Source organism: Cellvibrio sp. PSBB023 (assembly GCF_002007605.1).
In the GTDB taxonomy this organism is placed as follows: Bacteria; Pseudomonadota; Gammaproteobacteria; order Pseudomonadales; family Cellvibrionaceae; genus Cellvibrio.
In genome coordinates, this window is the sequence record NZ_CP019799.1 from 2,750,687 (window position 1) to 2,808,357 (window position 57,671).

Sequence of the window (57,671 nt, forward strand, 5' to 3'; positions counted from 1 at the left end):
TCGTTCAGAACCTGTTGGCGCACATCGACGTTTTCACGGCGGCAAGCAGCCAACAGCACTTCAACCTGGTCAGGATTGCGAGGAGAGATGCCCTGAACTTCAAAGTCGAGCATGACCTCTTCAAGAGGGAAGGGAATATATTGATCGGCCTCGGCCGCAATTTGGCTTTCCATCGCATCGTCATTCAAATCCATGGGCATATCAATCATTTTGGTGATGACTGCCGACCCGGCAACGGCAACGGCCGCGTGCTTGAGTTTGGTTTTGGACTGTTTGACCATTGAGCGAATGACCTCGGCCACAGCGGCCGGGTCTGCAATGTTTTTCTCCACCACTGCATTAGGGGGAAGCGCTTTTACGGTATAGGACTCTACGCGATAGCGGTCGCCTACGCGATTGAGTTCAAGCAATTTAACCGAGGTTGAGCTGATATCCAGACCAATCACCGGCTTTGCCTTCTTTTCTAGGAAACTTAAAATGCCCATTTTTCTATCTATATCCGTAACTTAGACGTTGTTTATGTTATAGCACTTTAACTTAAGCCTGCAACAAACCGATGAATATGTAAACAGGCAAAAAGCCCGTATAATGCCCGCCACCTACAGCGGCTTCGCTAACTCATTAATTCACATAGAAAAAATGTTCAGTAAAAAATCCTTCTTTGGCATTATTTTTTGGCTGTTACTGGCCGGTACTAGCGTTACTTTGGTGACACTTACCGGACTCTATCTCTATCTAAGCCCCAAGCTACCGCCGGTAGAGACGTTGCGCGAAATCAAATTACAGACGCCACTGCGTGTTTATTCAAGTGACGGCAAACTTATCGGTGAATTCGGAGAGCAGCGTCGCACTCCGCTGACCTACGATCAGATCCCTCCTCTCTATATAAAAGCTCTCCTCTCCGCAGAAGATGCAGAGTTCTTCGAGCATCATGGAGTTTCTCTAAAAGGCATGTTGCGCGCCGCTTCACAAATTCTGAAATCCGGCGCCATTCAATCGGGAGGAAGTACAATTACTCAACAGTTGGCGCGTGATTTCTTTCTCACTCGCAAACAAGTCTTCTCACGCAAGTTTAACGAAATCCTCTTATCCCTTGAAATTGAAAGGAAATTCACTAAAGAGGAAATCCTGGAACTGTTCAACAATAAGATGTTCTTCGGCAACCGCGCCTACGGCCTCCAATCGGCAGCGCAGATCTATTATGGCAAGGATGTGAAAGAGCTGAGCATCGCCCAATACGCCATGATTGTCGGTGTACTCAAGGCGCCTTCTGCTTATAACCCGCTGGCGAATTTGAAGCGCGCCATGATCCGCCGCGACTGGATTATCGGGCGCATGTACGAGCTGGGCCATATTGACCGCCAAACTTACGAGGCGGCGATTAACGAACCCAATACTGCCAGCTATCACGGCACCACACTGGATGTTCAAGCACCTTATATTTCCGAGATGGCGCGCCAGGAAGTGTTGGATCGTTTTGGCGACAAAGCCTACAGCGAAGGCTATAAGGTCTATACCAGCGTCGATAGCGCCATGCAGGCAACAGCCCAAGCCGCTGTACTCAAGGGTTTGCTGGGCTATGACCAGCGCCATGGCTATCGCGGCCCCGAGCGACGCCTGAAACCATCGGAAGAAGCCGACTTAACCGATTGGCTGGATGAATTGCAGACCATTTCCAGTCTTGGCGGACAAGAGCCTGCAGCCGTTGTAAAGGTGACCGAAAAAGCGGTCCGTGTATTGATGGGCAATGGTGAACTGATCGATCTGGATTGGGATCAGGGCTTATCCAATGTTCGTCCCTATATCACTGAGGACAGCCGCGGACCAGCCTACACCAAAGCCACAGATTTCCTTAAAACCGGCGATGTCATTCGCATCACAAAAGACGATGACGATCAATGGAACTTTAGTCAGGTTCCGGCGATTCAAGCGACGCTGGTATCACTTGATCCAATGGATGGCGCCATTCGCTCGCTGGTGGGCGGTTTTGATTTCAATCAGAGCCATTACAACCGCGCCACCCAAGGCATGCGCCAACCGGGCTCAAGCTTCAAGCCATTTCTTTATACCGCTGCACTGGAAAATGGCTTTACACCTGCGTCTATTATCAATGACGCTCCTATTGTTATTGAAAACACCAGCACTGGTGTGGCTTGGCGCCCGGAGAATGATGACGGCAAATTTGTTGGTCCAATGCGTCTGCGCCAAGCACTCTATCGCTCGCGCAACCTGGTATCCATTCGTTTACTGCGCAGCATTGGCATGCAAACCGCACTCGACAGTTTTGCTCGCTTTGGCTTCAACGCCAAAGAGTTCCCGCGCGACCTGACGTTGGCCCTGGGTACACCGGCCCTTACCCCGATGCAAATAGCAACCGCTTATGCCACCTTTGCCAACGGCGGGTTCAAAATTGATCCCTATCTGGTGACTCGCATAGAAGATGATAAAGGCCGGGTTGTGTATGAAGCCAAACCCAAACGTGTCTGCAAGGAATGCGATAGCAAACAAGTCAGCTATGCAGCCGATGGCTCCGAGCTGCCCGCCATGCCCAGCATGAACAGTAGTGAGCGCGCGCCGCGTATCGTGGATGCACGCATCGCCTATCTGATGGATTCCATGCTGCGCGATGTGGTTGATAAGGGCACCGCCAGACTGGCCAAACAATTGGGACGCAGGGATTTGGCAGGGAAAACCGGCACCACCAATGGGCCTCGGGATACCTGGTTCTCAGGCTACAATCCCAATATTGTTACTACCGTGTGGGTTGGGTTTGACCAAAATACCCTGCTGGGCAAACGCGAGTTCGGTAGCTCGGCAGCGCTGCCGATCTGGATTGATTTTATGCGCACAGCACTGGAAGGTGTACCCGATCACTTGCCTCGTCAACCAGAAGGCATAGTGACGGTGCGAATCAATCCAGACACCGGCAAACCCGCAATGCCAGGTGATCCTGATGCTATTTTTGAGGTATTCCTCGGCGAGGACACCGCCCGCACATCGGCGGCAGGCAATGAAAGCACTGAGCAGGTTACCCTGCCAGAAGAGTTGTTCTAAAACGACAGGCTCATCGCGATGCGCTCACCTGTAAAGCTGCAGGTGAGCGCAATTGCAACATCAGAGGCTTGAACTGTCGCCCTCCCGTCGCCGAGGCTTTGCGCGCAACAATCCAGCCGCGCACATCAATTTGCTGCCCTTTCAAGGCAAGCCAATCACGTTTGTTAAAACCGAATTGCGCCCAATCCCGCTGGGCGATACGCACCACCAAATTCCCCTCCAATTCCAGCCACGCCGATGAATTGACATCGACGCGACTCACCCGTCCGCGCAGCAACCGAAAGCCGGTATCGCGCACAGCAAGTGATTCGGCAGGATAGGCATTCCAATAGCGATTGCGCCAAACACCCACACCCCGCGCTTGTGCGCGCCGCTCAAATGCCAGCAAACAGGTTTCCTGCGCTACATTCGGCGGTACTGATATCTGCAACCCCATACCTTGCTGCAACAGTTCGGCGGCGAGACTGCGGCCACGCGAATCGTAGACATGAGCCAGCCAGCGTCCATAGCGATCTGTACGTTCACGCTCAAATCCGAGACGCACCTTGCCGCCTGCGCGCTGGATAAATGTCTGCGCCGCCGCTCTGGCCTCTCGCCCCAACGGCTGCGCAGGCGCCTGACCGCGAGCCAATTCCGGCGCATTGATTCCAAGCACCCTTACCGAGCGACCATCCTCCAGCTTGAGCGTATCGCCATCAGACACTCGCGCCACACTCAGCAAAGTTCCCGCAGGGTGACCACAATCAGCAACACACGATAAGGATAAAAACAGGCATAAAAAAACGCCGGGAATTTTCATCCCCGGCGTTTTTTTATGCGGCGCCACTAAGGCACGAAACAAGGTATTAACCTTCTTTCTTTGCACCCGCGATACGGCTGCCAAAACGCTTGGTGAAGCGATCGATACGGCCGCCGGTATCAACGATTTTTTGCTTACCGGTGTAGAAAGGGTGGCAAGAACCACATACGTCTACATGGAGCGCTTTACCCAAAGTAGAACGGGTAGAGAAGCTGTTGCCGCAGCTGCAAGTTACTGCAACTTCAACGTAATTTGGATGAATATCTGCTTTCATGATGAATGCCTTCTGTAAGCTGCGCCGCCACCCGATCTGCTTGCCGGGCACCGCACATTGGTTAAAAAAAACGGCTGTTTTCAAGGAGCGGCGATACTACCAGAAAACCGGTAGCACGCAACCGAAAACAACCGTTTCGCACAAAAAACACTCAGCAATGGCTAAACATCACCTTATTGCGGGCGAGGAGACCAAACTTTGCACCAGCCAGCCGCTTTCACTTCTTTGCCAGGGAAAATATTGCAACCAACCCATTCAGCGCTCAAATCGCCCTTGGCCTGGGCGCAATTGGCGCAATTGCTGCCTGCATTCGGGCTCTGCTCTACATAACCCAGTGCACTGGCTTGTGGATCAGCGGGGGTAACCTGTACCGGCGCTTGCGCAACGGCGATTTGGGTTACTGGAATCAGCGCCAAACCGGCGCCAATGCCGGATAATTTCATAAAGTCTCTGCGTTTCATATACTGCACCTCTTGGGTTTATTAATTAACTGACACGGTTGTTTGTTACTGGTTGTTATAGATGGTTATAACCATCTTTATGATTACGACTCTCTCACTCCCTGCGCGATAGTTAAGCCTTATCGTCGCAGGCTGACATTGATATGTATCTATAGCAGCTGTTTTAGCTCCCGGCTTTATATACGGCACCAAAAACAAATCAGCCCAGCAGCAAGGACTGATAAGACAGAAATCCAGCATCGATATAGGCTATTCTTGACGCCCGTTTGATTAACCCAGCCACTGCAATGACCGCCACTTCGCCCACAGCCTTGCTCGAAATTGCCCTGCCCGTCCCACTGCGACGCCATTTCGACTATTTACCACCTGTCGATATATCCCCTGAACAAATAACCAACCTGTTGCCGGGAGTGTTGATACGCGTGCCGTTTGGCAGGCAAGAGCTGGTGGGAGTCCTGCTGCGCGTTAAAACCGCCAGCGAACAACCCAGCCACAAGTTGCGCGCCGCGCTGGCCGTTATCGATACCGAACCCGCGCTAGATCAGGAGTTACTCGACCTGTGCCTGTGGGCTGCCGACTATTACCAATGTGCCGCCGGCGAAGCCTTGCAAACGGCCTTGCCTGTACTTTTGCGCCAGGGCGATCCGGCACAATTGCGCGGTGAAGCGGTATTCACCCTGACCACCGAAGGTAAAGGCCTGCCAGTGGGTGGCCTCAAGCGTGCGCCCAAACAAGCGGCGCTGTTGGCGGCACTGCAAACCCAACCCCATCTCACTCGCGCCCAGTTGGAACAGTTAGATATACCACGCACCATTGCGACAACCCTTATCGACAAAGGGCTGGTTCACATCATCACCCTTGCCCCCGATTACACGCCACCGACAGGCCCACTACTGGGCGAGCCTTCACTCACCCTGAGCGAGGAGCAGCAAGCCGCGTTTGATCAAATTGATTACAACCGCTTTAAAACCTATTTGCTCGATGGCGCCACCGGTAGCGGCAAGACGGAAATATACCTGCAAGCGATAGAAGAAACGCTCAAGAAAGGTAAACAAGCGTTAGTCTTGGTACCGGAAATTGGCCTGACGCCACAAACGCTGCAACGTTTTCAGCGCCGTTTTAACTTGCCGGTGGTGGCTTTGCATTCAGGTTTAAATGACCGCGAACGGCTGGATGCCTGGCTGCAAGCCCGCGCCGGTATTGCGCGAATCATCATTGGCACCCGCTCAGCACTGTTCACGCCGCTCAAGGCGCCGGGGATTATCATTATTGATGAAGAGCATGACGGCTCCTTCAAGCAGCAGGATGGTTTTCGCTACTCCGCACGGGATTTGGCCGCCATGCGCGCCCATCGCTTGAATATTCCGCTGATTCTTGGCTCGGCCACACCCTCACTGGAAACCCTGCACAACGCTCATCAAGGCCGCTACCAACATTTGCGCTTGCAGGCTCGGGCAGGCAAGGCCAAACCGCCAGAGATTCAACTGCTGGATATACGGGGTGAAATTCTGCACGAAGGTTTTTCCCAAGCCAGTATTGAGGCCATTGGGGATAACTTACGCAAGGGTAATCAGGCACTGGTTTTCCTCAATCGCCGCGGTTATGCGCCGGCACTGGAATGCCACGACTGCGGCTGGCTCGCCAACTGCAATCACTGCGATGCACGCATGACAGTGCATCAAACACCGCGCCATTTGCACTGCCATCACTGCGATCACCAGCGCGCCCTGCCCAAACGCTGCCCGAGCTGCAACAGCAGCAACATCCGCCCGCTGGGACAAGGCACCGAGCGTAGCGAACTGGTGCTGCAAGAGCTCTTCCCTGACTACAAGGTAATCCGCGTAGACCGCGACTCCACACGCAACAAAAACAGCATGCAAAAATTGCTGGCCGATGTGCACAGCGGCGAGCCTTGTATTTTGATCGGCACCCAAATGCTCGCCAAAGGCCATCATTTTGAAAATGTCACACTGGTAGTGATTATCGATGCCGATGCCGGTCTGTTCAGCACCGATTTCCGCGGCCCGGAGCGCATGGGGCAACTGCTGTTACAAGTCGCCGGACGCGCCGGACGTGCCGAAAAGCCGGGGCGCGTGCTGCTGCAGAGCAACCACACCGATCACCCGCTGGTGCAAACGCTGGTTTATCAGGGCTATCACGCGCTGGCAGAGCTGATTTTGCAGGAGCGCCATATCACCCAATTACCGCCTTTTCGCCACCTTGCGCTGTTGCGCGCCGAGAGCAAACACGCGCAAGTGGCAGTAGCCTTTTTGCAACAGGCACGCCAGTTGGCCGAGGCCATACAAGCACCGAGCCCGCTGCTCAGCTACCTTGGCCCTTTACCGGCTATGATGGAAAAGCGTGGCGACCGCTACCGCTACCAGTTGCAGATCAGCGCGGCACAGCGCAAATCGCTCCAGCTGTTATTAGGTCAACTCGCGCTGCAACTGGAGGCTCACCCACTGGCCAGCAAGGTGCGATGGTCGTTGGATGTCGACCCGCAGGAGATGGCATAACCCCAGGCGTAGTGACTGATCAGGGTAAGCCGTTTACAATCGCGCCCTCACCCTGCTATACCCTTGCCAACCTTGATACCCGAATTACATGAGTAGAGACTTCGCCAAAAAAAGCCGTGCGCCAGCGCGCCGCAGTTCATCCAGTAACCACAACAGCCCAACACCGGGCTGGCTATTTTTTGTTGCAGGTCTGGTATTGGGCGCATTTGCCGCCAGTTTCTACTTCATTAAAAACCCGACAACGGCACCCGCGCCCAAAGAGACGCCAAAACCCAAGGTAGAAGAGAACAAAACACCCAAGCCACGGTTTGACTTCTATAAATTGCTGCAAGAGAGCGAGACCATCGTTCCGGCCAGCGAAACCATCAACGACGACAAGCCCGCAACGGATCAAAACAAAACCGAATACATACTGCAGGTTGGCTCTTTCCCCAAGGCCGATGACGCTGACAAGCTGCGTGCCCAGTTAATTATGATTAACCTGGATGCGCGCATCGAAAAAGTGGAAATCCGCAAGGGCGAGGTATGGCACCGAGTGGTAGTCGGCCCCTTCAACACCCAGGCAGAGTTGACGACGGCGCGCAGTCAATTGGTGAATAATCAATACAACGCGCTGGTACTGAAGCGCGCCAAAACCAAATAACTCGGCAGGTTTCGCCGGTATCAACAATAGAGCGCCTTGAAAAAGGCGCTGCTGCCCCCACGTTTGTGACTTCTTCGTTGTAATTGTTAAAGGAAGTCCTGTGACTACAATTCTCTCTGTGCGCCGCGACGGGCAAGTGGTTATCGGTGGTGATGGCCAGGTTTCGCTGGGCAACACTGTTATGAAAGGCAATGCGCGCAAAGTGCGTCGCCTCTACAAAAACCAGGTATTGGCCGGATTCGCGGGCGGCACTGCAGATGCCTTCACCCTGTTCGAGCGCTTTGAGGCAAAACTGGAAGCACACAATGGCCAACTCACCCGCGCCGCCGTTGAACTCGCCAAAGACTGGCGAACGGATCGCAGCCTGCGACGACTCGAAGCATTGCTCGCCGTCGCCGATAAAGATGCCTCTCTGATCATCACTGGCAATGGCGATGTCATTCAGCCCGAAGACGATTTAATCGCTATTGGCTCCGGCGGTAATTACGCCCAGGCCGCCGCGCGTGCACTGCTCGATAACACCTCATTGGATGCCCGCAGTATTGTTGAAAAAGGGCTGAAAATTGCAGGGGATATCTGCGTATTTACCAATCAAACTCACACCATTGAAGTGTTGGATTATTAATTAAAACTACATCCGCAGTTCTGATGGCCTACCTCGCTCAGACCCGCCGTGAATACATCCTTGTAGGCTTGTCGTCGACATCCATGTCTCCGACAGTCTGCACGAGGTAGGCCACCAGAACCGCTACCATTGAATTAAGCAAACAAGAGCTTGTTATGTCCTCCATGACTCCGCGCGAAATCGTGCACGAATTAGATAAACACATTGTCGGCCAGGCCGACGCAAAACGCGCTGTGGCAATTGCACTGCGCAACCGCTGGCGCCGCATGCAAGTGCCCGCCGATATGCGCAATGAAATTACCCCAAAAAATATTTTGATGATCGGCCCAACCGGTGTGGGCAAAACAGAAATTGCACGCCGCTTGGCCAAGCTCGCCAACGCCCCCTTTATCAAAGTGGAAGCCACCAAATTTACCGAAGTGGGTTATGTGGGTCGCGATGTGGAATCCATTATTCGCGACCTAGTGGATGTCGCGATTAAAATGCGCCGCGAGCAGGCCATGAAATCCGTGCAGCATCGCGCAGCGGAAGCAGCGGAAGAGCGGATTCTCGATGTGCTTTTACCGCCCGCACGGGATCTCTCGCCAGAGGAAAGTAAACACGAGTCGGGCACGCGCCAGATTTTTCGCAAAAAACTGCGCGAAGGCGAACTGGACGATAAAGAAATTGAGATTGAAATTGCCGCAACCAGTGTTGGCGTAGAAATTATGGCGCCCCCCGGCATGGAAGATATGACCAGCCAATTGCAGAGCATGTTTTCATCTCTCGGGCGCGACAAAACCAAAAAAGCAAAACTCACCGTCAAAAAAGCCTTCAAACAATTGCAAGATGAAGAGGCGGCAAAACTGGTGAGCGATGAAGATATTAAAGCGCAAGCGATTGAAGCCGCCGAGCAAAACGGCATTGTGTTTATCGACGAAATCGACAAGGTTGCGCGCCGCGGCAATGTGAGCGGCGCGGATGTATCGCGCGAAGGTGTGCAGCGCGATTTATTGCCGTTGATTGAAGGTTGCACGGTAACCACTAAACACGGCGCCATCAAAACCGATCACATTTTATTCATCACCTCCGGTGCATTCCACCTGAGCAAGCCATCGGATTTGATCCCGGAACTACAAGGCCGCTTGCCAATCCGCGTGGAATTACAAGCACTCACACCCGATGATTTTGAGCGTATTCTGACCGAGCCCAAAGCATCGCTCACAGAGCAACAAGAAGCATTGCTCAAAACAGAAGGGGTGACTATCAACTTCACCAGCGACGGTATTCGTCGCATTGCAGAAACTGCTTTTGAAGTGAATGAACGCACAGAAAATATTGGGGCGCGCCGCTTGCACACCATTTTGGAACGCTTGCTGGAAGATGTCTCCTTCACGGCTGGCGATGGAAGCAATGCAGTGACGATTGACGCCGCATTTGTAGAAAGCCATTTGGGTGAATTGGCCAAAAACGAAGATCTCAGCCGCTTTATTCTCTAAGCATCAGCAGGCAACACCACAAAACAGAATTACCCCTCTGTTTTGTGGTGTGTATTTTTCACTTTATGACAAGTGTGAATTGCCTGACAAAATAGATGGCGTAGAATCTCATCACTCCCACGCATTTATGCGCAGGCTTTGTTACCCACACCGTGTATTGCACCTCATGACACCGACAAAAATTCGCTTTCACAAAGGCTCACAACAATTGGAGCTGCATTATGGTGCAGAGCAATGGTTATTGAGCGCGGAATTTTTACGCGTGCATTCGCCCAGTGCCGAAGTAAAAGGCCATGGACCAGGACAGGAGGTCTTGCAGTACGGCAAAAAAAACGTGGGTATTGTGGCGCTGGAACGCGCCGGTAACTACGCACTCAAATTGATCTTTGACGATGGTCATGCAACCGGTATTTATACCTGGGAATATTTACACCAGCTAGGCGCCAATCAAGCACAGCTTTGGGAGCGCTATTTACAACAATTGCATCAGGCAGGCAAAAGTCGTGATGCCGATACCAGTGTGGTGCGATTAATCGACCCGCAAAACCAGTAACCTGCTTTTACTTGCCGCCAATGTTTTAGCTGCAGGACATGTAAGAACTTTTTATGTATTGATTGCTATCGCTTGTTTGATAGCGCCTACCCCGGTTGAGCAGCAATCGCTGACAACAAATCACCACGAATAACAACAAAGACAAGTCGCCAACTTTCGCCAGCCATTGTGCTCTGGCGCGGGCATGCGTTTGTCTGCTTTTTGGTAACCACTGTTAGATCGAGAACTGATACACATGGAAAAAAGGCATTTCATTGCTCACGGTTATTTCACCCTCTGGGTATTACTCTTATCGTTGATTCCACTCGCCAGTTACTGGTGGGTAATGCCCACTCCCGATAGCCTGCACGGGCAACTGTACCTGATCTCCAGCCTGGGTTATTACGGGCTGCTGCTCACGATAACTGCACTTGTCTTTTCACCGCTGGCAAGCACCGCCTGGACTCGTCCGCTCTATGCACTCCTGTTGACACTGTGGTTGCTGTATCTGCTGATTGATGCGGCCACCTTCAACCTTTATCTATTCCATGTGGATTGGATAATGCTCGAAATGTTTGTGATGGATTTTGAAGGCCTGGGGCTGCCGAACGCCGTGATTTTTGCAGCAATTGCCGTGGCGATTATGGCTGGCGCTGGCTGCTGGTGGCTGAGCCGCAAGGCATATCACATCACAACACAACACGCCTTGCGCGCGCAGCCATTATTCTGGGTGGCGGGTGCGATGCTGATACTGTTTGCGGTCAATTCATCGCTTAACATCTGGGCCGACAAATACCATCGCCAGGAAGTGAGTTACATCGCCCCCTATTTGCCCGTATATCGCCCGGCCACCAGCAGTAAGCACGCGGCCACACTGGCACGCATGCTACCGAGCCTGCTGCCTGCCACCTACGGCACCATGGATCGCGCGGCAATTCAGGAAAAGAGCGTAGTCCGCTACCCCTTGGAGCCATTGCAATGTGAAGCGCCCAGCCAGCCCAACTCCATTATCCTGCTGGTAGTGGAGAGCTGGCAGGCGGCGGCGCTGAACCCGGAAGTCATGCCAAATGTTGCGCGCTTCAGTCAAAAGGCGACGCGTTTTGAGCAACATATTTCAGGCGGTTCGGCGACTATTCCCGGCCTGTTCAGCCTTTTCTATGGTTTGCACGCTAGCTATTACCCTGCCTTCAGAGCAACACCCGCGGCCAACCCCAGCGAATTTACCGAAACCCTGACCGATCAGGGGTTTGATGTGCGCGCATTTACCAATTCCAATCTGGATAGATTCTCCATGCGCCGCCTGATTTTCCCCCGCATGCCTAATTCGCATTTTTATCACGCCAAAACCGATGCGGCAGTGGTGAATCAATTTGTGCAGCAGCACCAGCAAACCACCACAAAGCCGCATTTTGATTTTGTGTTTTTAACCTCGTCGCACTCGCCCTACAAATACCCGAAGGATTTTGCGCGTTTTACGCCCTTGCCCAGTGTAAAAGGTGGCTATGCTTTTAATAAGCAGGCCGACAGCACGCCTTACAAAAATGACTACCACAACAGTTTGTTCTATGTGGATTATTTGCTCGGGAAAATTCTCGACCAACTTGAAAAAAATGGTGCGCTGGAGAATAGCTGGGTAATAGTAACGGGGGATCACGCGGAGGAGTTCAACGAAAATGACGCGGGCTTTTGGGGGCATGGCAGCAACTTTACCCGCTGGCAAACCCACACCCCATTGCTGGTACATGCGCCCGGCCAAAAAGTCGCACGGCATGAGCACAAAGCCTCCAGTCATCAGGACATAGTGCCAACACTGATGCAGGAAGCGCTGGGTTGTAAAACCGCGCGCGAGGCCTATAGCACCGGCGCCAATCTATTCGACTTGCCAAACAATCGCAGCCTGGTGATGTCATCCTACTACAACAATGCTTACTGGATTGAGGGAACAGTGTTGGATCGCAGCACCGGTAAACAATACGCGTGGGGTGATATCAAAAACACCCGCCCGGTGCTGGACAAAACCAAATTACATCAACTGCAGGATGAAGAGCGACGCTTTTTTAAAGATACGGAATCCCGTGCATTACTGTCGGGAAAACATTAGTTGGGCACAGATTAATGTGCCCAACTAATCACCCCCGTGTAGGCCGTTGCCAACACCACTACGCCAAACGCGATGCGGTACCAGGCAAAGGCGATGTAAGTGTGTTTGCTGATAAATTTTAACAGGGCGCGCATCACCACAAAGGTGGCAATAAACGCGGTGACAAAACCGACGGCCAGAACGCTCGCATCGGACCAGGCCAACTGGTCGCGCGCGCCCCACAAACTGTAGAGCGATGCCGCCGAGATCATCGGAATAGCAAGGAAGAAAGAAAACTCGGTAGAAGCCTTGCGCGATAAACCAAAATACATGCCGCCGATGATGGTTGCACCCGAGCGCGAGGTGCCGGGAATCAACGCCAGACATTGGCACAAGCCCACCTTCAAGGCATCGCTATAGCTCAAGTCATCCATTTCCTGAATGCGAGGGGCGTAAGCGTATTTTTCCACCCAAATAATGACAAACCCGCCCACAATAAAACCACCGGCAACGACATAAGGACTGAACAGATAAGCCATGATGAAATCGCTGAGCAAAAAACCAATCAGCGCCGCCGGAAAAAATGCCAGCGCCACATTGATAAACAAATTGCGCTCAACACCGGGGCGAACGGCACCACACAGGCTGCCAAAAATTTTGCGGCGATACTCCCACACAATCGCGAGCATAGCGCCCATTTGGATAAAAATTTCGAACAGGGTGCGCTTTTCATCTTCAAGGAAATTCATCAAATCCGCAGCGAGAATCAAGTGACCGGTACTGGAAATGGGCAGCAGCTCGGTAACGCCTTCCACTATTCCCATGACAACCGCTTTGATCAACAACATAAAATCCACAACGACACCTCAGCCCAAAAAATAGCCCCTCACTCAGGGGGCACCAGATTCACGCGCAAGTCTGCGGTAATCGGCTATTGTTTGCAAATTCAGCCCGTATTCAGCACCGCGGCAGCATATACTGTGTAATCTTATTGACTGCAATTTTCTCCCTCACGCATTCCAAGGAGTTAACCATGCGCCAACTCTTTTTTCGTTTGAGCACACTGCTATTCGGCATTGGTATGTTGGTGCTTTCCGGCTGTGCCAATGTGCATTACGCCAATGACTATAAATCGGGGACGGACTTTACCGGCCTGAAAACCTACAGCTGGCGCGCTGTCACTGTGGATATAGGCGGAACCGATCCCGCGCTGCTCGAGCGCCTCGCGGACAACCAACTAGCCGCGCAGGGTTTTGTTCGCACACAGGCTAATCCCGATATGCTGCTGGACATGCAAGTATTCGCACGCCAGAGCAAAGGCGGCAACAGTAGTATCGGCATTGGCATTGGCATGCCGGTGGGACGTCATGGCAGTGTTGGCCTGGGCACATCGCAGTTGCTGAACAAGGGTAAACAAGAAGGCGTGATGTTGATTGATGTCACCCGCGCCAGCGACAATACCCTGGTGTGGCGCGGCAGTGCCGAAGGCATTCCGTTGATTCAATTCTCGCTCAGCGCCGAACAAAAGCTGGGCGCCACACTGGCACAGTTACTGGGCAAATTTCCGCCATCCAGCGCGCCTTAACCCTCACACCGTTCCTAAAGACCGATAAGCGATACCATGCCCAACTCTCCGCGCCTTTCTGTTGAAGGCATTTTATTGTTAATCGGTCTGGCCATTGGCTGGGGCATTAACTGGCCCATCATGAAATTCATCATCAGCGAAATTCCACCGCTGACCTTTCGCGCCTTTTGTTTGTTTTTTGGTGGGCTGGGCATTCTTGCACTGGCGCGCGCCTCCGGCTTATCGCTTGCCATGCCGGTGGGCTATGTCAAAAAAATCCTCTGGGTGTGCCTGCTCAATATAGTGGCCTGGAATGTGATGGCTACCTATGGGCTAAGTCTGCTGCCCGCCGGTCGCTCAGCACTGCTGGGTTACACCATGCCGATCTGGACGGTGCTGTTATCGGTCTGGGTGTTGCACGACCGCTTTACCCTGCGCATTGGTATCGCGTTGTTGCTGGGTATTGGGGGAATTGCGGCACTGATGGGCGAATCATTGATCGCCTGGTTTAGCGGCCCCTTCAATCAGCAATTATTGGTAGGCGCACTACTGATGATCGCCGCCGCCTGGTTCTGGGGCGCTGGCACTGTGCTGATGAAACGCTGGCAGATTCCGCTGAACACTGTAGTCCTGACCGGTTGGTTGCTGCTGCTGGCTAGCCTGCCGATTATGATCGCCGCCGCTCTGGTCGATGGCGCCATGCAGCAAATGCCATCCACCCTCGCGCTCTGGGGCGTGGTGTACAACGTGTTTTTTGCCTTTATGTTTTGCTATTGGGCTTGGGTGCGGCTGGTTAGCCTGGTGCCGGTCAGCGTCTCGTCCCTGTCATCGCTCATAACACCACTGATTGGTGTTATCTCCAGTATCTACTTGCTGGGCGAGCAGCCGGGCTGGCCGGAGATCAGCGCAACCATCCTGATTTTGGGCGCCGTCGCGGTGGTCAATTTTGGGGGGACAAAAGCGAGCAAATCACCGGCAAAGGCCGATCCAACCCTATAAGGTGCTGCGCCGGTTTAATCTGCGCCGCATAGGCGATGACCTCTACCCCGGCAGCTATTGCGGCGCGTAAGGTCGCGCCGTAAGCCGGGTCGATATGATCGGCCGGGCTCACCTGCTGAATTCCCGTATGCTGCACACAGAACAACAGCACCGCCCTGTGCCCTTGTGCCACCATCAACATTAACTCACGCAAATGCTTGCTGCCGCGTTCACTCACTGCATCGGGGAAATAACCCTGCCCCTCCGCTTCCATCAGGGTGACGTTTTTCACTTCAAGATAACAGGCACGCACATCCTGCGGGTGGCCGGTCAATAGAAAGTCGATGCGTGATTTTTCCTCACCGTACACCACCTCGCGCTTGAGGATGGCGTAGCCCTGCAACTCGCCGATCACTCCTGCGCGCAACGCCGCCTCAACAAGTTCATTCGTGCGCGCCGTATTGATGCCGGCCAGATGGCCTCCGGGGGTGGACACTACTTCCAAGGTCTGCGGGTATTTGCGGGTTTTACTGTCAGACACCGAATACCAGCAGGGGCTATCGGGCAGCAGGCAATTTTTCATCGAACCGGTATTGGGGCAATGCAGGGTAATTTCACTGCCGTCAGGCAGGCCTACATCGGCAAGAAAACGTTTATAGCGTTTGCGCAACAGCGCGGGATATAAATGAAGCATGGCTAATCGCAGATCCGGTTAAATGATTGGCAGGTCTATGACAGAAAGATGTCAGATTGAACCACAAGTGCCCCACTTTGCGGCTATAGTTTTTGCTTGGGATGAAACCCGAGGCCGGATTCAGCCCCCGACAGGCGCAGGCACCAAAAGCTGCGAAAAAACGCTAGCACTCGCATTTGTTATCTGATAGCTTGCTCCCCCTTCTAATTCTGCCCACCCCTTGGTGCAGATGATTGATGATCCAGGATGTCTTACGAGGCGCTACATATGGCGAAAAAATCTCCCTCTACTGAAACCTTCGCGCTCCGCCCTTTTACTCCCTACGTGGAGAAGAAAGGCGAAGAGTATATGAACGACAACCAGAAGGCGCATTTCAGACAATTGCTGCTCAACTGGCGTTCAGAATTGATGGAAGAAGTAGATCGCACCGTTAGCCACATGAAAGACGAAGCGGCTAACTTCCCCGATCCCGCCGACCGCGCCAGCCAGGAAGAGGAATTCAGCCTCGAACTGCGCACCCGCGACCGCGAACGTAAACTGATCAAAAAAATCGATAGCACCTTGGAGCTGATCGAAAACAACGATTACGGCTATTGCGATGCCTGTGGTGTAGAGATTGGGATTCGCCGCCTTGAGGCGCGCCCAACCGCTACCCTGTGTGTGGATTGCAAAACCCTCGCCGAAATCAAAGAAAAACAAATCGGCGGCTAAGGCCGATTTGCCGGAGGCGGGGCCACCCGCCTCTTTTGTTATGTCCACCACCGCTTCTACCTCTGCCCCCAATCCTTCGCTCAGCAACACTGATACCCCAGGCTATCGCGGACGTTTTGCACCCTCGCCCAGCGGCCCCCTGCATTTCGGCTCACTGGTCAGCGCCCTCGCCAGCCACCTCGACGCCAAAGCCCATAAAGGCCAATGGTTGGTACGCATGGAAGACTTGGACCCTCCGCGCGAACAGCCCGGTGCCGCCAGTCTGATTTTGCAAACCCTGGAAGACCACGGCTTATACTGGGATGAACCCGTGCTTTACCAAAGCCAGCGACACCCGGCGTATCAAGCCGCCTTGGAATGGTTGATGGCGCAAGATCTGGCTTATCCTTGCTGCTGCTCACGTCAGGAACTCACCGCCATGGGCGGCATTTATGATGGCCGCTGTCGCCACCGGCAACTGGATCTGACCCAACCCCACGCCATTCGCCTCAAGCTTTATGATCTGCCCAACCGCTCGCCAAATGACTGGCTGAACTTTGACGATCTGATCCAGGGTCACCAAACCCAGAACCTGCGCACCCAGGCGGGCGATCAAATCCTGAAGCGGCGCGATGGTTTTTATGCCTATCAATTGGCCGTGGTAGTGGACGATATCCACCAAAACATCACCCATATCATTCGCGGCAGCGACCTGCTGGAGGTCACCGCGCGCCAACTCTTACTGTTTAGCCTGCTCGATGCACCGCAGCCTGCCTTTGGGCATGTGCCTCTGGCCATGCAGGCCAACGGCCAAAAGCTGAGCAAGCAAAATCAGGCCAAGGCGATAGACTCGGCCAAGGCAAGCAGGAATCTATGGCATGGTCTGGCCTTTTTAGGGCAGAATCCCCCTCTGGACTTGGCGCACGCTTCCACCGGTGAACTGCTCGATTGGGCAGTAGCCCATTGGCAGCGAAGCGCCGTTACCGGCCTCGGCCATCTATACCAAGAAGAATAACAATACCGATTAAATCGCGGCCAACCCTGGCGCCATACCGCACACCAGCGCTTACAGGAAATACACTCATGAACAATCAACGCCTGGTTATCTTGCTACTGCTGGTGGCTTATATCTTCTCGCCCAGCCTGTTCAACTGGATTCTCGACCCCCAAGGTGCCTGGTATCGCCCCTATATTGTGTGGGTTGGTGTGATTCTGGTCGCCTTTGTGATGCAGACACGCCGCAAGAGCTATCACGATTTTGACTAACGCCGGCCGTGCCGCCCGAATTGACAACTCACTCATAAGAACATCACACAATGACTTTTGATCTCAGCCAAGTTGCACTGATCGGCCTCAGTTACCTACTGCTGCTCTTTGGCATTGCCTATATCACCGAGCGCGGTTGGATTCCCGAGGCGGTCACCTCGCACCCAATCACCTATATTTTGTCGCTGGGTATTTTTGCCAGCGCCTGGGCGTTTTACGGGGTTATCGACCTTGCTTTTCAATATGGCTATGGCGCACTGGCTTATTACATAGGCACAGGGGCGCTGTTTTTGTTTGCCCCGGTCGCGCTGGCGCCACTGGCCGAATTGGCGCGGCGCCACCAGGTTCACTCCCTTGCCGACTTACTGGTGTTCCGCTACCACAGCCACAGCGTAGGCGCCCTGACGACACTCTGCATGCTGTGCGGGATTTTGCCGCTGATGGCTCTGCAGATTCAGGCGATTGCTGACACCATGCATATCCTCACCGTGAGCGGTAACCCCTCGCTGCCACTACAGGGAACAGGGCTGACCTTCAAGGATTTGATGGCCTTGTGCTATTGCGCCATCCTCGCCTTTTTTACCATCTCCTTCGGCGCCAACCGCGACCAGCATCGCGGCCTGATCACCGCCATGGCATTTGAATCCCTGCTCAAAGTCTGCGCTCTCTGCGCCATCGGTCTGGTGGCCGTATTTGGTGTCTTTGATGGACTGGAAGGGCTCGACCAATGGCTGCTCGACCACCCCGAAAACCTTGCGCTCCTGCACAGCCCGATTCACACCGACTCCGCCCATACGCTGCTGTTGGTGTTTGTCGCCACCGCCGTCACCATGCCGCACATTTTCCACCTGGGGCTCGCGGAAAACCCACTGATGCGCAACTCCCATACGGTTACCTGGGCCTTCCCACTGTTCCTGCTGCTGATGGCGCTACCGATATTCCCGATCCTCTGGGCAGGCACCGAGCTCTCGGTGCCACTACCGCCGCAGTATTACACCCTGGGGATTCCGATTTTATTTAACTCACCCGGCCTGACCCTGTTGGCTTTTATTGGCGGCCTGTCGGCGGCAACGGGCGCCATGGTGGTTATTTCACTGGCGCTCTCCACCATGGTGATGAACCACTGGCTGCTGCCCAGCCTGAAGCTGCGCACCCGTACCGACCTATACAGCCAGCTCATCTGGTTGCGCCGCATCCTGATCGCCACCATTTTCCTGGGGGCCTACCTACTCTACTGGATTCTCGATAACCGCTTCAGCTTGGCCCATTTGGCCATGACCGCCTTTATCGAAACCCTGCAATTCCTGCCCGCCACCTTCGCCATTGTGTTTTGGAGCAAAGGCAACCGACGCGGGGTTATCGCAGGCCTTGCCGTAGGTACCAGCGTGTGGGCTATAGGCCTGCTGCTCCCCATGCTTACCGGCCTTGAGTTTGTGCCCCTGCCTTTTAATAGCTGGGCGATTCCCGTGGGTATTGAGCACTGGAGCGAAGTCACACTCATCTCCATCAGCCTGAACACCCTGTGTTTTGTGCTGATTTCCATGATGACAACCCAAACCGAAGACGAAGAATACAGCGCTGATGTCTGCGCCGCCGACGAACTCAGCCACCCGGTGCGCCAAGCGCTGGATGTGCACTCCGCCGCCGAATTCAAACACCGTCTCGCCAAGCCGCTGGGCAAGGTCACCGCCAGCCGCGAGGTGGATATCGCCCTCAAAGAACTGAGCCTGGGGATTGATGAACGTCGCCCCTACGCCCTGCGCCGCCTGCGCGACCAGATCGAAGGCAATCTCTCCAGCCTGATGGGGATTCATGTCGCCAGTGAAATCATGGATAAATACATCCCCCATGTAGTCGCAGAAAGCCATAACACTGTCGACATCAACCTGATTGAAAGTCGCCTGTCCGAATACCGCGACCACCTCACGGGTATGGCCGCCGAGCTCAACACCCTGCGCCTCTATCACCGCAAAACACTGGAAGAACTGCCCATGGCCGTCTGTTCCCTGGGACGCGATATGGAAGTGCTCATGTGGAACCGCGCCATGGCGGAACTGACCGGCACCCCCACCGAGGATGTTACCGGCTCCCACCTGGAAGACATTCCCGAACCCTGGTGCAGCCTGCTGATCGACTTCAGCCAGAGTAATGAGCCCCATTTCTATCGCCGCGAAATAGAACTGGATGGCCGCCCACACTGGATCAGCCTGCACAAAGCCAATATTGAAGGCACCATTACCGCTGGGGTTTACGATCAGGTGATGCTGCTGGAAGACGTCACCGAAACCCAATTGCTGGAACAGGAACTGGTGCATTCAGAACGCCTCGCTTCTGTAGGGCGATTGGCAGCGGGAGTCGCCCATGAAATCGGCAACCCCATCACCGGCATCGCCTGCCTCGCACAAAACTTGAAATACGACTCCACAGATCCCGCCGAAGTGCTGGAAACCGCCGAACAGATCCTCAGCCAAACTGACCGTGTCGGCCGGATTGTGCAGTCGTTGGTGAGCTTCTCCCACGCCGGTCACGCCAGCAAAACCGAGTTTGAGGCCGTGTCCCTGCGCGATTGCGCCAATGAAGCGATTCATTTGCTGTCACTGCAAAAAGACAAGAACCAGGTGCTCTTCTGCAATGACATCCCCAAAACCGCCATCATCGCCGGTGATGCCCAACGGATGATTCAGGTTTTTATAAACCTTTTATCTAACGCACGGGATGCCAGCCCGGAGCAAGGGCGTGTTATGCTTGAAAGTAACGAAGATGAGGATTCGGTAACAGTTTCTGTTACCGACGAGGGTCATGGTATCCCTCCCGAACTGATCGAGCGCATTCTTGAACCCTTCTTCACCACCAAAGAACCCGGTGAAGGTACAGGTTTGGGATTGGCCATGGTCTACAGCATTGTTGAGGACCACAGCGGCCATATGGACATCATTAGTCCCGCCGATACCGTTCACAACCGCGGCGCCAGTTTTGTGATTACCCTGCCGCGCCATCTCGACTCTTTCATGGATGCCTGACCTGGAAAGTGAACAAAACCAGCGACTTGCAGATTTATCCTGCTAGTTATTGACCAGTAACACTTAACGCAAGACCCGGATAGCTATGAGTAAGATTCTGATTGTTGAAGACGAAACCATCATCCGTACCGCACTGCGCAAGCTGCTTGAGCGCAACCAGTACGAGGTCAGCGAAGCGCCATCCGTCAAAGAGGCCACGTCCAAATTTCAGTTAAAGGATTTCGATCTGATTGTCAGCGACCTGCGCCTGCCCGGCGCACCGGGCACCGACCTGATCAAACTGGCGGGTGATACCCCCGTACTCATCATGACCAGCTACGCCAGCTTGCGCTCAGCGGTAGACTCCATGCGCATGGGCGCGGTGGACTACATCGCCAAGCCCTTCGACCACGACGAGATGGTCAATGCCGTCAAGCGTGTCATTGGCAAAGCCAAAGCGGCCAACAAAGCCGCCAATAACACCCAAACGGCGAGCACGACCATTGCCGGTATGATCGGCTCCAGCGATGTCATGCAGGACCTGTACAACCGTATACACAAAGTCGCGCCCACCAATGCCACCGTACTGATTCATGGCGAGACTGGCACTGGCAAAGAGCTGGTTGCACGCGCGCTGCACGAAGAGAGCAACCGCAACAATCACCTGATGATTTCGGTCAACTGCGCCGCTATTCCCGACACCCTGATCGAATCCGAACTCTTCGGCTATGAAAAAGGTGCCTTTACCGGTGCCGCGACCAATCGCGAAGGCCTTGTCGCTGCCGCCGATGGTGGCACCCTGTTCCTTGACGAAATTGGCGAACTGCCACTGGAAGCCCAGGCGCGCCTGCTGCGTGTACTGCAAGAGGGCGAGGTGCGCCCGCTGGGCTCGGTAGAATCGCGCAAGGTGGATGTACGCCTGGTTGCCGCAACGCACCGCGACCTGCGTAAGCTGGCGCGCGAAGGCAAATTCCGTGAAGACCTGTATTTCCGCATCAACGTCATGCAATTGGAGCTACCGCCCCTGCGCGAGCGTGGCCGCGACATTATCAGCATCGCCGAATCACTGCTGCAGCGTTACTGCGCACAGTTCGGCAAACCGCAACTCAAGCTATCCTCCGCCGCGATGGATGCCATCATGAGCTACAACTGGCCGGGTAACGTGCGCGAGCTGGAAAACGCCATGCAGCGCGCCGTTATTCTCTGTGAAGACAGCACCGAAATTGGCGACCATCTGCTCTCCATTGATATGGATGCCCAGGACCTGAACGACAACACCGGCAGCTCCATTTTCGAACCACCACGCCTGGCCAGCCGCGGCGGTAGCACCAGTGCCACCGAAGACTTATCGCTGGAAGATTATTTCCAACGCTTCGTGCTGGAACACCAGGACACCATGAGCGAGACCGAACTGGCGCGCAAACTGGGTGTCAGCCGCAAATGCCTGTGGGAGCGGCGACAGCGCTTGGGCATCCCCAGAACCAAAGCCGGCGCCACAGCCGGTAAATAATCGCCCCAAAACCAAAAATCCCCGCCAGCTACCGCTCGCGGGGATTTTTCATTCTGGTGACACAGTTTTTTGCTTTTAGTGCCACAAAAGATGAATTAAATGCCAAGTTGTTACCCCCTGTCACGGAGGTGTTACCGCCAAAATACTGTTACCCCACCCATCTTCGGTAACAATCACCCACAAAATATGTAACCGTCCGAAATAACCAAAAGAAATATGGAGCAACCCAAAAAACATAAGACATTGTTTTAATTAGCAATTTCAATTCTGGCACAACAACTGCTTTTAGAGCGCCATAACAAAAACAAACAATAAGAATTAAATGTGAAAATCTAATAACAACAACAAATAATAAGAAGCTGAAAAAAACGAAAAATAAGAACAATAGATAATAAAAAACTGAACAATTTAAATAACAACAAGAAACAATAAAAAACGGAAAAGATAGAACATAACAACAACAAACAATAACAACAGAAATTATATAATAATAACGAAAACAATAACTTAGAGCAGATAGGCCACGCTAGAAAACAAGAGCAATAAGATACTAAAATAAAGCGGATACAGACCAGGCACAGGATGGGTAGCACGCGAGATTGGATATGGGCACGGAAGCACCCCATTGAATGCCATTTGCAGCACCTCGGTGCTCCCTCCAACGGGAAAGCGAAAGCTTTCCCGTTTTGCTTTATGGGAGACAACAGAATCGCCGTGGTGACACTTCGCCAAGGTCGTAAAAAACCTCACGCATCTGCTAAACTCGCGGCTCTTGTGCAACTGACTGCCTAATCCTCAGCGAGACACCATGCTCAAACGCTTGCTAAACCTTTTCACCTCCAGCACCAAGGATTCCGCCAAGGCATCCGTTTCGCGCAATAGCGATGGCGCTGCCATTATTCCTCGCGACCAACATACGATCTCGCGCAAGAACATTAGTTCTGCCGCCATCAAAATTATCAAGCAATTGGAAGATGCAGGATTTGCTGCCTATCTGGTTGGCGGCGGGGTACGCGACCTGTTGCTGGGCGGGCACCCCAAGGATTTTGACGTAGCCACCAATGCCACCCCGGAAGAAGTAAAACGCCTGTTCCGCAGCGCACGCATTGTGGGTCGTCGCTTCCAGATAGTGCATGTGCGTATGGGGCGCGAAGTCATTGAAGTCACCACCTTTCGCGGCCATCACGAAGACAGCTCACAGCATGCGGCGCGCAGCGAAGATGGTATGTTATTGCGCGACAATGTCTACGGCACGCTCGAAACCGATGCCATGCGCCGCGACTTTACCGTTAATGCGCTCTATTACACGCTGAAAGATTTTTCTGTTATCGACTACTGCGATGGCATGAGTGACTTAAAGACTCGCACCCTGCGCATGATTGGCGACCCGGCGACCCGTTATAAAGAGGACCCGGTACGTATGCTGCGCGCACTACGCTTTGCGGCGAAACTCGGTTTTAACCTGGAGCCGAACACAGCCAAACCTATCCGCGAACTGGGTGGCTTGCTGCTCAATGTATCGGATGCCCGCTTGTTCGAGGAAGTGCTCAAACTGTTCCTTAGCGGCTCGGCCACCGCCACCTTTGCTCTGATGCGCGACTACGATTTGCTGACCCATCTGTTCCCGGGCACTGCCAAAGCCCTCGCAGCTGGTGATGTGATAGATGCCAATTTAATTGAACAGTGCATGGTCAACACCGACAAGCGCATTCGCGGTGGCAAAACGGTCACCCCAGCGTTTATCTATGCCGCCCTGCTCTGGCCCGCACTGCAACAACAATTCAAGCTGCTCAGTAGCCAGATGCCGCCAACCCAGGCTTGGGCGCAAGCGGCGCAAAATACCGTTAACTTGCAATTAACACGCACGGCGGTGCCCAAGCGCTTCCTGATTCCGATGCGCGAAATTTGGGATTTGCAGCAGCGTCTGCCAAGCCGCTTGGGTATGCGCGCCCTGCGCACCCTGGATCACCCCCGCTTCCGCGCCGCCTATGACTTCCTGTTGATGCGCGAAGCCGCAGGAGAAGCGCTGGATGGCTTGGGCGTCTGGTGGACGAACTATCAAACCGCCAACGATGAAGAGCGCGAGGAGATGGTTAAAAACCTGGCGAAACAAAGCCCGAAAGGCGCCAGCAAACCGCGCCGCCGTCGCCCGCGCAAACCAACGGCCACTCCCGGCGGGAACGAATAACCTATGGCGCTGGCCTATATTGGTCTCGGCAGTAATCTGGACGATCCACTGGCGCAGGTCATGCGCGCCATTGATGAACTGTCGGCGCTACCGCAGACACAGTTGGTGCAATGCTCTGCGATCTACAGCAGTAAACCGGTCGGCCCCGAACAACCGGACTTTATTAATGCGGTTGCGCTGCTGGATACCCATCTGGCGCCACTGGCACTACTTGATGCACTACAAGCCATTGAGCAGGCTCACCAGCGGGTACGCATCCAACATTGGGGCCCGCGCACACTGGATTTGGACTTGTTGCTCTACGGCGACCAAGTCATCGCCACCGAGCGCTTGACGGTTCCCCACCCCTACCTAACCCAGCGCGGTTTTGTACTTTACCCACTGGCGGATATCACCCCGGATTTACACCTGCCCGATGGCAGCCGCTTGCCCGACTGGCTACACCAATGCCCGCCTGATGGGCTGGTTAAACTGCCATCCGCTTCTGAGTGTTGATTGTTGCAAGGAGTTATCGTGGACGCTGTATTTGAAGAACTCGGCTTGGATTTAACCCATACCCAATTGCCGCGCTATATCGCGGTGGAAGGCTGCATTGGTGTGGGCAAAACGACGCTCGCACGCAATATTGCGCAGTTGTTCAATTACGATGTGCTGTTGGAGCAACCAGAGGAAAATCCGTTTCTGGAGCGTTTTTATCGCGATCCCAAATCCACCGCCCTGCCCACACAATTATTCTTTTTATTCCAGCGCGCCAACCAACTGCAAGCCCTGCGTCAGGACGATATTTTTGAACCTGTGCGCGTAGCCGATTTCCTGATTGAAAAAGACCAGTTATTTGCACGCACCACCCTCGATGATGACGAACTGGCCATTTATCGTCAGGTTTACGATAAGCTCGTGATCAACGCGCCGCGTCCGGACTTGGTGATTTATTTGCAGGCGCCGCTCGATGTATTGCTGGAGCGCATCCGCCAGCGCGGCATTAGCGCGGAGCAATATATCAGCGCCGATTATTTAAAAGCACTCAACGATGCCTACACCGAATTCTTTCACTTTTACGACGGCGCGCCGCTGCTAATTGTGAATGCCAAGGACTTGAATCTGGCGCAAAATCGCGACCACTTCAAACAGTTGGTGCAGTACATCCTCACCATCAAAAGTGGCCGCCATTATTACAACCCAGTGCCGGTACTCTAGTTTCACCGCGCGCGCTTATATTGGGGAGCATAGCCATGCCCTACGGAAACATCAGTAACAGCACCTCAACCGCCAACACTGCCCTGGTAAAAAATATCACCACCACTGCCCTGCACAAGCTCAAAGCCAAGGGCGAAAAGTTTGTAGTGATCTCGCTCTATGATGCCCATATGGCGGCGATGGCGCAGCGCTGCGGCGTTGAAGTCGTGCTGGTAGGCGACTCACTGGGCATGACAGTGCTGGGCTACGACAGCACGATTCCCGTCACCATGGAGCAGATGATTTATCACGTGGAAGCCGTTGCGCGTGGTAACAAAAAATCGCTCATTATTGGCGACTTGCCATTCATGACCTACGCCACCCCGGACGATGCCATGCGCAACTGCATGCGCATCATGCAAGCCGGTGCACAGATGGTAAAACTGGAAGGCGGCGCCTGGCTGGCGGATACCGTACGCATGCTGTCTGAACGTGGAGTGCCAGTGTGCGCCCATTTGGGATTAACCCCCCAATCCGTCAATAAGCTCGGCGGCTTTCGTGTGCAGGGCCGCGATGAAGTGGGCGCCGAGGCGATTCTGGCCGATGCCAAATTACTCGCCGACGCCGGTGCGGATTTGCTGGTACTGGAGTGTGTACCGGCGGCGCTGGCGGCGCGTATCACTCGCGACATTGCCATTCCGGTTATCGGTATAGGCGCGGGGCGCGATACTGACGCCCAGGTTCTGGTGATCAACGATATCCTCGGCCTTACCGAGCAACCACCCAAATTCTCCAAAAATTTCCTGCTGGAAGCGAATGACATCCCCGGCGCCATGCAAAAGTATGTCGCGGATGTGAAATCCGGCCTGTTTCCAGGCGACGACAATATCTTTTTCTAAACGCTTTTTTAACAAAACAGACGCCAGAATAGCTGCTAACATTAGCCCACCATTCGGCATGGTTTCGGTCAATACCTTGGTAACTGCAACAACTACAACAACGCAGTTAACTAATCACCCACTCATCGCGCGATAGACGCATGGGGATTATCACCTAAGGTACTTATTATGCATTCATCCTTACGATTCGCCTTGGCGTTGGCTGCAGTTTGCCAACTGCCAATGGCACTTGCCGCTGCTCCCGCCAATACCCCTGCCCCCGCTACTGCCCAAGCTGCGCTGGAAGCAGAGTGGCAAACCTACATTACCCGCTCACAGGAACTGCGCAAGTTGGATCAACAGCAACTGCGCAAGGAAATGAAACGCCGTGGCCTGAAAGAGCCACTGCTGCCGGCCTATACCAAAGAGTTCGGGTTTGAGACAGAGCAGCCGCTGGAGTGGTTTACCTCCACCGAAGGCAAGGCAATCATGGAAGCCATTCTGTCGTTGCAAACGCCGACCGGCGGCTGGTCAAAGCGCACAGACATGACCAAAAAGCGCAAACCCGGTATGGCGTTTGGCAACGAAAAAAACTACATCCCCACCTTTGACAATGACGCGACCAGCAAGCAATTAACGCTGCTCGCCAAGGCCTATACTGCTACCGGCGACAAAACCTATCAGGAGGCCTTTGCGCGCGGCCTGACACTTATTTTCAATGCCCAGTACCCCAATGGTGGCTGGCCACAAAATTATCCGCTGGTCGGCGGCTATCACAACTACATCACCTACAACGATTCACTGATGGTCAACCTGATGTTTTTGTTGCGCGATGTGGCCAACGGCGAAGGCAATTATGCATTTGTGAGCAAAGAGCAGCGCGCGCTGGCGCAACGCAGTTTGGACAAGGCCATCCAATGTGCCCTGAACACACAAGTGTTAATCAACGGCCAACCCACCGTCTGGGGCGCACAACACGATCCTATTACCCTGATGCCTGCGAAGGCGCGCGCTTATGAAATGGCCTCGCTGACCAGCGCTGAAAGTGTGTGGATGGTGGAGTTCTTCATGGGACTGGAAAACCCCAGTGCGGACGTGATCAATGCCGTTCACGGCGCGGCGGCATGGTATGAGGCCACCAAAATCACAGGGAAAACCTGGGTTCGAGGTGAAGCCGAGTTGAAAGATGACGCCAATGCTCCCGCGCTGTGGTCGCGCTTTTATGAATTGGGCACCAACAAACCGATATTTGGGGACCGCGACGGCTCGGTTCACTACGAGATAGGCAAGGTATCCAAGGAGCGTCGCGAAGGTTACGCCTGGTACACCACATCGCCCGCCAAAGTATTAAAGCACTATGCCAAGTGGGCCAAGAAATACCCGCGTGCGTGAGTCGCATTACCACCACCAAAGGCGCCAACCGGCGCCTTTGGTTTTTTAAGGGGTGCTATTTAATCTCGCTCGACCAGACCTTCATGGTCTGCACCGCCAGCAATTTGCATTCACCTTGCACCGCAACATAAGTGCGCATGAATTGGTAGCGCGAGGTGCGATAGGTTTTTCCATCGCTATTCCATTTATCCACGCTGCTCAAGCCGTGTAGCACGACAGTATCTGCCAAGCGATGGGTAACAATATCGTGCGAGCGTCGCTGTTTGGATTGCTCGGCAGGTTGCTGGACCCGTGCGATTAACTCCGCTTTGTTTTCTTTCATGCTCGCGAGGTTGTGTACCCAATAAAACGTCGGTGCCAGGAGAGCTTGCAAAAACGCTGCATCACCCGTTTGCAATGCCGTCTCATAGCGCGCATCCAGAGCAATCAATGCCTCTGTCTGCAAGCAGTCCTGAGCCGCCAGTGGATTGGCCCAAGCACAGGCGCACAACAACAGTAGCAATCGTTTTTTCATAAGTATGTCCTGGCTAAAACCTAAAAATAACACATAAAAAAAAGCCGACACCACAGGATGCCGGCCAAGACCATACTAGATTACAAATAAAGGGATTCCAAACCGGGCTTCTAAAAACCCGCCCATAAGCTATTGATCTCTCCTACATCAATGAGGCAACCCAGCGGAACTCGTTGCACTCACAGGAAGTAACAGCTTCCGGTTAATTCAGTATTGTTCGTTTTTTGCTCATTGCCAGTTTTTGTCATACAAACGTTAAATTATTTTGCAATAACCAAAACTGACTCATGCGAAATGGCTATAAATATTCAAGCCAGTGTAATTGTCAGGGCGCGGTGCTGTTACGCCCCATCAATACCAGGGTTTGATTGATCAGGTTTTCCAACCGTGCCGCTGTGGTGGAGCGTAGGGCAAAATCATCCACCAACTTTCGCAGGCGACTGAGTTTTGGGCGCGCCGCGCGAAATTCTTCTGTGACTGATTCGTAGGCGAGATGATGATCCTGCACGCTCAATTTATTTAATTCTGATAACTCTGCATGCAGCGCACTGATTAAATCGTAGAAAAAATCCTTGCGATCTAAACTATTGGCTTCCCAATAGGCTTGATCCAAACCATTGAGTAAATCCTCCAATGTGCGGATTGCATTTGAAATACTGTGGACAGACATAAAACACCTTTGCACTCATCGATTGATCGCTTGAGTATAGAAGACTTTAGCGACGCTGCGCGCCCTCTGCTAGACTGCCGGGCTCGCTCAAGGATCTGCTATGTCGCTCGAACAACTCTGGTTATTCACCAGCATTACCCTGATTGTCTCCGCCAGCCCCGGCCCGGTCATGCTCGCCTGCATGATTGATGCAGGCCGCTATGGAATTGTTAAATCGTTTTACACCATGGCGGGTGCCAGTGCAGGCAATCTGGTATTGATGCTCTTGTCTGCACTGGGGCTTGGATTGTTGGTGGAACAAGCGGAGTGGATTTTTCACGCGATCAAATGGATTGGCGCGGCGTATTTGGTGTATTTGGGTGTGCAATTGTGGCGCACGCCACTGCAGGCGATGGAAGTGGCTGCACGGGATATTCGCAGCCAGCACTTATTTAGCAAAGCATTTCTGGTGGCAGTTACCAACCCCAAGGGGCTGGTGTATTTTGGCGCGCTCTTTCCGCAATTTATCGATATACAACAACCCATGCCGCCGCAGTTTGCGCTGCTCACGGTTATTTTTTTAGTGATTGATTTAATCTGGATGGCAATCTACGCCCTTGGCGGGCGCAGCATTATGCGCTGGTTGCGATCGCCGGAGCACCAACGGTGGTTCAATTGGATTTCCGGTAGCGTGCTTATCATCGCCGGTATTGCACTGGCGCTCAGCAAGTTGTAACTATTTTATCGTTACAACTTGCCAATCCTTTGCCCGCATCAGGGCTGCAAAAAGATTTTTGAGGCCGTGGGTTTGGCATAAAGTTCGGCGCCCACCGTTAAATTCAAACTGCGTTCCTGTGCACGCGGTAATTCCACATGCAACACATCGTTATTTAACTGATGCAACAACTCAATGCGCAATACCGAACCTGCCGTGCTGACATGGGCAACCCGCGCCGGAATTGCGCCTTCGCTATTGGTTGAACTCAATTCAATATCATGCGGGCGAACATAGGCCACGGCGGCCTGCCCTTTAACATTGTTGTGCTCAGGGGCGGGCAATTTGTATTCGCCAATATGCGCCCAACCATCGTCCACGCGGCTGTGAAATAAATTCACTTGCCCGATAAAATCGTACACAAATGGGCTGGCCGGATTGTTGTAAATATCATCGGGCGAACCAATTTGCTCGATATTGCCTTTGTTCAATACGACAATTTTGTCCGCCACTTCCATCGCCTCTTCCTGATCGTGGGTTACAAAAATGGAAGTGATGTGCAATTCATCATGCAGGCGACGCAACCAGCGACGTAAATCTTTGCGCACCTTTGCATCCAGGGCGCCAAAGGGTTCATCCAACAGCAACACTTTTGGTTCTACCGCCAGTGCACGCGCCAGCGCAATACGCTGACGCTGGCCACCAGACAATTGATGCGGATAGCGATCGGCCAACCAATCCAACTGCACCAATTCCAATAATTCATGCACGCGTTTTTTAATAAATTCATTGCTTGGACGTGTTTCTTTTGGTCTGACGGTCAGACCAAAGGCGACGTTATCAAACACCGTCATATGGCGAAACAAGGCGTAGTGTTGGAATACAAAACCGACATTGCGCTCGCGCACATGCACATTGGTTGCGTCCTCGCCGTGAAAGTGCACACTACCTGTATCGGGGTTTTCAAGCCCGGCGATAATGCGCAGCAATGTGGTTTTTCCGCAGCCGGAAGGGCCAAGTAATGCGACCAATTCACCGGAGGGAAAATCCAGCGATACATTATTCAAAGCAGTAAAGTTGCCAAAGGTTTTATGCAGGTTCTTAACTTCGATACTCATAACTTTTCTCAAAAAAATAGGTATTTTCGGAGTAATCGGGACTTCGATAATTCATGTCAGACACGCTGTGAATACGTCCTTGTACGCTCAGCGTCGGCATCCTGCCTCCGATGGTCTGCCATAAATTATCGAATTCCCTCCTGATCGTTGATCGCATTTACACCATAAAAATTACTGTGCATTTGCCGCGCGAACAGCCAGTTCATGTTCGCGCGCCGCTTTCCACTCTAATAAACTTTTTAATACCAATGTCACCAAGGCCAATAAAGCCAGCAGCGAGGCAACAGCAAAGGCGGCGGCAAATTGGTATTCGTTGTACAGGATTTCAATGTGCAACGGCAGGGTATTGGTTTTCTCACGGATTTTTCCCGAGACCACACTCACCGCACCAAACTCACCCATGGCGCGCGCATTACACAAGATCATGCCGTACAAGAGTGCCCACTTCACCGATGGCAAGGTCACTCGCCAAAACATTTTCCAGCCACTGGCACCAAGTGTAATGGCGGCTTCTTCTTGTTCCTTGCCCTGCTCTTGCATCAGCGGAATTAATTCGCGGGCAATAAACGGAAAGGTGACAAACATTGTGGCTAATACAATACCGGGAATGGCAAACATAATTTGTATATCGTGATCGCCCAGCCAATCGCCAAAGAACCCCTGACGACCAAAGAGCAACATATAAATCAAACCCGCAATCACTGGCGATACTGCAAAGGGTAAATCGATCATGGTGATGACAAATTGTTTACCGCGAAAATCAAATTTGGCAATTGCCCAAGCGGCAGCCAAACCAAAAACCAGGTTACAGGGTACGGCAATCACTGCCGCAATCAGCGTGAGTTTAATCGCATGGGCGGCGGCCGGTTCGGTAATGGATGCCCAGTACACGGCAGCGCCTTTGGCAAAGGCTTCACTGAAAACAATAATCAGTGGTAAGAATAAAAATAGCGCAAGAAACGTGAGCGCCACAGTAATTAATACAATCCGCACCCAGGGAGATTCGCTGGTCGCAGAGTGAGCGGCGCCGGTTTTGCGCGCGCCCAGGGATGAAATAGCACCGGCCATGATTAACCTCCTGTGCGCTTGTGGCTCCAATGCTGGAGCAGATTAATGAGCAGTAATAACACAAAGGAGAAAATCAACATCACGGTGCCCAGTGCGGCTGCACCGGCGTAATCAAATTCTTCCAGCTTGGTCATGATTAACAGTGGCGTAATTTCTGTTTTAAACGGCATGTTGCCACTGATAAAAACTACCGAGCCATATTCACCAATAGCGCGAGCAAAAGCCAAAGCAAATCCGGTCAGCAGCGAGGGAATTAATGCAGGCAACAAGACGCGAATAAAGGTTTGCAAGCGCGTTGCACCTAAACTGGCCGCGGCCTCTTCCACTTCCGATTCCAAATCCGCCAGCACCGGCTGTACCGTGCGCACTACAAACGGCAAACCAATAAAGGTCAGCGCGACTGTCACACCTAACCAGGTGTAGGCAATTTTAATATCCGCCAACCAAAACCACTGACCAACCCAACCTTTAGTGGTGTAAAGCGCGGTCAGCGCAATACCGGCGACGGCGGTGGGCAATGCAAAGGGTAAATCCACCAACGCATCCACGACGCGTTTGCCAAAAAAGTTGTAGCGCACCAATACCCACGCCACGATTAATCCAAAAAATAAATTTAAGCTAGCCGCCGTGAAGGCAGCGCCAAACGTGAGTTTATAACTGGCCAGTGCGCGCGCATTACTCACCACGCCCCAGAGCTCTGACCAACTGAGTTCCAGTGCCTTAATGACCAAACCGGCGAGCGGGATAAATACAATCAAGCTGGCATAGAGTGCAGCCAAGCCCAGAGATAAACCAAAACCGGGCAGTACGGATTTCTTTACCCAAGGATTCTTTGGCGGGACAACTGGCGCGCTGACGGCCAGTGCTGAAGCGGAAAGTTCACTCATCGATCAATCTCTTTTTGTACCTGTGGTCAGGAAACAGATTATTTAATCCCTCCCCAGCCCTCCCTTTTTCAGCGGGAGGGGGCCACTCCCCCTTCGTAAATAAATCAGGAGATTAACGTCACCCTGTTATAAATTACTTGAGAGCGTAGCGCCTCCCCTTTGAAAAAGAGGAGGCTGGGAGGGGATTGGTTTTATTGATAAATCTGATCAAAAATACCGCCATCACCGAAGTGGAAAGGCTGTGCTTTTGCCCAACCACCAAAGTCATCGATGGTAACCAAATCCAATTTCGGGAAAGTTTTGGCATAGGCTTCCGCTACTTGGGCATCGCGTGGGCGATAGTAGTGTTTAGCTGCTATGTTTTGACCTTCTTTGGTGTAAAGGTATTCCAGGTAAGCTTTAGCAACCTCGGCATTGCCTTTTGCTGCGGCATTTTTATCCACTACAGCAACAGAGGGTTCGGCCAAAATGGAAATACTGGGTACAACAATTTCTACTTCATCTTCACCCAATTCGTTGATGGCAAGGAAGGCTTCGTTTTCCCACGCCAGCAGTACATCGCCAATACCACGTTGCACAAATGTGGTGGTTGAGCCACGCGCACCGGTATCCAATACCGGAACGTTTTGGAACAGTTTACGCAAAAACTCTTTTGCACCTGCGTCATCCTGACCTTGTTTTTTCGCGTAGGCCCAGGCGGCCAAATAGTTCCAACGCGCACCACCAGAGGTTTTCGGGTTAGGCGTAATAACCTCTACACCTTTTTTCACCAGGTCATCCCAATCCTTAATATTTTTGGGGTTGCCTTTGCGCACCAGGAATACAATTGTGGAGGTGTAGGGCGCACTGTTGTTTGGCAGCTTGGTTACCCAATCGGCAGGCAATAGGCCACTGATTTTTGCGATAGGATCAATGTCACCGGCAAGTGCCAGTGTCACTACATCCGCACGCAAACCATCAATTACCGCACGCGATTGCGCACCGGAACCACCGTGTGACTGATCCACTTTTACATTGTCACCGGTCTTTTCTTTCCAGTATTTTGCGAAGGCCGCATTAAAGTCACGGTAGAGTTCACGGGTTGGATCGTAAGATACGTTCAACAGCGCCACGTCTTTGGCAAAGACGCTCACGCTGATCAAACTGGCCACCAATACAGCGGCCGTTTTTGTAAATAATTTCATGATAGAACCTCACTAAAAAATAATTCGATGTGCCCGTTCGCTATTGATTTAGAAACGGAAATCAAGACCCAGGGCAAAGGTGCTATCCGTTGCGGCTTTAGGGCTTATTAACTTATCGCCTTCAGTTTCAAGGCTGGCGTAATAGGCAAACAAACGAGTGCCTGCATTAAAGTTGTAATCCACACCCACCGCTAAGGCATCAGCATCTACATCGCTATAGGCTGCATTGGTGGGCGTGCTGGTTGAATGGCCGTACTGAATTTTGGCAGTCCATGGTCCCGCCACTTTCCACTGTGCATTGAGCACATAACCGTCTTGCTCTTTGAAGGCATTACCTGAGGCGCCATCCCATTCAGAGAGTGGGTTCAAACCATTTTGCGCGCCCAAACCTGTGCCATTAGTGCCCACAAATGTGGAGAAACCACCGAGTGAATCAAAATCTTCATGACGCTCTGCAGTTTGATAAATAGCACCGAGTTTTACCGGGCCGAGGGATACTTCACCCAACGCACGGAACACATCGCTGGTAGCCACATTGCGATCAAACGCGGCACCTACAAACCATTTGGATTTACCGTACACCACAGACACCGATTGACCTGATGCGAAACCATTATCGTCTTGCGGGTTGGTCGCACTGACTTCCACACCGGTTTCTTCTGCCTGAATAGCGGCGATATTCACTTCCAAACCGCCCAACAAAATAGGCGAGGTATATTGGATTACGTTATCCGGACGGTTTTCGCCAACCAGATAGGAGCCGATATCGGCCAAAGGCGCATCGTTAAAACGATCAATATCGCTGCGCAATACGGTGTTGGTCTGCAAGGTTTTTAACGGTGTATCGTTCTTACCGGCCAACAGCGAACCCCAGTCGCCGCGAATACCGGCAAAAATATTACGCTGGGTTAATTCGCGTCCGTTGCTGTTGGTGCCGTTGTCGACATCGATGCCGTATTCCACGCGGTAAAATATTTGTACGTTGGCGTTTGCATCAAAATCACCTTGCACACCTAAACGTGAGCCTGTACTTTCCAATGCAAAGGTATCCAACTCTGTTGTAATTCCGGTTCCACCAACATGACTATAAGTTGTTGCACCAGGAGCAGTCAGTGGGAAATCAATTTTTTCCAAATCATATTGGCTGGCAGTCAAATAAACCTTGCCATAAAGTGTTGGAAAGCCTGCAAATGCATTGGCAGATACCGCAACACCTAATGCAACCGTTAATGCATTACGTTGAAAAGACGGGGTTGCAACAAGTGATCGTACAACCGACCACGATTTTTGAAATGACATGCTAATCTCCTAAATTCACATATCACCTCCGGTGATCCGGTCAGTGTGTTTTTTGATTTTTTTTTAAAAACTCATTTAATAAAAACGCGCAGATTATTTAGTGTTGACACCTTTATCCAAACGTTTCTTTTCACGGCGTTCAAGCTGCACTACCTGGCCATTGTGAATTTGAATTTCCAATGAACCGAATTGAATTTGTGCCAGTTGATTTTTGATCTCTTCAAGCACGTCATCAGTAATAGTGGCAAGCCCGGCATTATGGTTTGCCATATCAAAACCTCATCTGTTAAGCCGGGCTCTGTAGCCTGTTGCCCAGCGACGAGGCCATAGTATTCAGGTGTTCTAAAAACTAAAAATACCGTTTTTTTATTAGCTTATAACTCTAAAAATAACCGACGATCTCGCAACAATGGAATAAGCAAAGAAATATCAGTTCTTTTTCAAATCCGTATAAAGCCTGTAATTTGCCCTCCATTGATCACGCCATAAGCAGAGGAGACCCTATCGTGGCCAGCCTGACGACACACCCCGCACACCTGAGCCAACACTCGCGCTTACCACACCAACTGGAAGCCTTCCCGGTACTGATTGTTCCCGGGCTGCGCAATAGCGATGAACACCACTGGCAGAGTTTGTGGCAAGCACAATTGCCCCACAGCAAGCGCATCGCACTGGATAACTGGGACACACCGGATCTGGATAAGTGGAAAGCAGGCATACGCGCCGAATTGGCCGCGCTCGATAAACCGGCGGTCATCATCGCCCACAGCTTCGGCACTCTGGCGAGTGCGAGCATTGCCGCGGAATTTCCACACAAGATTGCGGCGCTATTTTTAGTAGCACCCGCCGACCCGGATAAGTTTCAGATTTCCCATCGATTGCCCCAGGACCCACTCAAGGTGCCAACCAAAATCATTGCCAGCAGCAACGATCCCTGGCTGACAGAAACCAAAGCGGCCATTTGGGCGCTGCAATGGGGAGCGGACTTTTTACGCCTGCGCAATGTTGGCCACATCAATAGCGATTCAGGCTTGGGGCTGTGGCCGCAGGGGATAGAAGAGTTGCGCGGCCTGCTGCGCAAAACCCTGAGAACGCAGCACAAACCGCTGTTTGCAGACAAAAAAAATCGCGCGGCCTGATACAGCGCCGCGCGATTTTTCATTCACCCAAAACCGGATCTTGTAAAACCGGTATTAGCAAAATAAGACTCAATAAATAGAGCCTGGTAAAACAGCAGTTAGATAATACCGAAGGCTACCATCGCCTCCGCCACACGGCGGAAACCGGCGATATTGGCACCAACCACATAGTTGCCCGCATGCCCGTATTCTTTGGCTGTTTCATAGCAATCGCGATGGATATTGCACATGATTTTGTGTAACCGCTCTTCGGTGTATTCAAAAGACCATGCATCGCGGCTCGCGTTCTGTTGCATTTCCAGGGCCGAGGTAGCAACGCCGCCCGCATTGGCGGCCTTGCCTGGCGCATAGGAAACACCGGCGGTTTGCAGGACTTTAATACCGCCGGGCGTGACCGGCATATTGGCCCCTTCACTCAAGGCGATCAGGCCATTGGCCACCAGGGTTTTGGCCGAGGCTTCATCCAATTCATTTTGCGTGGCACAGGGGAAGGCGACCTGACAGGGCACATCCCAAATGTTGCCATTTTCGATGTATTGCGCATCCGGATGCTCGCTTACATAGTTGCTGACCCGCTGGCGCGTCACTTCTTTCAATTGTTTCAGCAGTGCCAGATCGATTCCCTTGCGATCAAAAATCACGCCGTTGGAATCAGAACAAGCCACCACCTTGGCGCCCAGTTGCTGCAATTTCTCAATCGCATAAATCGCCACATTGCCCGAACCGGAGACCACGCAGGTTTTGCCCTCAAGGGATTCACCACGGGTTTTCAGCATCTCTTCTGCAAAAAATACCGCGCCATAACCCGTGGCTTCACGGCGCACCAACGCGCCGCCCCAATGCGGGCTCTTGCCAGTCAGTACGCCGGATTCATAGCGATTGGTGATGCGTTTGTATTGGCCAAACAAATAGCCAATCTCGCGGCCACCAACGCCGATATCACCCGCAGGCACATCGGTAATTTCACCAATATGGCGATAGAGTTCCGTCATAAAACTTTGGCAAAAGCGCATCACTTCACCATCAGACTTACCCTTGGGGTCAAAGTCAGCGCCGCCTTTGGCGCCGCCAATCGGCATACCTGACAGCGCATTTTTAAACGTCTGCTCAAAGCCCAGGAACTTGATGGTGCCCAGGGAAACGGAGGGATGGAAACGCAATCCGCCTTTATAGGGCCCTAGCGCGCTGTTAAAGCCAACGCGGAAACCACGGTTGATTTGCACCTCACCTTTGTCGTCTTGCCAGGGCACACGGAAAATAATTTGACGCTCAGGCTCGCAGATGCGCTCGATAATTTTGTGGGAGGCGTATTCAGGGTGCTTTAACAGCACCGGGCCAAGGGTTTCTACAACCTCTTTTACCGCTTGGTGAAACTCAGCTTCGCCCTGATTACGGCGCACTACTTGATGGAATATTTGCTCCAGCCTTGCATTGACGTCACTCATTCAAATTGTCCTGACATATGGTGGTAAGTAAAAAATGCACTCAATTGATGCAAAATCGCCACCAATTTCTACGATGCGCGCCCAACAGTCAACCAAAAATGATTTATTTTGGTGCAAAAAATCATAAATCGGCAGGTGGGATATGCCCCTAACCCCGCGTAATTCCTGTCTATACTTGAACAATCGCCATTGCCCCGCAGCACTCATTGCACGAGTCACCCATGAAGCACCTTACCGTTTATCACCCGGAACGGCCTTCACTGGCCATAGGGATTCTCTGGCGCAGGCTGTCGCTGCTGTCGCGCTGTGCAGTTTTACTCTTGCTGGCGACACCGGCCCTTGCCGGGCAGCCCGTTATTTACTCCTGGGCCGAGTCACGCAGTGCCGATGAACGCGGCCACTACCCTGTCGCCCTGCTAAAACTCGCGCTGGCCAAGGCGGGAGGCACCTATGAGCCAAAAGCCTCACGCCACGATATGAGCCAATCGCGCACACTACGCCATGTTGAACTGGGGCGCGACCTGGATATTACCTGGACACTCACCACCCCCGAGCGCGAGCAGCGCTTATTGCCGGTTCGCATCCCGATTGATCGCGGCCTGTTGGGCTGGCGGTTGTTGCTGATTACTCCACAAGACAGCGACTTTTTTGCCACACTCACTGCCGGGCAACTGAAAAATTTGCGCAGCGGCCAGGAACAGGATTGGCCGGACTACCAGATACTGCGCCACAACGGTTTTAAAATCACCCCTGCCACCAATTACCAGGGGCTGTTTTATATGCTCAAACGCGGGCGCATCGCTTATTTCCCCCGCGCGCTCACCGAGGTATTACCGGAAATTCACGCCCAGAAAAATATCGACCTCGCCATAGCGCCGCGTTGGGTGCTCTACTACCCGGCACCGGTGTATTTTTTTGTGAACAAGCAGCGACCTGAATTGGCCGCCGCCATTGAGAAAGGTTTATTAATGGCAATCGACGATGGCAGTATGCACCAATTATTTATCACTCACTTTGGCGAGAGCATTAACCGTATGGAGCTGCATAAACGCGAGATTATCCGGCTGGAAAACCCGCTGCTCCCGGCAGAAACCCCACTTGATAATGCCGCGTTGTGGTACGACGCCACGCGAGGATTTTGAATGCCGTTAGATGCACAGCCGCCATTAACCACTAAAAAAGTTCCGCCTGAACTGCTTGTATCACCTCGCCGCCCACATCGTTTGGGTGTGCGTATTGTCGCCATGGTGCTAGGCAGCACACTGGTATTTGCGCTGCTGATTTCCGCCCTGCAAATTTATGGCGCCTACCAACATGCACTGCGCGATACCCGTCATCACCTGGTGGATATTGAACAAAACTATTTACCGCTGCTGGCAACCGCTATGTGGTCGGTGGATGAGCCGCGCATTGACGCACTGGTCACCAGCATTGCCAAGATGGCGGATGTGGGCCGGGTCCTACTGCAAGACGATGTAGGTCAACGCTGGGAGAAAACTCACCCCGAATTTCACACCACGCTTTTTAATATCGATTTGCCGGTTTATTACGAGGATAACGGCGAGCGTTTTTTGCTCGGGCAATTGGAGGTGGCGCTCACGGATAATCGCATCAGAGCCGAGCTAATAAAAACGGCGCAAAGCATTGCGATTACCACCCTTACCAGCCTGTTACTCAGCGCCATTTTTGTGTTGTTTATTATTCACTGGTGGATCAGCCGCCACCTGGAAAAAATGGCGCGCTACGCCCAAAGTCTGGATCTCACCACCCTGGAACAACCACTGGTGCTGGAACGCAGCAGCACTCACATGACCGACGAACTGGATTTGGTGGCAGAAGCCATTAACCAAATGCGCATCCGTATTCGCGACGATCTGGATAACCGCACCCGTTTAATGGACGAGTTGCGCCTGCACCGCGAAAAGCTGGAATTGCTGGTCGCCGAACGCACCCATGCCCTTGAAGAACAAACCCATGTGCTGGAAGAAAAAACCATCGCACTGGAACAACAGTCCGCCGCACTGCTTGAACAAAACTATGAGCTGGACGCCTACGCACACACAGTCGCCCACGATTTAAAACAGCCGCTGACCTCCATGGCCGCCAGCGCCTCTCTGCTCAGTGCGCTGGGGATTGGCATTAATTTATCGGAAATCAAAAAGCGGGAATTGTTATTGGGTTTGCAAAAATCTGCTCAAAAAATGCAAGCGATTATCGACTCGCTCCTGCTACTGGCCAGTTTGCGCAAAACCGAAACCATCCATTTGGTTCCACTCAATATCCGCCAGATTGCCGAGGAGGCCTGTAACCGACTGGAATCGCTGATCGAACAGAATCACGCACAGATTGAACTCACCGGCAATTGGCCCGCAGCCCTCGGCCAAGGCCAGTGGGTGGAAGAGGTCTGGGTCAATTATTTATCCAATGCGCTGAAATACGGCGGCCCGGAACCGCGCATCCAATTAGGCGCCACCGCACAGGACAACGGCATGGTCAAATGCTGGGTAAAAGATTTTGGCCCGGGGCTCAATGAACAAGAGCAACAGCAACTGTTTGATTTGTTCGTGCAATTTGAACAAAAATCCGCTGACAGCCACGGCTTGGGCTTATCTATCGTCAAACGTATTACCCGCGCACTCAATGGCAATGTTGGCTACGAAAAATCCGCCGATGGTGGCAGCGTATTTTGGTTTAGCTTGCCCGGTACAACATAAATCACACCTCTGCAATAAAAAAACGCGCGACCATTACTGATCGCGCGTTTTTTATTTCACGATTACATCACGCCGGAGCACTGGTGCGAATCAAGTGATCAAACGCGCCGAGCGATGCAGTTGCACCTGCACCCATCGCAATAATAATCTGCTTGTAGGGTACGTTGGTGCAATCGCCCGCCGCGAATACACCGGGCACAGACGTTTCACCGCGCGAATTGATTTCAATTTCACCGCGATTAGTCAGCTGCACCGTACCTTTTAAGAAATCGGTATTAGGTAACAAACCGATTTGCACAAAAATACCCTCCAACTCCACTGTCGCGATTTCATCGGTATTGCGGCTTTTATATTTAAGCCCGGTCACTTTTTCGCCGTTGCCGATCACTTCGGTAGTCATGGCTTCGGTAATGACGGTGACGTTGGGCAAGCTGAATAATTTACGTTGCAATACCGCGTCGGCGCGCAATTTTGAATCGAACTCAATCAGGGTGACATGAGCAACTATACCGGCCAGATCAATTGCCGCTTCCACACCGGAGTTGCCGCCACCGATTACCGCGACGCGTTTACCTTTAAATAAGGGGCCATCGCAATGTGGACAGTAGGCGACACCTTTACCGCGATATTCCTGCTCGCCCGATACATTCATTTCACGCCAGCGTGCGCCGGTGGCGAGAATAATACTTTTGCTTTTTAAACTCGCACCGCTGGCGAGCTTTACTTCAATCAAATCACCCTGATTAGCGCCAGGAATCACCTGCGCGGCTTTTTGCAGATTCATTACATCCACGTCGTATTCTTTAACGTGTTGTTCCAAGGCCATCGCCAATTTCGGTCCTTCGGTTTCTTTGACCGAAATAAAATTTTCTATGGATACCGTATCCAACACCTGACCACCAAAACGCTCGGCGACTACACCAGTGCGAATACCTTTGCGCGCGGAATAAATTGCTGCCGCTGCACCGGCTGGGCCGCCGCCGATGACCAATACATCATAAGGTGCGCGTTCGCTCAGCGCTTTTGCATCGCGCTCAGCCGCACCTGTATCGACTTTGGCGATAATTTCTTCCAGCGTCATACGGCCTTGGCCGAAATGTTCGCCGTTAACAAATACCGTGGGCACCGCCATGATTTTGCGTGCATCAACTTCTTGTTGAAACAATGCACCGTCGATCATGGTGGCAGAAATGTTGGGATTTAACGCGGCCATTAAATTCACGGCCTGCACTACATCCGGACAGTTGTGACAAGAGAGCGATACAAATACTTCAAAATGCAATGGAGTATCAATCGCCTTAATTTGCTCGATGGTTTTTGCATCCACTTTAGGAGGATGGCCGCCGCTGTGCAGCAATGCCAACACTAACGACGTAAATTCGTGGCCCATCGGAATGCCCGCAAATTGAATGCGCGCACTGGAACCCACAGCGCCAATATGAAACGACGGCGTTAATGTTGCGCTGCCATTTTGACGCAGGCTGACTTTATTGGAGAGCGTAGTAATCTCTTCCAACAGGCTTAACATTTCGGTGCTTTTGGCACTGGAGTCCAAGCTCGCTATCAGTTCGATAGGCGCTTGCAGTTTTTCAAGGTAGGCAGTGAGTTGGCCTTTGATCGCGGCGTCTAACATGGTCGTCTCCGTGGGATTTTTTAATCTCCCCCCGCCCCTCTTTGTTAAAGAGGGGCGTCAGCTCCTCCCTTGGTAAAGGGAGGTTGGGAGGGATTTGCGTGTGCAGGAATGAAAATTAAATTTTGCCAACCAAGTCGAGTGATGGTGCCAGAGTCGCTTCACCTTCTTTCCATTTCGCCGGGCACACTTCACCTGGATGCGCTGCAACGTATTGCGCGGCTTTTACTTTGCGCAGCAGTTCAGACGCATCGCGGCCAATACCACCGGCATTGATTTCAATAATCTGGATCTTGCCCTGCGGGTCGATCACAAAGGTTCCGCGATCAGCCAAACCAGCTTCTTCAATCATCACACCGAAATTGCGAGTGATAGTGCCGGTGGGGTCGCCAATCATTGGGTATTGAATTTTGCCGATGGTTTCGGAGCTGTCGTGCCAGGCTTTGTGGGTGAAATGGGTATCGGTCGATACGGAGTAAATCTCTACGCCCATTTTTTGGAATTCAGCGTAGTTGTCCGCTAAATCGCCCAATTCTGTGGGGCAAACAAAGGTGAAGTCGGCTGGGTAGAAAAACACCACTGCCCATTTACCTTTAACATCAGCTTCGGTCAGATGAACAAATTTGCCCTGATGATAAGCCTGGGCACTGAAAGGTTTGATTTCTGAATTGATAGTTGCCATGAGTCACACTCCTAGATCTATATGGGCTACGCCCGTGGGTTAATTGCTTCAACGGGGTGCAGATTAAGGAGTTAAACGCCATGGGGCTAATTGTATGTGGCCATGCAGGCCATTTACAAAACCTATCGATATAAAAACACCAATACCAAAATGCTATTAAATATAGAAACCCGCTCTCCGACTGGAAGCAACGGCTTAACCTCAGTTGGGCCATAAAGTAATGCACTGTAATACCGACTGGCACAGCATGGCGGTATGGTATCTAATGAATTTCACGCCATTGCCCCGAAGGCGAATGACGCGGGCTGAGTTTGAAAATAGCGATGGATTTGAAAGGTGGCGGTGTGCCCGGAGCGGCGGCTGAAGTAATATAAAGATAAATTAGGCCGAGGGCATTTATCACTTGTTGTGCAACGACAAAAAAGCCATTTAAAGCAGATATTTGTCTACTGTTGAATTGATATTCTTCAATAGGAAACTTAACAACCACGGTTTTGGCCGTTTAATACGCGGTTAAAGGGAGCCCAAAGTGCAAGAATTTGAACAATCGAAAAAGCTGGCGGAATCGATACAAAAGTTATCCAGTTGCATCAAAAAAATTGATGCCACGGAATATTCAAAAAAGTACCTTACTTTATTTTTTATAATAGGAATACATATTTTTCTATCGTGTTATTTTAAAGACTTTGCTTGGCTGGGTTCTGCTGGGGCACTTATATCTATTGCCGCATTACTGGCTATATCATACGAAGCATTTTTAGTTGATCTCGACGATGATATAAAGAATTTATATCTAAATGAAAGGCCAGAGTACTTAACACACTATTCCAGTAGATTTTGGGCTCCTACTGAAAACGAAGGCATTGATATTGCAATAAAAGAGCGAAGAAAAAAATTCATAAGGAAATATAAAAACATTAAATATTATTTATTCCTATCCATATCTGGAACCATAGTTTGGGCTTACGCAGGCTTCTTAAATTTCATTTTTAAATAGCAACCTTTAACAAGCGCTGCAGCATCACACTTCGTGTGTTCGACAGTTTGTAAGCTACCTTTTTGTGACTTTGCTACGTAAAACTTTTCCACAAAAAATCAACTTACAAACTGAGGCTGAGTTTAGCGTTAGCCTCATTGGGGGGAAATGATTTGAGCATCAAGGATTTTATTCCTTACATAGCTTTGGCGATTTCGTTTATAGCCTTGTATTTTGCGGTTAGGAATTACCGACGGAAGTCTGGAGCACATATTAAAGGGCAATTTTGCATTAGCTCGAGCGCATACGCAGAAGATAAATATGTAAGTAGTATTACACTAGAGAATTTTAAGGATAGATCAGTAATTATATTCAAGATATTTTTGCGAGTTGGGACTAACTATTATATTGAATTGGATGATTTTGAGCATGAACCAAAAATTTTAAAACCATATGAATCTTACACGAATCATTATGGGCCTGTGGATTTCTACTGTGTGAACATGCATCGAATTAAACTCAATAAATTGCTCAATTCTAAAAAGGTAAAGATGAACCTCGTCCTATCAACTTCTCATGGAAAGTATGTGGTGAAAGAGTGGATAGATAGATGGGATCCTATTTTTGATTTTTTCAATAACCACATGACAGCGTCAATCACTCCAATGCGCCCAAAAGAAGGCGTAGGATATTACGGTTCAGATGTTAAGTATTTGGCTAAATTGCACACCGAAGATGGATATAAAAATACAGTTCCTATTTATGCCAACGACTACAACTATTCTCGATTCGAGAAATTTAGGCTAACTGAAGAGTCGCTTTCCTCGCGCGAAGCTCTTCAAGAATTTTTAATAGATCAAGCAATAACCGGAAAGCTCCAATGTGTTGATATTGAAGTTATTGATGCCACTCAGCTTAGAAAAGATAATTATGGACATGACTTCGATAAATCTTTTGAAGCCAAGTACTACAGCTGGGTCTTCTATGTTTTTTTCGGAAAATTGCTAACTATCTGGAGCAATATCAGACTCTATTTCATTAATCGAAAACATAAAAAGGCTAACAAGCGACTGAGGTAAAAGATCGGTAGATTCGACATCAAAATCATCTTTCTCTTACTGAGCATCCTGCCACCAAGGCCAGCAATTGACCGAACGCCAAAGTTCGGCGGATTGCTTTATAAATCGTATTGTTAATTTATTTTTATCGATCAATCACGTGAAGGATTTCAATCGCATGCGGAAACAATGTCATATTGCGGTTCGTTCCTCACCAGCAACCTACCGTAAGTGCGAATGTCAGCCTCTAGCCAAAACCTGAAAATCAAAGTGGTTGGTCGCGCTTTTTTAAATTATTTTGCCCGCGTTTGAAGCGTAATTATTTTTCTGCAGGTGTTTCATTTAATGGTGAGGTAGTCATTTAGACCGCCTCCACCAATTCAATTTTTACTTTCTTCCCAAGCGCCTGAGCTGCACTGGTCAGTGTGCTCAATGTAAGGCTGGTGTCATGCTCATCAAGCAGACGATCCAATGATGAACGACTGGTCTGCATACGCTTTGCCATGTTGGTTTTGGTGATGTGTTGATTCTTCATTTCATTTTGAATTTGCCACGCGAGCACACGCTTAATCGCTACAGCGTTTGCATCATCCAATAATCCCTCTTCGGCAAGAAAATCCTCAAAGTCGCTACCAATGTGTTTGTTGACTGACTTTTTCATAGGTCACCTCTAAGTTGTTTCAAGCGAGCTTTTGCAGTTGCCAAATCGCCTGCGGAAGTTTTTTGTGATTTCTTAGTGAAGCCGTGCAATAAAATCATGATGTTGCCGTGCATTGTAAAAATCACTCTGGCTATTCCGTCTTTTACGTGGGATCTAACCTCCCACAAATCGGCATCCAGTTTGCGCACCAATGGCATTCCGATTGGCCAACCAATTTGAACAGTGCGAATGTCATCGCCAATGGCTTTACGGTCAGCAACTGTGCTGCTGATTAGCCATTCCCTTACAGGTTCAGCCCCAAGATCGGTTTTAAAGAATCGGGCAATTAGCGGTTGTGGGGGCATTGGCTTCATCCATGTGCTTTTTTTGATCATCGTACCATTAATGGTACAAATTATAAAACCGCTTTCTGCTGGTTATCGCAAAATATGGTGCTAGTAGGTAGTGCGGGCGTTCAATTAATTCCCCAGCAACAAATCCAAACGCAGTAAACCTTGGGCGGCGTCTGAGCCGGGGGTGGCGAAACGTTTGCCTTGTTGCACAAACATTTTGGCTTTATCGGGGGAACCCAACTGCACGTAGCTTTGCGCGAGCACCAAATACAGATCTGCCGCGCGCCGCTCTATGCGCAAGCCGCGTTCGGCAGTGGCGATGGCGCCTTGGTAGTCTTGCGCTTGATACTGGCCGCGCGCTTGTTTGGCGAGGCTAACGGCAGCGGGGTTAAGTACCATCGCGGGAGCAGGTGTAGGTAATGGTGTGACTGCGCCGGGTTGGGGTTGGACAACTACGGGCGCGGGTTTAACCGGCTCTTGCGGCTGGGGCGCTGGGTAACTTGGGTAGTCAGAGTGGGTTGCACAGCCGGCCAACACAAATAACAGGCCGGCCAGACACAATGGGGAACAACGTTTGATCATCAGATAACTCGTTTGTGTGATGTGAGACTTTAACCGCAGAGCGATCATTCACTTTCTTTGGCCGCCGCTTTTAGCAGGCGCGCTATTTCTTTCCACAGGTCGAGATAGGCCAGTGCCGCGCGGCTGCGCTGATTGTAGCTGGTAAGTGGGGCGCGTCGCAGCCCCATTTGCTCGACGGCGGAGTCGTTGGGGATCCAGGTTTTGAGCATGGGCACCGGCATTTTTTTGCTGTTGTCTATGGCCTCGCGGTGCAGGTTGCGGCGCATATCTACCTGATTAAAAAAACCGACAATGCGTTTGGGGGCGGATTTTTTGCTGGCGAGAAACTCCACCACTTGCTCCATCGCCCGAATGGAAAGCGGGCTGGGAATCATCGGGATCAATAAAATATCCACTTCCTGCAATAGCTGTTCAACGCTGGGCGAGAGGGTGGGCGGGCAATCAAAAATCAGCACATCGGCTTTTTCACTCAGTGGCTTGAGCAACTGCTTGAAGAATTTTTTGTCTTTGCTCAGCTCATCAAACTCGCTATCCAAACTGCGCAAGCTCAAATCAGCGGGGATTAACATCAGGTTGGGATAAGGGCTGAACAACTCCATCTCGCCGATGGATTTGCCTTTATTAAACAACTTGATCGCTTTGCCAGACCCCGGTTCCTGCTGGCAAAACCAACTGGCGGCGGCTTGCGGATCCAAATCCCAGAGGATGACATTTTTTTTCGCTGCCGCCGCCATGTATGCCATGTTGACGGCGGTCGTGGTTTTACCCACGCCCCCCTTGAGGTTGTAGAAGGCAATTTTGATCATAGGAGTTCCGTTTGTGGTTGTGACTCGTTATTCGTGGTCTTATCAAACAGCGTCTGTTTTGCGATCAGCAGAGTTTTACTTGTAGCATTTTTAGGCGCTTCCTTCAAAATTTAGCCAAAATAAAACCGATCCGGCGCACAAAAGCCACTTGGGCGAGCGCGCTTGACCGCTGCAGCGTACAATCGCGGCTTATTCCTGCGAGCGCACCCCATGACCCAAGCACACCCTTACGAACTGCTCACCCCTGACATGGTGCTGGATGCCATCGACAGCACCGGTTATTTAACCGATGCACGCATTCTGGCGCTCAACAGCTACGAGAATCGTGTGTATCAGGTGGGTATTGAGGGGGCGAGTCCGCTGATCGCCAAGTTTTATCGCCCTGAGCGCTGGAGCGATGCGCAGATTCTAGAGGAGCATGGGTTTACGGCTGCGCTGAAGGATCTGGAAATTTCCGTTGTGCCGCCCTTGGCCGATGACGAAGGCAATACCCTGCGCGAGTTTCAGGGCTTTCGTTTTGCACTCTACCCACGGCAGGGCGGTCATGCGCCCAACCTGGATGACTTTGATGCGCTGCTCTCCCTTGGCCGCACACTGGGGCGTATCCACGCACTGGGGCAGGCACAACCCTTCCAGCATCGCCCGGCACTGGACATCCAAACCTTTGGGCGCGACAGCTATGACTTTTTGCTGGCGAATGATTTTATCCCCGCGAGTTTGCGCGAGTCTTATCGCACCCTGGGCGCCGATTTGCTGGCGCGCTGCGAAACCATAGTTGCGCGGGTGGATTACACGCCTATCCGCCTGCACGGCGACTGTCACCCCGGCAATATTTTGTGGCGCGAAGACGTGCCACATTTCGTCGACTTTGACGATGCACGCATGGGCCCGGCGATTCAGGATTTATGGATGCTGCTCTCCGGCGAGCGCGAACAGCAAACCCTGCAACTGGCAGAAGTGTTGGAAGGCTACCGCGAGTTTTGCGATTTTGATCTGGCCGAGCTGGCGCTGATCGAAGCCCTGCGCAGCCTGCGTATCATGCACTACAGCGCTTGGTTGGCGCGGCGCTGGAGCGATCCGGCCTTCCCCCGCCACTTCCCCTGGTTTAACAGCGAGCGCTACTGGGGCGAGCATATTCTGGAATTGCGCGAGCAGCTGGCAGCCATGAATGAGCCGCCGCTAGTCATTTATTGATGTTTTGTTGTTGGAAATTCAGCAGCAACGCCCAATAATGAACGACCAATACTTGTTTTGTTATTTTTTACTCTAGTCCTACGACTTTTCCTACCTACTACTGTGTTCTGAGTAAGGATCTGGCCATGAATGCCAACATCACCGCCGCGACCGGCGCCATTGTTATCGATAGCCTGTGGGAATCCATTCGCACCCAAACCCGCAAGCAGGCCGAAGCCGAGCCGGTGCTCGCCAGCTTCCTCTACTCGACAATCCTCAACCATGACAGTCTGGAAGCCGCACTCAGCTTTCACCTCGCCAATAAACTCGATAGCCCTGCCCTGCCCGCCATGCTGATCCGTGAAGTGATCGAAGATGCGATGAGCCACGACAGCGGCATAGTCGACGCCGTACGCGCCGACCTGCTCGCGGTGAGCGAACGCGATTCGGCCTGCTGCTCACTGGTAACACCCCTGCTCTACTTCAAAGGCTTCCACGCCCTGCAGGCCTATCGCGTCGCACACTGGCTGTGGAATCAGGGGCGCAACTCGCTGGCGCTGTTTCTGCAGAATCGTATTTCCGCCGTGTTTGCGGTGGACATCCACCCCGCTGCGCGTATCGGCAAGGGCATTATGTTTGATCACGCCACCGGTATAGTCATTGGTGAAACTGCGGTGATTGAAGATATGGTGTCCATCATGCAGTCAGTCACCTTGGGCGGCACGGGCAAAGAAGCGGGCGACCGACACCCCAAAGTGCGCAAAGGCGTGCTGATTGGCGCTGGCGCCAAAATACTGGGCAATATCAATGTGGGCGAGTGCGCCAAAATTGGCGCCGGAAGTGTGGTGCTAAAAGACGTTCCCGCCCGCGCTACAGTAGCGGGAGTGCCGGCCCAGGTGATCGGAGAGACGCAGTGTTCACAACCCTCCCGTGAAATGGATCACCTTATTCGCTAATAACTGCCGCTTTCTGCCTTCGCACAGTTAAGCGGCACAAGGGCGCACCAAAAAAGTCGGCACGCACCAAAACACACCAATCAATATAAACAATCGCAATAAAAGTACCTGTTTACAGGCTTTCCTGCGTTGGTCTGAATTTTGCTCAACTATCCAGCCTAGAGCGTCTAGTCCATAGAGTCTAATCCAGGACCGGGGAGAGCAAAGTATGCAATACACTAAGCCGATGGTTGATTTGGTATACGAGATTCGTCGCCGGGTTGATGCAACAATGAAACCCAGCGTTAAGATGGCCAATCCGGATGTACTCAAAGAACTGGCGGATTATCACCACCAGAGCAAAGACACCATCACCAAAGCCCTGATTAAAGAGCTGCTCTTTATGGCTGGCCCAGAGTGGGCGGCGCTGTTGGAACCGGCGGCTGAAGCCGTGAAAACGGATATACCCCGCCAGATTGTCAAAGTGTATCGCGGTCAAACCGTTCTACAAGATGCCACTCCTGAGCCCTCGGAAACGCCATCACCACAGGCAGTGCACAGTGAGCCAATTCCCACCGAGACAGCGGCTGCACCCGCAGCACCAGCTGCAGAAAAACCGGTACGCATGTATCGAGGCCATCCTATTATCTAGCCAGCTACGCTCACCGATCACCATCAACAACCATGAAAAAAACAGGGCGATCAATGATCGCCCTGTTCGTAATCTCACCTCAGGTTTACACCCATGGTTGCGATTATTTTTGTTGCTGCTGCTTTAATAAATCGCGGATTTCCGTTAACAACAATTCTTCATTGCTCGGAGCAGGCGGAGCGGCAGGCTCCTCTTCTTCCTTTTTCTTCAAGCGATTAATCACCTTGATCACCATAAAAATAACAAACGAAATGATGGTGAAATCAATCAGGGTTTGCAGGAATTTGCCATAGGCCACTAATACCGGCGACTGACCTTCCAGAAGCGCGGGCAAGGTGAACGCCAGATCCGAAAAATTAACACCACCAATCAAATAACCAATCGGCGGCATCACCACATCACCTACCAACGACGACACAATTTTTCCAAAGGCAGTACCGATAATCACACCCACGGCTAAATCCACCACATTGCCTTTAATCGCAAAGGCCTTAAACTCTTTTATGATACTCATGTTACATCCCCTTTTTTAAATTGAATGAGTCGGTTATTGGTAAGCATAGCGAAAGTTTTATAACCCATACGCCAATTAAAACCAAGATCCCGAATAAAAGATGCCAGGGATTACTCATCCTCGCGCTGTGCGTACACATCAGGTACGCCATCTTCATCAACCGTCACATGCAGCACCATGGGCTGGCAGCACACCTGACAATCCTCTACGTACGTTTGCTGCTCGCAGGAACAATCCACCAACACACTGATAGGCTCACCGCAATAAGGGCAATCGATAAAACACTCTTCTTGTAAACTCATCGCCCACTCCCGGTATTAATAAGCGGTTGGCAAATCTATGCCCAATTCATCCCACAGGCTATCGATACGCTCTTTCACGGCCTGATCCATCACAATCGGAGTGCCCCACTCGCGGGTAGTTTCGCCCGGCCATTTGTTGGTTGCATCAAACCCGATTTTGGAACCCAGACCGGAAACCGGTGAGGCGAAATCGAGATAATCAATCGGCGTATTTTCAATCATCACCGTGTCCCGCGCCGGATCCATACGTGTCGTCATGGCCCAGATCACATCGTTCCAATCGCGCGCGTTCACATCATCGTCAGTGACAATCACAAACTTGGTGTACATAAACTGCCGCAGAAAACTCCACACACCCATCATCACCCGCTTGGCGTGACCGGGGTATTGTTTTTTCATAGTCACCACAGCCATGCGATATGAGCAACCTTCGGGCGGCAAATAAAAATCCACAATCTCCGGAAATTGTTTTTGCAAAATCGGCACAAACACTTCGTTGAGCGCAACACCGAGAATGGCAGGCTCATCCGGCGGACGTCCGGTATAGGTGCTGTGATAAATCGGATCGCGGCGATGGGTAATTCGCTCTACCGTGAACACCGGGAAATTATCGACTTCATTGTAGTAACCGGTGTGATCACCAAAGGGCCCCTCGGGCGCCACATCATTGGGAGCGATATACCCTTCCAAAATAAATTCAGCAGAGGCAGGGACTTGTAAATCATTGCCGATACATTTCACCACTTCGGTTTTATCGCCGCGCAATAAACCGGCAAAACCGTATTCAGACAAAGTATCCGGCACCGGTGTGACGGCGCCAAGAATGGTTGCGGGATCAGCACCGAGAGCAACTGCAACGGGGTAATTTTTTCCAGGATTTTGTATTTGGAATTCACGAAAATCCAGAGCGCCACCACGATGGGAAAGCCAGCGCATGATCAACCGGTTTTTACCAATTTTTTGCATGCGGTAAATGCCGAGATTCTGCCGCTCTTTGTGCGGTCCGCGCGTGACGACCAAGGGCCAGGTCACCAGCGGCCCCGCATCACCCGGCCAGCAGGTTTGAATTGGCAGCAGATCCAGATTAACCGCATCGCCTTCCAACACCACATCCTGACACTGGGCTTTGCTCAACACTTTCGGGGCCAGATTTAACACCTGCTTAAATAGCGGCAATTTATCCCAGGCATCCTTAAACCCTTTGGGTGGCTCCGGCTCTTTTAAAAACGCGAGTAACTTGCCCACTTCGCGCAGCGCCGTTACCGATTCCTGCCCCATACCCAAGGCAACGCGCTCGGTAGTGCCAAATAAATTGGCGAGCACAGGAATGTCATAGCCTTTGGGGTTTTCAAACAGCAGCGCAGGGCCACCAGCACGCAGGGTGCGATCGCAAATTTCTGTCATTTCAAGGTTGGGGTCGATTTCTTGCTTGATGCGTTTTAATAAACCGCGCGCCTCCAACAAATCGATAAAATCCCTTAGGTCTTTGTATTTCATATTCTTAACAACCCGAGTCGTAAAGCCAAAGTTAAAGACGGTACTGTAAAAAAGAAAAACCCGTATAAAGTGCAGTAAATACGGGTTTAGATTCCCGCATCACGCTGCGCTCCATACGGGCTACACGTTTACAATATTTTTTGAAGTATTACTTGCGCTTCATCGACATAAAGAATTCGTCGTTGGTTTTGAAATCTTTCAGCTTGTCGAGTAAAAATTCTGTTGCGGCAACGTCTTCCATATCGTTCAACAAACGACGCAGAATCCAGGCGCGCTGCAACTCATCTTCTTTCATCAGTAAATCTTCGCGGCGAGTACCGGAGCGGCGCACATTGATCGCAGGGTAAATACGCTTCTCAGCAATTTTGCGATCAAGGTGTAATTCCAGATTGCCCGTACCTTTAAATTCTTCGTAAATAACTTCGTCCATTTTGGAACCAGTATCTACCAGTGCGGTGGCGATAATACTCAAACTGCCACCTTCTTCGATATTACGTGCCGCACCAAAGAAACGCTTGGGCCGCTCAAGTGCATGCGCATCCACACCACCGGTCAATACTTTGCCGGATGAAGGAATAACGGTGTTGTACGCGCGGGCCAAACGAGTAATAGAGTCGAGCAAAATCACTACGTCTTTTTTGTGCTCAACCAAACGCTTGGCTTTTTCGATCACCATGTCGGCCACTTGTACGTGACGCGCGGGCGGTTCATCAAAGGTAGAGGCAACCACTTCGCCGCGCACCGAGCGCTGCATTTCCGTTACTTCTTCCGGACGCTCGTCAATCAACAATACAATCAAATGACATTCGGGATTATTGCGCGTAATCGCCTGCGCAATATTTTGCATCATGATGGTTTTACCCGCCTTGGGAGGTGCGACGATCAAACCGCGCTGACCTTTACCAATAGGAGCAATCAAATCGATGATACGACCGGTGAGGTCTTCGGTAGAGCCATTGCCCGCTTCAAGCGGCAAACGAATATTGGGGAACAGCGGCGTGAGGTTTTCAAACAGAATTTTATTGCGGGAATTTTCTGGTTTGTCGAAGTTAATATCGTTAACTTTCAACAGGGCAAAATAGCGTTCACCTTCTTTGGGGGGGCGAATCTTGCCGGAGATGGTGTCACCAGTGCGCAGGTTAAAGCGGCGAATCTGGCTGGGTGAAACATAAATATCGTCGGGACCTGCTAAATACGAACTGTCGGCTGAGCGTAAAAATCCGAATCCATCCACCAAAATTTCCAAAACACCATCACCGTAAATATCCTCTCCGCCTTTGGCGTGGCGCTTGAGGATATTGAAGATAATGTCCTGTTTGCGCGAGCGGGCGATATTTTCCAATCCCATTTCATGGGCGATATCAATTAATTCTTCAATCGGTTTCTTTTTAAGGTCGGTTAGATTCATAGGAAAGACTTTATGGATGGATGTGAGTTATTGCAGGTGATCGCAATGCGATACTGTTTTTAGAAAATCGAACATAGTTACGCTGTTTATCTGACAAGGAAATCTGATGATGGATCCTGCGGATAGTTAGTTGGCCAGTCTCGTTTCCATGATGAGCACGCTAAAGCCCATTCAGTTGTTGTTAGTGGAGAACTGGTCGGTTGATTTATTCGCGTATCAGATACCGGGGCAAGAACAACAGCAGGGAATTTAGAGTTTGTTCGTCTGGTTTTTAGAATCGGGAAGGTGATTCGGGGGAGGAACAAACATTGGATGTTCGGAGTATAGCGATAAAAATCCGTAAGTGCAAAAACAAATTGGGCCATCTTGCGATGGCCCGGAGCAATTAAAGGGAAGAATTAATAAATTCGACCAATTGCGGCTTGCTCAATGCGCCCACTTTAGTGGCATGCGCTGCGCCGTTTTTGAAAATAATCAGGGTAGGAATACCGCGAATACCAAATTTAGCAGGGGTATCCTTGTTGGCATCCACGTCCATTTTGGCGATTTTGATCTTGCCTTCAAACTGTTCAGCCAAATCATCAAGGATGGGGGCGATCATTTTGCAAGGACCACACCAGGCTGCCCAAAAGTCTACCAACACGGGCAAATCGGCGGTTAACACGTCTTGCTCGAAGCTGGCATCACTAACATGAACGATTGCATCACTACTCATAAATAACTCCAAACCTGTCGGTTAGCGGGTGATGGGCGAACCCAATGAATGATCGCCATCATAAGGATTGACCCGACCCCAGGCAAGGAGAAAAAACCAATCATCGCTATAGGAGGGCTCTATGTGGGCGGCACCAACAGCCCCGTTGCATCAAAGGCGGCATAGAGGGTATCGAAGGTCACTGGCTTGGATAAATAGTAGTTCATGCCACTGGCAAACACGGCTTCGCGGTGCTCCTGCAGGGCGTGCGCAGTCAGGGCAATAATCGGGATTGGCGCCAAAGCTTCGCGCCGTTCGTAGTCGCGAATACTGCGGGTGGCTTCAAAGCCATCCATCTCCGGCATTTCGCAATCCATGAGAATCAGGTCAAAACGGTTGCGGGGCTGCTGCGCCGCATCGCAGGCCTCAGCGCCATTTTCAGCAAAAACCGGCACTATATTCAGTTTACCCAGAAGGCCTTTAATAACCATGCGATTCACCGGATTGTCTTCAGCCACTAACACCCGCAGATGTGAAAACTTGGCCAGATCTTGCTGCTTGCGTTCACTCGGCAATTCAGGCGCTGTTTCATGGCCGGACAAAGCAATCAACTCGCGCTGCAACAATTTGAGGGAGATAGGTTTGCGCACGATGGAATGAATCGCCAAGCGCCGCAGCTGCAACTGGTCGTGATAGACATCGCCCGCGCTGAACATAAAAAGAGGCAAGTCGCGAAACTCGGCGGTATCGCGCAGCCATTGGGCCAATTCCAGGCCATTGGCATCCGGTAATAAATAGTCGGCACCCACAAAGTCAAATGGCTCACCGGAGTGCATGGCGTGTTTAAGCTGGGATAGCGCCGTTTTGGCAGAGCGCGCGGCTTCTACATTCAACCCCCAGTCGCGACAGCAACGGACAATAAAATCCGAGAGCATGACACCACTTTCCACCAGCAGGAGTTTTTTACCCTGTAATAACTGCTCGCGTTTTTCCGGGCGCACATCGGTCAAATCGCACACTGATTCTTGCGCGAATCTGGCAGTAAACCAGAAGGTGGAGCCGAGCCCCTTTTCGCTGTCGACACCAATCTTGCCGCCCATTAATTCCGCCAGGCTTTTGCAAATAGCCAGCCCTAAGCCAGTGCCACCGTACTTGCGGGTGGTGGAGGCATCGGCCTGGTTGAACGAATCAAACAGGTTGCCTGCGTTGGACATATCAATACCAATGCCACTGTCTTGCACAGCAAAACGCAATTCAACTTCTTCGTTTGCCAGATTCTGCACCGCACTGACTTGTAGCGAGATAAACCCTTCGCTGGTGAACTTAAACGCATTACCCAACAGGTTGATGATAATTTGGCGCAGGCGAGTGGGATCGCCACGCAACCAGCGCGGTACGCCGGGCAATAAGCCACCAAACAGTTCGATCTGGCGTTTATTCGCCGTCGCACCAAACAGTTGGATACAGTTTTCCACCAGTTCGTCGAGTTCAAAGGTCGTTTCTTCCAACGCCATTTTGCCCGCTTCAATTTTGGAGTAGTCGAGGATGTCGTTAATGATGGTGAGTAGCGTTTCGCCGGAGCGGTGAATAACATCGATGTAATGTTTTTGATTTTCATCGAGCGGTGTGTCGCGCAGCATTTCCAACATGCCAATCACGCCATTCATTGGCGTGCGAATTTCATGGCTCATGGTGGCAAGGAATTGACTCTTGGCGCGGCTGGCATCTTCCGCTGCATTTTTTTGGCGGCGGGTTTCCAGCTTCTCTTCTTTTTCTGTCAGGAGGGCAATCTCAATCGCATGGCGCTGTTCGATATCATCGAGCAAGGTCTCGCGCATGTGGTTAATTGCACTGACAACATTATCCAGCTCATCCGGTGCAGAGTTTACTTTCAAGCGTTTGAGCTTGAGCGGTTTGGTGAGGGTTTCCAGGTTCAAATTGCGCGCATAATTGGCGATGGTTTTCATATGGCGGGTGAGCAAGGTATGCACCAACCAGACAATAAAAAGAGCGATCACCAGGGTTTTGGTGCCTTGCACCAGGGCGATAAAAAAAGCGCGCTGCCATAACTTGTCATAAATACTGTTGAGGCTGGCCGTTACGGTCAGTATGCCCAACTGTTGTTGCGGGGTACTGGCATCTTCATAAATCAGCGGATAACTGCGCACCAGAAATTGGCTGCGTTTTGTTTCCAGTTCTTTGGGGTCATAGACATTATTACTGGCCACCAGTGTTTGTTCGGCATTATTCCAGTCGTGCCATACCACGCGCACTTGCACCACATCATCAACCGCCAATACGCTGTGAATCTGGATGTTGAGCTGCTCCTGATCAAACCCCCAAAGGCTTTTGGTGATACTGGCAAGGGTGCTGATGCGCACCTGATCAATGCGCTTTTCCAACGCAGCAATGTCGTCGTTAAAGTTGCTATGCAGCTGCAGCAAAACCGCAACCAGGGTGATGATTGAGCTGCTGATAATGATGAGCCCCAGCAGCCGTGCGGCAATGGGATTTTCGCGCATGTAGCGTCTTATATTCGGCATTTCACTCGTCGCACCAACACAAAAAAAGAGTCGTGCTTTGGAGTGTAGCACCTAACCACAAAGAACCTGCTACCCTTGCAAATAGATAGACGGGTTTGCACACAAAAGTTCTGGCGCTCAGTTGGCATAACCCGATTGCAAATGGATCAATACGCGCTCAGCCTGTTGCATAAATGTGGCGCGCGGTTCCGGGGTACTCAACTGCGCGCCCAGCGCCTGCACATAGTGGCGCAGACCGGATGGACCAGTCCTGCCGCCAGCGAGCCAATAACGGTAGGTGTCGGCCAACCAGGGAGCCTCTGAGGTACCGGCGCAGTCGATGAAAAGTGCATCCAACTGTTGAATTACCCGCCGCACCACCGGCAATAGTTTAGGCTGGTGCTGTGCAGGGTGTCCGCTTGAATCTGGCATCACTTACCTCCTTTTATACTGCTATTAATGAGTTAAGTTGAAGCCAAACCAAGCGCAAAGACTATTTGGGAATAATAGGTTTTTTTGAAACAGTCGCTCACACAACGGAAAATGCGTATGCCATTAATCATCCCAGCAAAAAAAGCCTCGAGCCGCGCGCGAAAGCCACTATTTTTACGAGCAGATGGTTTACAATGCGCCGCGCTTAATAACCTCTCGTGTCATTGATCAATGGCGATGCATTATTCCCCTTTTTTTCAATACCCGACCCCCGGCATCAAGACAG

Annotated in this window: 57 protein-coding genes (1 of these 57 cut by a window edge); 28 read left to right on the forward strand and 29 right to left on the reverse strand. The window is 51.6% G+C overall.

Annotated elements, in window-relative coordinates; all coding sequences use genetic code 11:
- A protein-coding gene (locus tag B0D95_RS11990; RefSeq protein WP_078044103.1) for a pilus assembly protein PilM crosses the window boundary here: on the reverse strand, positions 1-485 show its beginning. It extends 583 nt beyond the left edge of the window; the window shows 485 of its 1,068 coding nt (coding positions 1-485); the start codon lies at positions 483-485; the stop codon falls past the left edge of the window.
- 103 nt (positions 486-588) lie between these two features.
- On the opposite strand from B0D95_RS11990, the gene B0D95_RS11995 reads away from it, so the two are divergent.
- The gene (locus B0D95_RS11995; RefSeq protein ID WP_078044104.1) at positions 589-3,054 is read left to right on the forward strand and encodes a penicillin-binding protein 1A; all 2,466 of its coding nucleotides are present in this window, start codon (positions 589-591) and stop codon (positions 3,052-3,054) included.
- 10 nt (positions 3,055-3,064) lie between these two features.
- Here the strand turns inward: B0D95_RS11995 and B0D95_RS12000 are convergent, their stop codons facing one another.
- The 3 genes from B0D95_RS12000 to B0D95_RS12010 all read right to left on the reverse strand — a co-directional run bounded on the left by B0D95_RS12000 (position 3,065) and on the right by B0D95_RS12010 (position 4,588).
- On the reverse strand, positions 3,065-3,895 hold the full coding sequence (locus B0D95_RS12000; RefSeq protein WP_078044105.1) for a thermonuclease family protein: 831 nt from the start codon (positions 3,893-3,895) through the stop codon (positions 3,065-3,067).
- A gap of 4 nt (positions 3,896-3,899) precedes the next feature.
- Entirely contained in the window at positions 3,900-4,127 is a 228-nt protein-coding gene (rpmE, locus tag B0D95_RS12005; protein ID WP_078044106.1) for a 50S ribosomal protein L31, read from the reverse strand.
- A gap of 173 nt (positions 4,128-4,300) precedes the next feature.
- Positions 4,301-4,588: a high-potential iron-sulfur protein gene (locus tag B0D95_RS12010; RefSeq protein WP_244904553.1), complete on the reverse strand. Its 288-nt coding sequence runs from the start codon at positions 4,586-4,588 to the stop codon at positions 4,301-4,303.
- A gap of 287 nt (positions 4,589-4,875) precedes the next feature.
- On the opposite strand from B0D95_RS12010, the gene B0D95_RS12015 reads away from it, so the two are divergent.
- From B0D95_RS12015 to B0D95_RS12040, 6 genes are all read left to right on the forward strand, one after another.
- Positions 4,876-7,104 carry a primosomal protein N' gene (locus tag B0D95_RS12015; protein ID WP_078044107.1) on the forward strand — a complete coding sequence of 743 codons (2,229 nt, stop codon included), beginning with the start codon at positions 4,876-4,878 and terminating at the stop codon, positions 7,102-7,104.
- Positions 7,105-7,192: 88 nt separating this feature from the next.
- Entirely contained in the window at positions 7,193-7,747 is a 555-nt protein-coding gene (locus B0D95_RS12020; RefSeq protein WP_078044108.1) for an SPOR domain-containing protein, read from the forward strand.
- Positions 7,748-7,847: 100 nt separating this feature from the next.
- Positions 7,848-8,372 carry an ATP-dependent protease subunit HslV gene (gene hslV / locus B0D95_RS12025; protein WP_078044109.1) on the forward strand — a complete coding sequence of 175 codons (525 nt, stop codon included), beginning with the start codon at positions 7,848-7,850 and terminating at the stop codon, positions 8,370-8,372.
- 155 nt (positions 8,373-8,527) lie between these two features.
- On the forward strand, positions 8,528-9,850 hold the full coding sequence (hslU, locus tag B0D95_RS12030) for an ATP-dependent protease ATPase subunit HslU (RefSeq protein WP_078044110.1): 1,323 nt from the start codon (positions 8,528-8,530) through the stop codon (positions 9,848-9,850).
- Between the two features lie 166 nt (positions 9,851-10,016).
- Positions 10,017-10,403 carry a gamma-butyrobetaine hydroxylase-like domain-containing protein gene (locus B0D95_RS12035; RefSeq protein ID WP_078044111.1) on the forward strand — a complete coding sequence of 129 codons (387 nt, stop codon included), beginning with the start codon at positions 10,017-10,019 and terminating at the stop codon, positions 10,401-10,403.
- 235 nt (positions 10,404-10,638) lie between these two features.
- Positions 10,639-12,483 (forward strand): sulfatase-like hydrolase/transferase, encoded by a 1,845-nt coding sequence (locus tag B0D95_RS12040; protein WP_078044112.1) that lies wholly within the window; start codon positions 10,639-10,641, stop codon positions 12,481-12,483.
- 11 nt (positions 12,484-12,494) lie between these two features.
- Here B0D95_RS12040 and B0D95_RS12045 read toward each other — a convergent pair whose 3' ends face one another.
- Positions 12,495-13,310, reverse strand: coding sequence for an undecaprenyl-diphosphate phosphatase (locus B0D95_RS12045; protein ID WP_246841791.1), 816 nt, complete (start codon positions 13,308-13,310; stop codon positions 12,495-12,497).
- A 185-nt stretch (positions 13,311-13,495) separates the two neighbouring features.
- Between B0D95_RS12045 and B0D95_RS12050 the strand changes: the two genes are divergently transcribed.
- Both B0D95_RS12050 and B0D95_RS12055 read left to right on the forward strand, forming a co-directional pair.
- Positions 13,496-14,047, forward strand: coding sequence for a DUF4136 domain-containing protein (locus B0D95_RS12050; RefSeq protein ID WP_078044114.1), 552 nt, complete (start codon positions 13,496-13,498; stop codon positions 14,045-14,047).
- Positions 14,048-14,083: 36 nt separating this feature from the next.
- Complete coding sequence (locus B0D95_RS12055) at positions 14,084-15,025, forward strand: DMT family transporter (protein ID WP_078044115.1); 942 nt, start codon at positions 14,084-14,086, stop codon at positions 15,023-15,025.
- Here the strand turns inward: B0D95_RS12055 and sfsA are convergent.
- On the reverse strand, positions 14,967-15,698 hold the full coding sequence (gene sfsA / locus B0D95_RS12060) for a DNA/RNA nuclease SfsA (RefSeq protein WP_078044116.1): 732 nt from the start codon (positions 15,696-15,698) through the stop codon (positions 14,967-14,969). The two genes, B0D95_RS12055 and sfsA, sit on opposite strands and share 59 nt — an antisense overlap.
- A 267-nt stretch (positions 15,699-15,965) precedes the next feature.
- On the opposite strand from sfsA, the gene dksA reads away from it, so the two are divergent.
- The 10 genes from dksA (at position 15,966) to pelA (ending at position 27,797) form a co-directional block, all read left to right on the forward strand.
- On the forward strand, positions 15,966-16,409 hold the full coding sequence (gene dksA / locus B0D95_RS12065) for an RNA polymerase-binding protein DksA (protein WP_078044117.1): 444 nt from the start codon (positions 15,966-15,968) through the stop codon (positions 16,407-16,409).
- A gap of 40 nt (positions 16,410-16,449) precedes the next feature.
- Positions 16,450-17,403, forward strand: coding sequence for a tRNA glutamyl-Q(34) synthetase GluQRS (gene gluQRS, locus B0D95_RS12070; protein WP_078044118.1), 954 nt, complete (start codon positions 16,450-16,452; stop codon positions 17,401-17,403).
- 68 nt (positions 17,404-17,471) lie between these two features.
- Entirely contained in the window at positions 17,472-17,654 is a 183-nt protein-coding gene (locus B0D95_RS12075) for a hypothetical protein (RefSeq protein WP_078044119.1), read from the forward strand.
- A 50-nt stretch (positions 17,655-17,704) separates the two neighbouring features.
- The gene (locus tag B0D95_RS12080) at positions 17,705-20,674 is read left to right on the forward strand and encodes an ATP-binding protein (RefSeq protein WP_078044120.1); all 2,970 of its coding nucleotides are present in this window, start codon (positions 17,705-17,707) and stop codon (positions 20,672-20,674) included.
- Positions 20,675-20,759: 85 nt separating this feature from the next.
- Positions 20,760-22,163 (forward strand): sigma-54 dependent transcriptional regulator, encoded by a 1,404-nt coding sequence (locus B0D95_RS12085; RefSeq protein WP_078044121.1) that lies wholly within the window; start codon positions 20,760-20,762, stop codon positions 22,161-22,163.
- An 808-nt stretch (positions 22,164-22,971) separates the two neighbouring features.
- Positions 22,972-24,351: a polynucleotide adenylyltransferase PcnB gene (gene pcnB / locus B0D95_RS12095; protein WP_078044123.1), complete on the forward strand. Its 1,380-nt coding sequence runs from the start codon at positions 22,972-22,974 to the stop codon at positions 24,349-24,351.
- A gap of 3 nt (positions 24,352-24,354) precedes the next feature.
- On the forward strand, positions 24,355-24,846 hold the full coding sequence (gene folK, locus B0D95_RS12100) for a 2-amino-4-hydroxy-6-hydroxymethyldihydropteridine diphosphokinase (RefSeq protein ID WP_078044124.1): 492 nt from the start codon (positions 24,355-24,357) through the stop codon (positions 24,844-24,846).
- Between the two features lie 18 nt (positions 24,847-24,864).
- Entirely contained in the window at positions 24,865-25,548 is a 684-nt protein-coding gene (locus B0D95_RS12105; RefSeq protein WP_078044125.1) for a deoxynucleoside kinase, read from the forward strand.
- A 35-nt stretch (positions 25,549-25,583) separates the two neighbouring features.
- Positions 25,584-26,426: a 3-methyl-2-oxobutanoate hydroxymethyltransferase gene (gene panB / locus B0D95_RS12110; RefSeq protein ID WP_078044126.1), complete on the forward strand. Its 843-nt coding sequence runs from the start codon at positions 25,584-25,586 to the stop codon at positions 26,424-26,426.
- Between the two features lie 168 nt (positions 26,427-26,594).
- The gene (pelA, locus tag B0D95_RS12115) at positions 26,595-27,797 is read left to right on the forward strand and encodes a pectate lyase (protein ID WP_078044127.1); all 1,203 of its coding nucleotides are present in this window, start codon (positions 26,595-26,597) and stop codon (positions 27,795-27,797) included.
- Between the two features lie 55 nt (positions 27,798-27,852).
- Here the strand turns inward: pelA and B0D95_RS12120 are convergent, their stop codons facing one another.
- A complete protein-coding gene (locus tag B0D95_RS12120; protein ID WP_078044128.1) occupies positions 27,853-28,311 on the reverse strand; it encodes a nuclear transport factor 2 family protein in 459 nt (152 codons plus the stop codon).
- 325 nt (positions 28,312-28,636) lie between these two features.
- Positions 28,637-28,981, reverse strand: coding sequence for a hypothetical protein (locus B0D95_RS12125; protein WP_078044129.1), 345 nt, complete (start codon positions 28,979-28,981; stop codon positions 28,637-28,639).
- Between the two features lie 100 nt (positions 28,982-29,081).
- Between B0D95_RS12125 and B0D95_RS12130 the strand changes: the two genes are divergently transcribed.
- Positions 29,082-29,696 (forward strand): LysE family translocator, encoded by a 615-nt coding sequence (locus B0D95_RS12130; RefSeq protein ID WP_078044130.1) that lies wholly within the window; start codon positions 29,082-29,084, stop codon positions 29,694-29,696.
- A 38-nt stretch (positions 29,697-29,734) separates the two neighbouring features.
- Here the strand turns inward: B0D95_RS12130 and B0D95_RS12135 are convergent, their stop codons facing one another.
- The 6 genes from B0D95_RS12135 to B0D95_RS12160 form a co-directional block, all read right to left on the reverse strand.
- On the reverse strand, positions 29,735-30,793 hold the full coding sequence (locus tag B0D95_RS12135; RefSeq protein ID WP_078044131.1) for a sulfate/molybdate ABC transporter ATP-binding protein: 1,059 nt from the start codon (positions 30,791-30,793) through the stop codon (positions 29,735-29,737).
- A 171-nt stretch (positions 30,794-30,964) separates the two neighbouring features.
- Entirely contained in the window at positions 30,965-31,861 is an 897-nt protein-coding gene (gene cysW / locus B0D95_RS12140; protein WP_078044132.1) for a sulfate ABC transporter permease subunit CysW, read from the reverse strand.
- Positions 31,862-31,863: 2 nt separating this feature from the next.
- A complete protein-coding gene (cysT, locus tag B0D95_RS12145; RefSeq protein WP_168172446.1) occupies positions 31,864-32,748 on the reverse strand; it encodes a sulfate ABC transporter permease subunit CysT in 885 nt (294 codons plus the stop codon).
- A 191-nt stretch (positions 32,749-32,939) separates the two neighbouring features.
- On the reverse strand, positions 32,940-33,932 hold the full coding sequence (locus tag B0D95_RS12150; protein WP_078044133.1) for a sulfate ABC transporter substrate-binding protein: 993 nt from the start codon (positions 33,930-33,932) through the stop codon (positions 32,940-32,942).
- A 48-nt stretch (positions 33,933-33,980) separates the two neighbouring features.
- The gene (locus B0D95_RS12155; protein WP_078044134.1) at positions 33,981-35,231 is read right to left on the reverse strand and encodes a porin; all 1,251 of its coding nucleotides are present in this window, start codon (positions 35,229-35,231) and stop codon (positions 33,981-33,983) included.
- Between the two features lie 93 nt (positions 35,232-35,324).
- Positions 35,325-35,501 (reverse strand): YezD family protein, encoded by a 177-nt coding sequence (locus B0D95_RS12160; RefSeq protein ID WP_078044135.1) that lies wholly within the window; start codon positions 35,499-35,501, stop codon positions 35,325-35,327.
- Positions 35,502-35,737: 236 nt separating this feature from the next.
- Here B0D95_RS12160 and B0D95_RS12165 point away from each other — a divergent pair, with 236 nt between their 5' ends.
- The gene (locus B0D95_RS12165) at positions 35,738-36,370 is read left to right on the forward strand and encodes an alpha/beta hydrolase (RefSeq protein ID WP_246841594.1); all 633 of its coding nucleotides are present in this window, start codon (positions 35,738-35,740) and stop codon (positions 36,368-36,370) included.
- Between the two features lie 98 nt (positions 36,371-36,468).
- Here B0D95_RS12165 and gdhA read toward each other — a convergent pair whose 3' ends face one another.
- Positions 36,469-37,815, reverse strand: a complete 1,347-nt coding sequence (gene gdhA, locus B0D95_RS12170; protein WP_078044136.1) for an NADP-specific glutamate dehydrogenase — start codon at positions 37,813-37,815, stop codon at positions 36,469-36,471.
- Between the two features lie 221 nt (positions 37,816-38,036).
- Between gdhA and B0D95_RS12175 the strand changes: the two genes are divergently transcribed.
- Together B0D95_RS12175 and B0D95_RS12180 are read left to right on the forward strand one after the other, a co-directional pair.
- Entirely contained in the window at positions 38,037-38,957 is a 921-nt protein-coding gene (locus tag B0D95_RS12175; protein WP_078044137.1) for an ABC transporter substrate-binding protein, read from the forward strand.
- A complete protein-coding gene (locus B0D95_RS12180; RefSeq protein ID WP_078044138.1) occupies positions 38,958-40,529 on the forward strand; it encodes an ATP-binding protein in 1,572 nt (523 codons plus the stop codon).
- 67 nt (positions 40,530-40,596) lie between these two features.
- Here the strand turns inward: B0D95_RS12180 and ahpF are convergent, their stop codons facing one another.
- The 3 genes from ahpF to B0D95_RS20435 form a co-directional block, all read right to left on the reverse strand.
- Positions 40,597-42,162 (reverse strand): alkyl hydroperoxide reductase subunit F, encoded by a 1,566-nt coding sequence (gene ahpF, locus B0D95_RS12185; RefSeq protein ID WP_078044139.1) that lies wholly within the window; start codon positions 42,160-42,162, stop codon positions 40,597-40,599.
- A 115-nt stretch (positions 42,163-42,277) separates the two neighbouring features.
- A complete protein-coding gene (gene ahpC / locus B0D95_RS12190; RefSeq protein WP_007645324.1) occupies positions 42,278-42,841 on the reverse strand; it encodes an alkyl hydroperoxide reductase subunit C in 564 nt (187 codons plus the stop codon).
- A 262-nt stretch (positions 42,842-43,103) separates the two neighbouring features.
- Positions 43,104-43,331, reverse strand: a complete 228-nt coding sequence (locus B0D95_RS20435; protein WP_149867905.1) for a hypothetical protein — start codon at positions 43,329-43,331, stop codon at positions 43,104-43,106.
- Between the two features lie 39 nt (positions 43,332-43,370).
- Between B0D95_RS20435 and B0D95_RS12195 the strand changes: the two genes are divergently transcribed.
- Both B0D95_RS12195 and B0D95_RS12200 read left to right on the forward strand, forming a co-directional pair.
- On the forward strand, positions 43,371-43,838 hold the full coding sequence (locus tag B0D95_RS12195) for a hypothetical protein (RefSeq protein ID WP_078044140.1): 468 nt from the start codon (positions 43,371-43,373) through the stop codon (positions 43,836-43,838).
- A gap of 152 nt (positions 43,839-43,990) precedes the next feature.
- Positions 43,991-44,896: a hypothetical protein gene (locus B0D95_RS12200; RefSeq protein ID WP_078044141.1), complete on the forward strand. Its 906-nt coding sequence runs from the start codon at positions 43,991-43,993 to the stop codon at positions 44,894-44,896.
- A 340-nt stretch (positions 44,897-45,236) separates the two neighbouring features.
- Here the strand turns inward: B0D95_RS12200 and B0D95_RS12205 are convergent, their stop codons facing one another.
- The 4 genes from B0D95_RS12205 to B0D95_RS12220 form a co-directional block, all read right to left on the reverse strand.
- Positions 45,237-45,536: an XRE family transcriptional regulator gene (locus tag B0D95_RS12205; RefSeq protein ID WP_078044142.1), complete on the reverse strand. Its 300-nt coding sequence runs from the start codon at positions 45,534-45,536 to the stop codon at positions 45,237-45,239.
- On the reverse strand, positions 45,533-45,880 hold the full coding sequence (locus tag B0D95_RS12210) for a type II toxin-antitoxin system RelE/ParE family toxin (protein WP_078044143.1): 348 nt from the start codon (positions 45,878-45,880) through the stop codon (positions 45,533-45,535). Before B0D95_RS12210 ends, B0D95_RS12205 begins: the two co-directional genes overlap by 4 nt.
- A gap of 114 nt (positions 45,881-45,994) precedes the next feature.
- Positions 45,995-46,450 carry a tetratricopeptide repeat protein gene (locus tag B0D95_RS12215; protein WP_078045747.1) on the reverse strand — a complete coding sequence of 152 codons (456 nt, stop codon included), beginning with the start codon at positions 46,448-46,450 and terminating at the stop codon, positions 45,995-45,997.
- 44 nt (positions 46,451-46,494) lie between these two features.
- Entirely contained in the window at positions 46,495-47,256 is a 762-nt protein-coding gene (locus B0D95_RS12220) for a ParA family protein (RefSeq protein WP_078044144.1), read from the reverse strand.
- Between the two features lie 210 nt (positions 47,257-47,466).
- Here B0D95_RS12220 and B0D95_RS12225 point away from each other — a divergent pair, with 210 nt between their 5' ends.
- The 3 genes from B0D95_RS12225 (at position 47,467) to B0D95_RS12235 (ending at position 50,016) form a co-directional block, all read left to right on the forward strand.
- Complete coding sequence (locus B0D95_RS12225; RefSeq protein ID WP_078044145.1) at positions 47,467-48,450, forward strand: serine/threonine protein kinase; 984 nt, start codon at positions 47,467-47,469, stop codon at positions 48,448-48,450.
- 125 nt (positions 48,451-48,575) lie between these two features.
- Positions 48,576-49,385, forward strand: coding sequence for a serine O-acetyltransferase (gene cysE / locus B0D95_RS12230; RefSeq protein ID WP_078044146.1), 810 nt, complete (start codon positions 48,576-48,578; stop codon positions 49,383-49,385).
- A gap of 208 nt (positions 49,386-49,593) precedes the next feature.
- Positions 49,594-50,016, forward strand: coding sequence for a hypothetical protein (locus B0D95_RS12235; RefSeq protein ID WP_078044147.1), 423 nt, complete (start codon positions 49,594-49,596; stop codon positions 50,014-50,016).
- A gap of 103 nt (positions 50,017-50,119) precedes the next feature.
- Here B0D95_RS12235 and mscL read toward each other — a convergent pair whose 3' ends face one another.
- The 7 genes from mscL to B0D95_RS12270 form a co-directional block, all read right to left on the reverse strand.
- Entirely contained in the window at positions 50,120-50,530 is a 411-nt protein-coding gene (mscL, locus tag B0D95_RS12240) for a large-conductance mechanosensitive channel protein MscL (protein WP_078044148.1), read from the reverse strand.
- A gap of 110 nt (positions 50,531-50,640) precedes the next feature.
- The gene (locus B0D95_RS12245; protein ID WP_078044149.1) at positions 50,641-50,832 is read right to left on the reverse strand and encodes a CPXCG motif-containing cysteine-rich protein; all 192 of its coding nucleotides are present in this window, start codon (positions 50,830-50,832) and stop codon (positions 50,641-50,643) included.
- 15 nt (positions 50,833-50,847) lie between these two features.
- Positions 50,848-52,329 carry a 4-hydroxy-3-polyprenylbenzoate decarboxylase gene (gene ubiD, locus B0D95_RS12250; protein WP_078044150.1) on the reverse strand — a complete coding sequence of 494 codons (1,482 nt, stop codon included), beginning with the start codon at positions 52,327-52,329 and terminating at the stop codon, positions 50,848-50,850.
- Positions 52,330-52,477: 148 nt separating this feature from the next.
- A complete protein-coding gene (rho, locus tag B0D95_RS12255; protein WP_007638212.1) occupies positions 52,478-53,737 on the reverse strand; it encodes a transcription termination factor Rho in 1,260 nt (419 codons plus the stop codon).
- A 385-nt stretch (positions 53,738-54,122) separates the two neighbouring features.
- Positions 54,123-54,452 (reverse strand): thioredoxin TrxA, encoded by a 330-nt coding sequence (trxA, locus tag B0D95_RS12260; protein WP_078044151.1) that lies wholly within the window; start codon positions 54,450-54,452, stop codon positions 54,123-54,125.
- A gap of 119 nt (positions 54,453-54,571) precedes the next feature.
- A complete protein-coding gene (locus B0D95_RS12265; protein ID WP_246841595.1) occupies positions 54,572-56,974 on the reverse strand; it encodes a response regulator in 2,403 nt (800 codons plus the stop codon).
- A gap of 117 nt (positions 56,975-57,091) precedes the next feature.
- Entirely contained in the window at positions 57,092-57,385 is a 294-nt protein-coding gene (locus B0D95_RS12270; RefSeq protein WP_078044153.1) for a hypothetical protein, read from the reverse strand.
- Between the last annotated feature and the right edge of the window lie 286 nt (positions 57,386-57,671).

Bases quoted from the DNA above. Each gene is read 5' to 3' on its own strand.
- B0D95_RS11995 (WP_078044104.1), top strand. From the start codon at position 589: ATGCCCGCCACCTACAGCGGCTTCGCTAACTCATTAATTCACATAGAA.
- rpmE (WP_078044106.1), bottom strand. From the start codon at position 4,127: ATGAAAGCAGATATTCATCCAAATTACGTTGAAGTTGCAGTAACTTGC.
- B0D95_RS12010 (WP_244904553.1), bottom strand. From the start codon at position 4,588: ATGAAACGCAGAGACTTTATGAAATTATCCGGCATTGGCGCCGGTTTG.
- B0D95_RS12015 (WP_078044107.1), top strand. From the start codon at position 4,876: ATGACCGCCACTTCGCCCACAGCCTTGCTCGAAATTGCCCTGCCCGTC.
- B0D95_RS12020 (WP_078044108.1), top strand. From the start codon at position 7,193: ATGAGTAGAGACTTCGCCAAAAAAAGCCGTGCGCCAGCGCGCCGCAGT.
- hslU (WP_078044110.1), top strand. From the start codon at position 8,528: ATGTCCTCCATGACTCCGCGCGAAATCGTGCACGAATTAGATAAACAC.
- B0D95_RS12035 (WP_078044111.1), top strand. From the start codon at position 10,017: ATGACACCGACAAAAATTCGCTTTCACAAAGGCTCACAACAATTGGAG.
- B0D95_RS12040 (WP_078044112.1), top strand. From the start codon at position 10,639: ATGGAAAAAAGGCATTTCATTGCTCACGGTTATTTCACCCTCTGGGTA.
- B0D95_RS12045 (WP_246841791.1), bottom strand. From the start codon at position 13,310: ATGTTGTTGATCAAAGCGGTTGTCATGGGAATAGTGGAAGGCGTTACC.
- B0D95_RS12050 (WP_078044114.1), top strand. From the start codon at position 13,496: ATGCGCCAACTCTTTTTTCGTTTGAGCACACTGCTATTCGGCATTGGT.
- B0D95_RS12055 (WP_078044115.1), top strand. From the start codon at position 14,084: ATGCCCAACTCTCCGCGCCTTTCTGTTGAAGGCATTTTATTGTTAATC.
- sfsA (WP_078044116.1), bottom strand. From the start codon at position 15,698: ATGCTTCATTTATATCCCGCGCTGTTGCGCAAACGCTATAAACGTTTT.
- dksA (WP_078044117.1), top strand. From the start codon at position 15,966: ATGGCGAAAAAATCTCCCTCTACTGAAACCTTCGCGCTCCGCCCTTTT.
- gluQRS (WP_078044118.1), top strand. From the start codon at position 16,450: ATGTCCACCACCGCTTCTACCTCTGCCCCCAATCCTTCGCTCAGCAAC.
- B0D95_RS12075 (WP_078044119.1), top strand. From the start codon at position 17,472: ATGAACAATCAACGCCTGGTTATCTTGCTACTGCTGGTGGCTTATATC.
- B0D95_RS12080 (WP_078044120.1), top strand. From the start codon at position 17,705: ATGACTTTTGATCTCAGCCAAGTTGCACTGATCGGCCTCAGTTACCTA.
- B0D95_RS12085 (WP_078044121.1), top strand. From the start codon at position 20,760: ATGAGTAAGATTCTGATTGTTGAAGACGAAACCATCATCCGTACCGCA.
- pcnB (WP_078044123.1), top strand. From the start codon at position 22,972: ATGCTCAAACGCTTGCTAAACCTTTTCACCTCCAGCACCAAGGATTCC.
- folK (WP_078044124.1), top strand. From the start codon at position 24,355: ATGGCGCTGGCCTATATTGGTCTCGGCAGTAATCTGGACGATCCACTG.
- panB (WP_078044126.1), top strand. From the start codon at position 25,584: ATGCCCTACGGAAACATCAGTAACAGCACCTCAACCGCCAACACTGCC.
- pelA (WP_078044127.1), top strand. From the start codon at position 26,595: ATGCATTCATCCTTACGATTCGCCTTGGCGTTGGCTGCAGTTTGCCAA.
- B0D95_RS12120 (WP_078044128.1), bottom strand. From the start codon at position 28,311: ATGAAAAAACGATTGCTACTGTTGTTGTGCGCCTGTGCTTGGGCCAAT.
- B0D95_RS12125 (WP_078044129.1), bottom strand. From the start codon at position 28,981: ATGTCTGTCCACAGTATTTCAAATGCAATCCGCACATTGGAGGATTTA.
- B0D95_RS12130 (WP_078044130.1), top strand. From the start codon at position 29,082: ATGTCGCTCGAACAACTCTGGTTATTCACCAGCATTACCCTGATTGTC.
- B0D95_RS12135 (WP_078044131.1), bottom strand. From the start codon at position 30,793: ATGAGTATCGAAGTTAAGAACCTGCATAAAACCTTTGGCAACTTTACT.
- cysW (WP_078044132.1), bottom strand. From the start codon at position 31,861: ATGGCCGGTGCTATTTCATCCCTGGGCGCGCGCAAAACCGGCGCCGCT.
- cysT (WP_168172446.1), bottom strand. From the start codon at position 32,748: ATGAGTGAACTTTCCGCTTCAGCACTGGCCGTCAGCGCGCCAGTTGTC.
- B0D95_RS12150 (WP_078044133.1), bottom strand. From the start codon at position 33,932: ATGAAATTATTTACAAAAACGGCCGCTGTATTGGTGGCCAGTTTGATC.
- B0D95_RS12155 (WP_078044134.1), bottom strand. From the start codon at position 35,231: ATGTCATTTCAAAAATCGTGGTCGGTTGTACGATCACTTGTTGCAACC.
- B0D95_RS12160 (WP_078044135.1), bottom strand. From the start codon at position 35,501: ATGGCAAACCATAATGCCGGGCTTGCCACTATTACTGATGACGTGCTT.
- gdhA (WP_078044136.1), bottom strand. From the start codon at position 37,815: ATGAGTGACGTCAATGCAAGGCTGGAGCAAATATTCCATCAAGTAGTG.
- B0D95_RS12175 (WP_078044137.1), top strand. From the start codon at position 38,037: ATGAAGCACCTTACCGTTTATCACCCGGAACGGCCTTCACTGGCCATA.
- B0D95_RS12180 (WP_078044138.1), top strand. From the start codon at position 38,958: ATGCCGTTAGATGCACAGCCGCCATTAACCACTAAAAAAGTTCCGCCT.
- ahpF (WP_078044139.1), bottom strand. From the start codon at position 42,162: ATGTTAGACGCCGCGATCAAAGGCCAACTCACTGCCTACCTTGAAAAA.
- ahpC (WP_007645324.1), bottom strand. From the start codon at position 42,841: ATGGCAACTATCAATTCAGAAATCAAACCTTTCAGTGCCCAGGCTTAT.
- B0D95_RS12205 (WP_078044142.1), bottom strand. From the start codon at position 45,536: ATGAAAAAGTCAGTCAACAAACACATTGGTAGCGACTTTGAGGATTTT.
- B0D95_RS12210 (WP_078044143.1), bottom strand. From the start codon at position 45,880: ATGCCCCCACAACCGCTAATTGCCCGATTCTTTAAAACCGATCTTGGG.
- B0D95_RS12215 (WP_078045747.1), bottom strand. From the start codon at position 46,450: ATGATCAAACGTTGTTCCCCATTGTGTCTGGCCGGCCTGTTATTTGTG.
- B0D95_RS12220 (WP_078044144.1), bottom strand. From the start codon at position 47,256: ATGATCAAAATTGCCTTCTACAACCTCAAGGGGGGCGTGGGTAAAACC.
- B0D95_RS12225 (WP_078044145.1), top strand. From the start codon at position 47,467: ATGACCCAAGCACACCCTTACGAACTGCTCACCCCTGACATGGTGCTG.
- cysE (WP_078044146.1), top strand. From the start codon at position 48,576: ATGAATGCCAACATCACCGCCGCGACCGGCGCCATTGTTATCGATAGC.
- B0D95_RS12235 (WP_078044147.1), top strand. From the start codon at position 49,594: ATGCAATACACTAAGCCGATGGTTGATTTGGTATACGAGATTCGTCGC.
- mscL (WP_078044148.1), bottom strand. From the start codon at position 50,530: ATGAGTATCATAAAAGAGTTTAAGGCCTTTGCGATTAAAGGCAATGTG.
- B0D95_RS12245 (WP_078044149.1), bottom strand. From the start codon at position 50,832: ATGAGTTTACAAGAAGAGTGTTTTATCGATTGCCCTTATTGCGGTGAG.
- ubiD (WP_078044150.1), bottom strand. From the start codon at position 52,329: ATGAAATACAAAGACCTAAGGGATTTTATCGATTTGTTGGAGGCGCGC.
- rho (WP_007638212.1), bottom strand. From the start codon at position 53,737: ATGAATCTAACCGACCTTAAAAAGAAACCGATTGAAGAATTAATTGAT.
- trxA (WP_078044151.1), bottom strand. From the start codon at position 54,452: ATGAGTAGTGATGCAATCGTTCATGTTAGTGATGCCAGCTTCGAGCAA.
- B0D95_RS12265 (WP_246841595.1), bottom strand. From the start codon at position 56,974: ATGCCGAATATAAGACGCTACATGCGCGAAAATCCCATTGCCGCACGG.
- B0D95_RS12270 (WP_078044153.1), bottom strand. From the start codon at position 57,385: ATGCCAGATTCAAGCGGACACCCTGCACAGCACCAGCCTAAACTATTG.